Source organism: Actinomadura sp. 6N118 (assembly GCF_044326415.1).
Classification (GTDB): Bacteria; Actinomycetota; Actinomycetes; order Streptosporangiales; family Streptosporangiaceae; genus Spirillospora.
Map to the genome: position 1 here is coordinate 111,850 of NZ_JBIRAZ010000023.1, position 55,596 is coordinate 167,445.

58 protein-coding genes and 1 riboswitch (2 of these 59 cut by a window edge) are annotated in these 55,596 nt (G+C 69.3%); of the genes, 13 read left to right on the plus strand and 45 right to left on the minus strand.

Annotated elements, in window-relative coordinates; all coding sequences use genetic code 11:
• From ACH34W_RS43180 to ACH34W_RS43240, 13 genes are all read right to left on the minus strand, one after another.
• Positions 1-81: the start of a TAXI family TRAP transporter solute-binding subunit gene (locus ACH34W_RS43180; RefSeq protein ID WP_395967017.1), read on the minus strand. The gene continues 894 nt to the left of window position 1, outside the view; 81 of the gene's 975 nt are visible here — the first part of the coding sequence; its start codon is at positions 79-81; its stop codon lies off the left edge, out of view.
• Positions 78-1,478, minus strand: a complete 1,401-nt coding sequence (locus ACH34W_RS43185; RefSeq protein ID WP_395967018.1) for a sensor histidine kinase — start codon at positions 1,476-1,478, stop codon at positions 78-80. The genes ACH34W_RS43180 and ACH34W_RS43185 overlap by 4 nt, the downstream gene beginning before the upstream one ends.
• Positions 1,478-2,173: a response regulator transcription factor gene (locus ACH34W_RS43190; protein WP_395967019.1), complete on the minus strand. Its 696-nt coding sequence runs from the start codon at positions 2,171-2,173 to the stop codon at positions 1,478-1,480. Before ACH34W_RS43190 ends, ACH34W_RS43185 begins: the two co-directional genes overlap by 1 nt.
• Before the next feature lie 32 nt (positions 2,174-2,205).
• A complete protein-coding gene (locus ACH34W_RS43195; RefSeq protein WP_395967020.1) occupies positions 2,206-3,255 on the minus strand; it encodes a hypothetical protein in 1,050 nt (349 codons plus the stop codon).
• A 205-nt stretch (positions 3,256-3,460) separates the two neighbouring features.
• On the minus strand, positions 3,461-3,949 hold the full coding sequence (locus tag ACH34W_RS43200; protein ID WP_395967021.1) for a hypothetical protein: 489 nt from the start codon (positions 3,947-3,949) through the stop codon (positions 3,461-3,463).
• Positions 3,950-3,991: 42 nt separating this feature from the next.
• A complete protein-coding gene (locus ACH34W_RS43205) occupies positions 3,992-4,492 on the minus strand; it encodes a hypothetical protein (protein ID WP_395967022.1) in 501 nt (166 codons plus the stop codon).
• Between the two features lie 181 nt (positions 4,493-4,673).
• Positions 4,674-5,654 carry a porphobilinogen synthase gene (gene hemB / locus ACH34W_RS43210; protein ID WP_395967023.1) on the minus strand — a complete coding sequence of 327 codons (981 nt, stop codon included), beginning with the start codon at positions 5,652-5,654 and terminating at the stop codon, positions 4,674-4,676.
• Between the two features lie 27 nt (positions 5,655-5,681).
• A complete protein-coding gene (locus ACH34W_RS43215) occupies positions 5,682-7,274 on the minus strand; it encodes a uroporphyrinogen-III synthase (protein ID WP_395967024.1) in 1,593 nt (530 codons plus the stop codon).
• Positions 7,261-8,175: a hydroxymethylbilane synthase gene (gene hemC, locus ACH34W_RS43220; protein ID WP_395967025.1), complete on the minus strand. Its 915-nt coding sequence runs from the start codon at positions 8,173-8,175 to the stop codon at positions 7,261-7,263. The genes ACH34W_RS43215 and hemC overlap by 14 nt, the downstream gene beginning before the upstream one ends.
• On the minus strand, positions 8,172-9,551 hold the full coding sequence (locus ACH34W_RS43225; protein WP_395967026.1) for a glutamyl-tRNA reductase: 1,380 nt from the start codon (positions 9,549-9,551) through the stop codon (positions 8,172-8,174). Before ACH34W_RS43225 ends, hemC begins: the two co-directional genes overlap by 4 nt.
• Positions 9,548-10,318, minus strand: a complete 771-nt coding sequence (locus ACH34W_RS43230; RefSeq protein ID WP_395967027.1) for a redox-sensing transcriptional repressor Rex — start codon at positions 10,316-10,318, stop codon at positions 9,548-9,550. The genes ACH34W_RS43225 and ACH34W_RS43230 overlap by 4 nt, the downstream gene beginning before the upstream one ends.
• Positions 10,319-10,611: 293 nt before the next feature.
• The gene (locus ACH34W_RS43235; RefSeq protein ID WP_395967028.1) at positions 10,612-10,857 is read right to left on the minus strand and encodes a glutaredoxin family protein; all 246 of its coding nucleotides are present in this window, start codon (positions 10,855-10,857) and stop codon (positions 10,612-10,614) included.
• A 7-nt stretch (positions 10,858-10,864) separates the two neighbouring features.
• Positions 10,865-12,259, minus strand: coding sequence for a putative quinol monooxygenase (locus ACH34W_RS43240; RefSeq protein ID WP_395967029.1), 1,395 nt, complete (start codon positions 12,257-12,259; stop codon positions 10,865-10,867).
• A gap of 195 nt (positions 12,260-12,454) precedes the next feature.
• Between ACH34W_RS43240 and ACH34W_RS43245 the strand changes: the two genes are divergently transcribed.
• The 3 genes from ACH34W_RS43245 to ACH34W_RS43255 all read left to right on the plus strand — a co-directional run bounded on the left by ACH34W_RS43245 (position 12,455) and on the right by ACH34W_RS43255 (position 14,388).
• Entirely contained in the window at positions 12,455-13,099 is a 645-nt protein-coding gene (locus tag ACH34W_RS43245; RefSeq protein ID WP_395967030.1) for a sigma-70 family RNA polymerase sigma factor, read from the plus strand.
• 212 nt (positions 13,100-13,311) lie between these two features.
• Positions 13,312-13,503, plus strand: a complete 192-nt coding sequence (locus ACH34W_RS43250; RefSeq protein WP_395967031.1) for a hypothetical protein — start codon at positions 13,312-13,314, stop codon at positions 13,501-13,503.
• A 9-nt stretch (positions 13,504-13,512) separates the two neighbouring features.
• Positions 13,513-14,388 carry an HAD family hydrolase gene (locus ACH34W_RS43255; RefSeq protein WP_395967032.1) on the plus strand — a complete coding sequence of 292 codons (876 nt, stop codon included), beginning with the start codon at positions 13,513-13,515 and terminating at the stop codon, positions 14,386-14,388.
• A 94-nt stretch (positions 14,389-14,482) separates the two neighbouring features.
• On the opposite strand, the gene ACH34W_RS43260 is transcribed toward ACH34W_RS43255, so the two are convergent.
• The 6 genes from ACH34W_RS43260 to ACH34W_RS43285 all read right to left on the minus strand — a co-directional run bounded on the left by ACH34W_RS43260 (position 14,483) and on the right by ACH34W_RS43285 (position 19,651).
• Positions 14,483-15,412 carry a lysophospholipid acyltransferase family protein gene (locus tag ACH34W_RS43260; RefSeq protein ID WP_395967033.1) on the minus strand — a complete coding sequence of 310 codons (930 nt, stop codon included), beginning with the start codon at positions 15,410-15,412 and terminating at the stop codon, positions 14,483-14,485.
• Positions 15,413-15,428: 16 nt separating this feature from the next.
• On the minus strand, positions 15,429-16,445 hold the full coding sequence (locus ACH34W_RS43265) for an NAD-dependent epimerase/dehydratase family protein (protein WP_395967034.1): 1,017 nt from the start codon (positions 16,443-16,445) through the stop codon (positions 15,429-15,431).
• A 47-nt stretch (positions 16,446-16,492) separates the two neighbouring features.
• Positions 16,493-16,591, minus strand: coding sequence for a 30S ribosomal protein bS22 (locus ACH34W_RS43270; protein WP_018654693.1), 99 nt, complete (start codon positions 16,589-16,591; stop codon positions 16,493-16,495).
• 433 nt (positions 16,592-17,024) lie between these two features.
• The gene (locus ACH34W_RS43275; RefSeq protein ID WP_026414196.1) at positions 17,025-17,228 is read right to left on the minus strand and encodes a helix-turn-helix domain-containing protein; all 204 of its coding nucleotides are present in this window, start codon (positions 17,226-17,228) and stop codon (positions 17,025-17,027) included.
• A 348-nt stretch (positions 17,229-17,576) separates the two neighbouring features.
• Entirely contained in the window at positions 17,577-18,434 is an 858-nt protein-coding gene (locus ACH34W_RS43280; protein WP_395967035.1) for a phosphatase, read from the minus strand.
• On the minus strand, positions 18,434-19,651 hold the full coding sequence (locus tag ACH34W_RS43285) for an acetoin utilization protein AcuC (protein ID WP_395967036.1): 1,218 nt from the start codon (positions 19,649-19,651) through the stop codon (positions 18,434-18,436). Before ACH34W_RS43285 ends, ACH34W_RS43280 begins: the two co-directional genes overlap by 1 nt.
• Before the next feature lie 175 nt (positions 19,652-19,826).
• Between ACH34W_RS43285 and ACH34W_RS43290 the strand changes: the two genes are divergently transcribed.
• Positions 19,827-20,894, plus strand: a complete 1,068-nt coding sequence (locus ACH34W_RS43290) for an alpha/beta hydrolase (RefSeq protein WP_395967037.1) — start codon at positions 19,827-19,829, stop codon at positions 20,892-20,894.
• A gap of 119 nt (positions 20,895-21,013) precedes the next feature.
• Here the strand turns inward: ACH34W_RS43290 and ACH34W_RS43295 are convergent, their stop codons facing one another.
• Entirely contained in the window at positions 21,014-21,322 is a 309-nt protein-coding gene (locus tag ACH34W_RS43295; RefSeq protein ID WP_395967038.1) for an AzlD domain-containing protein, read from the minus strand.
• Between the two features lie 135 nt (positions 21,323-21,457).
• Between ACH34W_RS43295 and ACH34W_RS43300 the strand changes: the two genes are divergently transcribed.
• The gene (locus ACH34W_RS43300; protein ID WP_395967039.1) at positions 21,458-21,634 is read left to right on the plus strand and encodes a hypothetical protein; all 177 of its coding nucleotides are present in this window, start codon (positions 21,458-21,460) and stop codon (positions 21,632-21,634) included.
• 49 nt (positions 21,635-21,683) lie between these two features.
• On the opposite strand, the gene ACH34W_RS43305 is transcribed toward ACH34W_RS43300, so the two are convergent.
• From ACH34W_RS43305 to ACH34W_RS43355, 11 genes are all read right to left on the minus strand, one after another.
• Entirely contained in the window at positions 21,684-22,871 is a 1,188-nt protein-coding gene (locus ACH34W_RS43305; protein ID WP_395967040.1) for an ABC transporter permease, read from the minus strand.
• A gap of 10 nt (positions 22,872-22,881) precedes the next feature.
• On the minus strand, positions 22,882-23,520 hold the full coding sequence (locus ACH34W_RS43310) for an ABC transporter ATP-binding protein (protein WP_395967101.1): 639 nt from the start codon (positions 23,518-23,520) through the stop codon (positions 22,882-22,884).
• A 110-nt stretch (positions 23,521-23,630) separates the two neighbouring features.
• On the minus strand, positions 23,631-25,010 hold the full coding sequence (locus ACH34W_RS43315) for an efflux RND transporter periplasmic adaptor subunit (RefSeq protein ID WP_395967041.1): 1,380 nt from the start codon (positions 25,008-25,010) through the stop codon (positions 23,631-23,633).
• 111 nt (positions 25,011-25,121) lie between these two features.
• The gene (locus ACH34W_RS43320; protein WP_395967042.1) at positions 25,122-25,550 is read right to left on the minus strand and encodes a hypothetical protein; all 429 of its coding nucleotides are present in this window, start codon (positions 25,548-25,550) and stop codon (positions 25,122-25,124) included.
• Positions 25,551-25,701: 151 nt separating this feature from the next.
• A complete protein-coding gene (proC, locus tag ACH34W_RS43325; protein WP_395967043.1) occupies positions 25,702-26,496 on the minus strand; it encodes a pyrroline-5-carboxylate reductase in 795 nt (264 codons plus the stop codon).
• Positions 26,497-26,548: 52 nt separating this feature from the next.
• Complete coding sequence (locus ACH34W_RS43330; protein WP_395967044.1) at positions 26,549-27,469, minus strand: proline dehydrogenase family protein; 921 nt, start codon at positions 27,467-27,469, stop codon at positions 26,549-26,551.
• 186 nt (positions 27,470-27,655) lie between these two features.
• Complete coding sequence (locus tag ACH34W_RS43335) at positions 27,656-28,933, minus strand: LCP family protein (RefSeq protein WP_395967045.1); 1,278 nt, start codon at positions 28,931-28,933, stop codon at positions 27,656-27,658.
• A gap of 59 nt (positions 28,934-28,992) precedes the next feature.
• The gene (locus tag ACH34W_RS43340; protein WP_395967046.1) at positions 28,993-29,727 is read right to left on the minus strand and encodes an ABC transporter permease; all 735 of its coding nucleotides are present in this window, start codon (positions 29,725-29,727) and stop codon (positions 28,993-28,995) included.
• Complete coding sequence (locus ACH34W_RS43345) at positions 29,724-30,434, minus strand: ABC transporter ATP-binding protein (protein WP_395967047.1); 711 nt, start codon at positions 30,432-30,434, stop codon at positions 29,724-29,726. Before ACH34W_RS43345 ends, ACH34W_RS43340 begins: the two co-directional genes overlap by 4 nt.
• Before the next feature lie 184 nt (positions 30,435-30,618).
• A complete protein-coding gene (locus ACH34W_RS43350; protein ID WP_395967048.1) occupies positions 30,619-31,218 on the minus strand; it encodes a TetR family transcriptional regulator in 600 nt (199 codons plus the stop codon).
• A complete protein-coding gene (locus ACH34W_RS43355) occupies positions 31,215-32,099 on the minus strand; it encodes a sugar phosphate isomerase/epimerase family protein (RefSeq protein WP_395967049.1) in 885 nt (294 codons plus the stop codon). Before ACH34W_RS43355 ends, ACH34W_RS43350 begins: the two co-directional genes overlap by 4 nt.
• A gap of 198 nt (positions 32,100-32,297) precedes the next feature.
• Between ACH34W_RS43355 and ACH34W_RS43360 the strand changes: the two genes are divergently transcribed.
• From ACH34W_RS43360 to disA, 4 genes are all read left to right on the plus strand, one after another.
• Positions 32,298-32,999 (plus strand): class I SAM-dependent methyltransferase, encoded by a 702-nt coding sequence (locus ACH34W_RS43360; RefSeq protein WP_395967050.1) that lies wholly within the window; start codon positions 32,298-32,300, stop codon positions 32,997-32,999.
• A 144-nt stretch (positions 33,000-33,143) separates the two neighbouring features.
• Entirely contained in the window at positions 33,144-34,205 is a 1,062-nt protein-coding gene (locus ACH34W_RS43365) for an alpha/beta fold hydrolase (RefSeq protein ID WP_395967051.1), read from the plus strand.
• A gap of 48 nt (positions 34,206-34,253) precedes the next feature.
• Positions 34,254-35,804, plus strand: coding sequence for a DNA repair protein RadA (gene radA, locus ACH34W_RS43370; RefSeq protein WP_395967052.1), 1,551 nt, complete (start codon positions 34,254-34,256; stop codon positions 35,802-35,804).
• Between the two features lie 174 nt (positions 35,805-35,978).
• Positions 35,979-37,061, plus strand: a complete 1,083-nt coding sequence (gene disA, locus ACH34W_RS43375; protein WP_395967053.1) for a DNA integrity scanning diadenylate cyclase DisA — start codon at positions 35,979-35,981, stop codon at positions 37,059-37,061.
• A gap of 11 nt (positions 37,062-37,072) precedes the next feature.
• Here the strand turns inward: disA and ACH34W_RS43380 are convergent, their stop codons facing one another.
• Positions 37,073-37,735 carry a hypothetical protein gene (locus ACH34W_RS43380; RefSeq protein ID WP_395967054.1) on the minus strand — a complete coding sequence of 221 codons (663 nt, stop codon included), beginning with the start codon at positions 37,733-37,735 and terminating at the stop codon, positions 37,073-37,075.
• Positions 37,736-37,824: 89 nt separating this feature from the next.
• On the opposite strand from ACH34W_RS43380, the gene ACH34W_RS43385 reads away from it, so the two are divergent.
• Complete coding sequence (locus tag ACH34W_RS43385) at positions 37,825-38,697, plus strand: A/G-specific adenine glycosylase (protein ID WP_395967055.1); 873 nt, start codon at positions 37,825-37,827, stop codon at positions 38,695-38,697.
• Between the two features lie 36 nt (positions 38,698-38,733).
• Here the strand turns inward: ACH34W_RS43385 and ACH34W_RS43390 are convergent, their stop codons facing one another.
• Both ACH34W_RS43390 and ACH34W_RS43395 read right to left on the minus strand, forming a co-directional pair.
• Positions 38,734-39,477 carry a class I SAM-dependent methyltransferase gene (locus ACH34W_RS43390; RefSeq protein ID WP_395967056.1) on the minus strand — a complete coding sequence of 248 codons (744 nt, stop codon included), beginning with the start codon at positions 39,475-39,477 and terminating at the stop codon, positions 38,734-38,736.
• On the minus strand, positions 39,470-39,820 hold the full coding sequence (locus ACH34W_RS43395; protein ID WP_395967057.1) for a hypothetical protein: 351 nt from the start codon (positions 39,818-39,820) through the stop codon (positions 39,470-39,472). Before ACH34W_RS43395 ends, ACH34W_RS43390 begins: the two co-directional genes overlap by 8 nt.
• 121 nt (positions 39,821-39,941) lie before the next feature.
• On the opposite strand from ACH34W_RS43395, the gene add reads away from it, so the two are divergent.
• Entirely contained in the window at positions 39,942-40,922 is a 981-nt protein-coding gene (add, locus tag ACH34W_RS43400) for an adenosine deaminase (protein WP_395967058.1), read from the plus strand.
• On the opposite strand, the gene ACH34W_RS43405 is transcribed toward add, so the two are convergent.
• The 7 genes from ACH34W_RS43405 to ACH34W_RS43435 form a co-directional block, all read right to left on the minus strand.
• Entirely contained in the window at positions 40,912-41,589 is a 678-nt protein-coding gene (locus ACH34W_RS43405) for a hypothetical protein (protein ID WP_395967059.1), read from the minus strand. The genes add and ACH34W_RS43405 overlap by 11 nt on opposite strands.
• A gap of 31 nt (positions 41,590-41,620) precedes the next feature.
• Positions 41,621-42,424 carry an N-acetylmuramoyl-L-alanine amidase gene (locus ACH34W_RS43410; RefSeq protein WP_395967060.1) on the minus strand — a complete coding sequence of 268 codons (804 nt, stop codon included), beginning with the start codon at positions 42,422-42,424 and terminating at the stop codon, positions 41,621-41,623.
• 237 nt (positions 42,425-42,661) lie between these two features.
• A complete protein-coding gene (locus ACH34W_RS43415; protein ID WP_395967061.1) occupies positions 42,662-45,175 on the minus strand; it encodes an ATP-dependent Clp protease ATP-binding subunit in 2,514 nt (837 codons plus the stop codon).
• A gap of 361 nt (positions 45,176-45,536) precedes the next feature.
• A complete protein-coding gene (locus ACH34W_RS43420) occupies positions 45,537-45,857 on the minus strand; it encodes an Lsr2 family protein (RefSeq protein WP_151559200.1) in 321 nt (106 codons plus the stop codon).
• 623 nt (positions 45,858-46,480) lie between these two features.
• The gene (locus ACH34W_RS43425; protein ID WP_395967062.1) at positions 46,481-46,930 is read right to left on the minus strand and encodes an RDD family protein; all 450 of its coding nucleotides are present in this window, start codon (positions 46,928-46,930) and stop codon (positions 46,481-46,483) included.
• Positions 46,931-47,472: 542 nt separating this feature from the next.
• Positions 47,473-48,243 (minus strand): RDD family protein, encoded by a 771-nt coding sequence (locus tag ACH34W_RS43430; protein ID WP_395967063.1) that lies wholly within the window; start codon positions 48,241-48,243, stop codon positions 47,473-47,475.
• A 3-nt stretch (positions 48,244-48,246) separates the two neighbouring features.
• A complete protein-coding gene (locus tag ACH34W_RS43435; RefSeq protein ID WP_395967064.1) occupies positions 48,247-48,762 on the minus strand; it encodes an amino-acid N-acetyltransferase in 516 nt (171 codons plus the stop codon).
• A gap of 211 nt (positions 48,763-48,973) precedes the next feature.
• Positions 48,974-49,154, plus strand: a riboswitch (cyclic di-AMP (ydaO/yuaA leader).
• Between the two features lie 3 nt (positions 49,155-49,157).
• Between ACH34W_RS43435 and ACH34W_RS43440 the strand changes: the two genes are divergently transcribed.
• Positions 49,158-50,120, plus strand: coding sequence for an NlpC/P60 family protein (locus tag ACH34W_RS43440; protein ID WP_395967065.1), 963 nt, complete (start codon positions 49,158-49,160; stop codon positions 50,118-50,120).
• 545 nt (positions 50,121-50,665) lie between these two features.
• Here ACH34W_RS43440 and ACH34W_RS43445 read toward each other — a convergent pair.
• Positions 50,666-50,896, minus strand: a complete 231-nt coding sequence (locus ACH34W_RS43445; protein ID WP_151559203.1) for a LuxR family transcriptional regulator — start codon at positions 50,894-50,896, stop codon at positions 50,666-50,668.
• A gap of 546 nt (positions 50,897-51,442) precedes the next feature.
• Here ACH34W_RS43445 and ACH34W_RS43450 point away from each other — a divergent pair.
• Positions 51,443-52,447 carry a LacI family DNA-binding transcriptional regulator gene (locus ACH34W_RS43450; RefSeq protein WP_395967066.1) on the plus strand — a complete coding sequence of 335 codons (1,005 nt, stop codon included), beginning with the start codon at positions 51,443-51,445 and terminating at the stop codon, positions 52,445-52,447.
• A gap of 110 nt (positions 52,448-52,557) precedes the next feature.
• Here ACH34W_RS43450 and lysX read toward each other — a convergent pair whose 3' ends face one another.
• The 3 genes from lysX to ACH34W_RS43465 all read right to left on the minus strand — a co-directional run.
• Positions 52,558-54,048 (minus strand): bifunctional lysylphosphatidylglycerol synthetase/lysine--tRNA ligase LysX, encoded by a 1,491-nt coding sequence (lysX, locus tag ACH34W_RS43455; protein ID WP_395967067.1) that lies wholly within the window; start codon positions 54,046-54,048, stop codon positions 52,558-52,560.
• 91 nt (positions 54,049-54,139) lie between these two features.
• Positions 54,140-54,760: a hypothetical protein gene (locus ACH34W_RS43460; RefSeq protein WP_395967068.1), complete on the minus strand. Its 621-nt coding sequence runs from the start codon at positions 54,758-54,760 to the stop codon at positions 54,140-54,142.
• Positions 54,761-54,897: 137 nt separating this feature from the next.
• Positions 54,898-55,596 carry the 3' portion of a type III pantothenate kinase gene (locus tag ACH34W_RS43465; RefSeq protein ID WP_395967069.1) on the minus strand. It continues 84 nt past the right edge of the window, so 699 of the gene's 783 nt are visible here — the last part of the coding sequence; its start codon lies off the right edge, out of view; the stop codon is at positions 54,898-54,900.

Below are 55,596 nucleotides of genomic sequence, written 5' to 3' on the forward strand. Positions count from 1 at the left end.
GGACGAGGCGCCGCGGGCGAGACCGGCCAGCCCGGTGAGGATGAGCACGGCGAGCACCGCCGTGGCCTGCACTGATTTCATGATGGGGCCTCCTTGTCACAGGGGCTGGGGGATGCGGGCAGCCTGATCCTGGCGTTCACGCCGTGCGGCTCGGCCGGCAGCAGCTCAAGAGTGCCGCCGCACGCGGTCACCAGCGCCTGGGCGATGGTCACGCCGAGGCCCGAGCCGTCGAGGTTCTGGTCCCGTGGGTGCCGCCAGAACGGCTCGGCCGCCCGGCGCAGTTCGCCCGGCAGCATGCCCGGCCCGGTGTCGGCGACGTGCACGTCGACCCATCCGCCGGCCGGCTCCTTCACCTCGACGGTGACGGTGCTGCCCGCGCCGGAGAACTTGACGGCGTTGTCGATCAACGCGTCGAGCACCTGGTCCAGCGTGTCCGCTGCGGCCCGGCCCACGCTTATGGCCGCACCCGTCCGCACCACGCCGATCCCGGCGTCCTCCGCCACCGCCTGCCAGGCGGCCACCCGGGCGTCGGCGATGCCCCCCACGTCGATGTCGCTGACCTCGGCCGAGGTGGCCTCCGCGTGTGCGTAGGCCAGCAACGCGTCATAGAGGCGCGCCATCCGTTCGATCTCCTCGACCACCATCTGGTGGTCCTCCTGGCCCTCCGGAGTGGTCTCGGAGGCGAGGTTGTCCATGGACAGCCTGAGCCGTGCCAGCGGGGTGCGCAGCTGATGGCTCGCGTACGACACGAATGCCCGTTGCCGCTCGACGAGCACAGAGACCTGCTCCGCCATCGCGTTGAACGAGGTGGCCAGCCGCCGCAGCTCCGGCGGGCCGGACACGGTGCCGACCCGTTCGCCGAATCGCCCCTCGGTCAGTGCCTGCGCGGTGGCGTCGAGGCGGTGCACGGGCCGCAGCAACCAGCGGGTGAGGTAGGTCGCGGCGACCACTCCGATGATCAGGACCAGCAGGCCCTCCCCGAGCAACGCGGTCCAGCTTCGCACCGTGGCGCCGCGCAGCCGTTCCGTCGGCGACACCGTGAGCGCGGCGCCGATGATCTCACCGCCCCGGCCGACCGGCTCGACGACGATCAGCGGGTCGTCGCGCCAGGGCCAGACCACCCCGGCGCTGGCCGACCGGTTGCCGGAGAGCCCCTCATCGATCTTGGCGCGCACCGACGGGTCGCGCAGGTCCACGCCCGGCCCCGAGGCTATGACCGCCTCGCCGTCCCGGCCGACGATGAGGACGTCGATGGCGAACAGCTCCTCGTACCGGCTCAGCTCGGACCGGAGCGCGGACGTCTGCCCCGTGCGCAGCGCGGTCTCCGCGAGCGAGGCGAACCGGACCGTGTCGTTCACCCGGTCCAGGAACATCGTCTGGGTGTCCCTGGACGCGGCGGCCGTCGCCAGCGGCACGGTGAGCACGCCCAGGACGAGCACCAGCAGCGCCAGCAGGACGCCGAACAGCCGGAAGCGCATCAGAGGTCCTCGATGGGATGGTCTCCGGCTCCGTGGAGCAGCGCGCCGATGGGCACCAGCCGGTAGCCGACCCCGTGCACCGCCTCGACCCGGGCACCGGTGCGGATCTTCGTGCGCAGCGTCGACACGTGCACGTCGAGCGTCCGGGACGTGCCTTGCCAGGTGGTGCCCCACACCTCGCGGAGCAGCTGCTCACGCATGAGGACGACGCCCTGCTCGCGGATGAGGGCCGCCAGCAGGGAGAACTCTTTCGGTGTCAGCTTGACGCGGTCGCCGTCCACGCACGCCACGCGGGCGTCCAGGTCGACCTCCAGGCCGCCGACGGTGTGGACGCCGTTGGGCCTGGGCCGCACCCGACGCAGCACCGCGTCCATCCGCGCCTGGAGCTCGGCGACTCCGAACGGCTTGACCAGGTAGTCGTCGGCTCCGCAGCGCAGGCCGGTGACCCGGTCCCGTTCGGTGCCGCGCGCGGACAGGATGATGATCGCGACGTCGCCGCGCCGCCGCAGCCGGCGGCAGACCTCCAGCCCGTCGAGATCGGGCAGCCCGAGGTCCAGCAGGACCAGGTCGCAGGCCGGGCTGGCCAGTGCGGCTGCCGCGCTGTCCACGTACTCGACCTCGTGCCCGCACTGGTGCAGCGACTTGACCAGCGCGACCGCGAAGCGCCGGTCGTCCTCCACGAGCAGAATCCGCATCGCGACCAGATCCCCTCGTCGCCTCGGCCGGGTCAGTCCGCCGCGTTCCCGCTGAGCACCTTGGTGGCGTTGCGGACCATCGCCTCGTTGGCCTGCTTCACCTGGTTCAGCGAGTCCGCGTACATGTCGATCATCGTCTTCTGGTAGCCGAGCTGCAGCGCGTACATCAGCCCGCCGTACTTCACCTTGACGCGGCACCGGGCGTCGGTGACCGCGGTGGCGATCTCGGAGGCGGTGGGCGCGTCACTCACGGCCCACCGGCCGTCCCGCAGGATCGCGTCCACGCTCGCGTAGTTGTAGCCCGACTGCTTCATGCAGGCGCTCCACCCGGCGTCCGCCTGCTTGGTGCGCGGGTCGGCCAGCGCGAGGTCGAACGCGCCGTTCAGCATCGACTGCGGCAGGTAACCCGGAGCGGCCCGTGCCGACCGCATCGCCGGCGCAGCACCGGCAGGCGGCTTGTCCTCGTCGGCCCTCTTCATCCATGGCGGCAGTTTGACCTTCGCCGCACCGGCCTCGATCGAGTCCCGGCCGTGCCCGAAGCATCCGCCCTTGGGAACGTCCTGGCCGCCATGGGACTTCGCCGTACCCCTCAGCACGGCCTGCGCGGCGGGGCTCAGCTTCGGGGCCGCGGTCTCCTGCCCTTTATTGATCTGTGCCAGCCGTTCAGGGGTCGCGTGGTAGCCCCAGCGGGCGGCCTTGCTCTCGGCGAGGAACAGTGGCCTGAGGGCTTCCTTGACCGGCGAGAGGTCGCTGCCGCCACTGGCGTTCACCGGGTAGGAGAAGCCGAACCGCCGCATGCAGTCGGAGATGAGCATGTTCTGCGCCCGGGCGACCGTGCGGTTCTGATCGGGCGTCAGGAAGTACGCCTCCAGTGGGAGAGCGAGGCCGTCGGCCGACTGCGGGGTCGGCGTGGCGGTGATGGGGGGCGGCGAGAAGGTCGGCCGTGCCGACCTGGGCTCGTCCGTCCCACTCGAGCAACCGGCGGCGGCCAGGCCGAGGACCAGCGCCGCAGCCGACATCGCGAGCGAAGCGAGTGATGGCGGCGTAGCGAGCCGCAGGCCGCTCATGAGGTCCGACCTCATCGACTCTCCCTGAGATCGAAGCGATTCGATCACTTCGATCGCTTCGGACGAACACTAGATCGTTTACATCCGGATGCGATCGGTTCGCATGTCACGAATTGGTTCCAAGATGATCGTCACGGCGGCGGCATCGGCGCGGTCCAAGCCTGGCACGCAGGGGCGTTCACCTGCCGGTGAGCACCCCTGCCGAACCACGTGGGCAAGGTCAGCTGAGCTTGGGAGAACCCTTCAGGTCCCAGGTGAAGTCGCCCTTGCCATCATCGTTGTAGTCGTAAATGATCTTGCCGTCCCCGGTCCAGCCGCCCGCCTGGGACGTCCGGACGGGCAGTGGGTCGCACGTGTAGCTGCCCGACGAGCTGCCGTTGACGTCGGGGGTGATGGGGCAGTACGCGTAACCGCGCTCGGCGTCGTTGCGCTCCAGCCGAGCGGTGACGATGAAGTCGTCGAATTTCGCGCCGGCCCTTCCGGTCCAGGAGATCTCCACCCATCCCCGCTTCATGGTCCCGTCACTCTGCACGCAGGTGCGCGCCGTGACGAACGTGTTCGCACGGCCCGGAGGGGAGAAGGTCTTCTTCTGGTCGGCACCGCATTTGGAGGCGGCCGATGCCGGGGCCGCCGTCAGGACGAGCCCGCTCCCGGCCACCAGAGCGGCGGCGGAGACGGCCAGCACCGACTTGATCTTGATTGTGCGCATGGGTCGTTTCCTTCGCTGAGAGGGTTGGGGATCGCGGCCTTCTCAGCTCACCTTGGGCGACCCGTGCAGGGGCTTGGTGTAGTAGCCCCTGCCGTCGAGGTTGAAGTTGTAGGCGCCCTCACCGTCGGCGGTCCACCCGCCGCTGGTGGTGGAGTACAGCGTCGCGGTGGTGCACTTGATGTCCCCGACCACAGAGGCGTTCAGCTTGTCGGTGAAGTCGCAGTGCTTCGAGTTCTTGATGACGTCGTTGCGCTCAAGGGTGGCCAGGATGTCGAAGCCGTCCCACTTCGTGCCCCTGAAGTCATAGAACCACCGCACCCGGATCCAGGACTTGCGGTAGTTGCCATCCTTGTGGACGCACGGCTGCATGCCGACCCAGCTACGGCCGCCGTCGAGGTAGATGTACTGCTCGTCGGCACACTTGGTGGTGGCGGCCGAGGCCGGCGTCGCGAGTCCGGCGATCACCCCGGTCAGGGTCAGCGCCGGGACGGCGATGGCGATGGCGGCTCTGCGGGCTCTGGAGGACGTGGAACTTCTGCGCATGACCTGCGCTCCTTTGGTCGGGCCTCGTGGCACAGACTGCGGAGGAACCGTGTAGCCGCCCCCTCGGCAGCACGCCACAAATGAAGCGCAGGCCGACCAAGGACTCCACGTCGCAGGATTTTTCTTGAATTTTCCCTAACATCCACCAACGGGGTGTAGAACCCCCGTCACCATTCGCAGCCTAGAGGCGGCGCGCCACCTCGGTGGCCCAGTAGGTGAGGACTATGTCGGCGCCGGCGCGGCGGATCGCGGTCAGCGACTCGTTGATGGCGCGGTCGCGGTCCAGCCAGCCCTTCTCGGCGGCGGCCTCGATCATCGCGTACTCCCCGCTCACCTGGTAGGCGGCCACCGGCACGTCCACCGCGTCGCGCACCCGGCGGACGACGTCGAGGTAGGCGCCGGCCGGCTTGACCATGACCATGTCCGCGCCCTCGTCGAGGTCGAGGAGGACCTCGCGGAGCGACTCGCCGGCGTTGGCGGGGTCCTGCTGGTGGGTGGAACGGTCGCCGAACTGGGGGGCGCCCTCGGCCGCCTCACGGAACGGGCCGTAGAACGCCGACGCGTACTTGGTGGAGTAGGCGAGCACCGAGGTCTCGTGGTGCCCCGCCCGGTCCAGCGCGGCGCGGATCACGCCGACCTGGCCGTCCATCATCCCGCTGGGCGCCACCACGGCGGCTCCCGCGGCTGCCTGGGCACCGGCGATGGCGGCGTACCGTTCGAGCGTCGCGTCGTTGTCGACCTCACCGTCCGGGGTGACGATGCCGCAGTGCCCGTGGTCGGTGTATTCACACAGGCACAGGTCGGCCATGAGGACGATCGCGTCGCCGATGTCGGAGTGCAGGTCGCGCAAGGCCACCTGGACGATGCCGTCGGGGTCGTCGCCGGCAACGCCGATGCCGTCCTTCACCGCCGGGATGCCGAACAGCATGATGCCGCCGACGCCGGCCTCGGCAGCCTCGTACGCCGCCTTGCGCAGGCTGTCGCGGGTGTGCTGGTAGACGCCCGGCATGGAGCTCACCGGGTTGGGCTCGCCGATGCCCTCCTTGACGAACATCGGCAGCACCAGGTCGGACGGGGCGAGCCGGGTCTCGGCGACCAGCCGGCGCAGAGCCGGCGTGCGGCGGAGCCGCCGGGGACGCGCGACGGGAAACTGAGCGGACATGACCCTTCTTTCCTCTTTGTGCCGGCCCTATTTGCGGCGGCGGGCTCCCCGGCGCATCTGGCTGGGCTTGCGCAACGGGTCGCCGGCCTCGACCTGGGCGGCCCTCCGCTTCGAACCGTACTCCGCCAGTGCCTCGGCGAGCGCCGAAACCGACGGCTTCTCGGCCATGACGTCCACGCGCAGACCGTATTCTTCCGCGGTCTTGGCGGTCTGCGGGCCGATCACCGCGATCACGGTGACGTTGTGCGGCTTGCCCGCGATGCCGATGAGGTTCTTGACCGTCGAGGACGAGGTGAACAGCACCGCGTCGAACCCGCCGCCCTTGATCGCCTCGCGGATCGGCGCGGGCGGCGGCGCGGCCCGGACGGTCCGGTAGGCGGTGACGTCCTCGCACTCCCAGCCGAGATCGGTGAGCTTGGCGATGAGGGTGTCGGTGGCGATGTCGGCGCGCGGCAGCAGCACCCGGTTGATCGGGTCCAGGTCCTCGTCGTACGGCGGCCACACCTCGGCCAGGCCCTCGCTGGACTGCTGGCCGCTGGGAACCAGATCGGGCTGGATGCCGAACTCCACGAGCGCGGCGGCGGTCTGCTCGCCGACCGCGGCGACCTTGAGCCCGGCGAAGGCGCGGGCGTCCAGGCCGTAGTCGACGAACTTCTCCCGGATCGCCTTGACCGCGTTGGTGGAGGTGAAGACCACCCACTCGTAGCGGCCGGTCACCAGGCCCTTGACGGCACGGTCCATCTGCTGCGGCGTGCGCGGCGGCTCGACCGAGATCGTCGGCACCTCGTCCGGCACCGCGCCGTACGAACGGAGCTGGTCCGACAGCGAGGCCGCCTGCTCCTTGGTGCGCGGCACCAGCACGCGCCACCCGAAGAGCGGCTTGGTCTCGAACCAGGACAGCTTGTCACGCCAGCCGACCACGTCCCCGACGATGATCAGCGAGGGCGCCTCCATGCCCTTGGTGTCGGGGACCAGCCGCTGCAGCGTGGAGACCACGGTCTCCTGCTCGGTGGTGGTGCCGAGGCTGGTCATCGCGGCGGGCGTCGTGTCCGGGCGGCCGGCGGCGATCAGGCCCTTGGCCACCTCGCTGACGGCCCCCTCGGCGCCGAGGATCACCAGGGTGACGTGGGGGGCGGCGAAGGCCTCCCAGTCGACGCCGCCGTCGGCCGCGTCGATGATCCGCACCTCACGGTGCTTGGTGTCGGTGAGCGGGATCCCCGCGTACCCCGGCACGCCGGTGGCGGCGGAGACGCCGGGCACGACCTCGAACGGGACGCCGGCCTTGGCCAGCGCGCCGCCCTCGGCAGCCAGCCCGCACGCCAGGCCGGGGTCACCTTGGAAGAGCCGGACGACGCGCTTGCCCGTCTTGGCCGCTTTGGCCGCCAGCTTGGCGGGGTCGGCGTCGGTGGAGTCGAGGATCTCGGCGTCCGGGCGGCAGTGCGCGAGGACCTCGGGGTGGACGGCGCCACGGTTCACGACGACGACGTCGGCGCGGCCCAGGACGGCGGCGGCGCGCAGCGTCAGCAGGCCCGGGTCGCCCGGGCCCATGCCGACGAGCGAGACGAGACCGTCGGCCGTGCGGCCGTCCTTCTGTTCGGCGGGGCTCTTACTGGGGCTCAAGGCGCTCCCCCATCAACTGGTCGGCCCCTTGGCCGAGCAACCGGGCAGCGAGATCGCGCCCCAGCTCCTCGGCATCGTCAAGGCGGCCGCTTGCGGACAGCCGAATCTGGCGGCTCCCGTCGTGCGCGACGACGGACGCGGTCAGATGCAGCTTTTGTTCTACTTCGGCAGCGTATGCTCCCACGGGCGCCGAACATCCCGCTTCGAGCACCGCCAGCACCGTGCGTTCGGCGGTGACCGCGGCCCTGGTGGCACGGTCGTCGACCGTTCCAAGAAGCTCGCGGAGCTCGGCCCGGTCCGCGCGGCATTCGAGGGCCAGCGACCCCTGGCCCGGCGCGGGCAACATCTGGTCGGGCTCGAAGATCTCGGCCACCGCCTCCAGCCGGTCGATCCGCCTGAGCCCGGCGTAGGCCAGCACCACGGCGTCGAGCTCGCCGTCGGTGACCTTCCGCAGCCGCGTGTCGGCGTTGCCGCGGATCGGGACCACGTTCAGGTCCGGGCGCAGCGCCCGCAGCTGCGCGACCCGGCGCGGCGACCCGGTGCCGATACGGGCCCCGGTGGGCAGATCGGCCAGCTTCGCCGGACCGCACAAGGCGTCTCGCGGGTCGTCACGGCGCGGTGTGGCCGCGAGCACGATCCCCTCGGCGGGGCCGGTGGGCAGGTCCTTCAGCGAATGCACCGCGAAGTCCACCTCGCCCGCCAGCAGCTTGTCCCGGAGCGCGTTGACGAAGACCCCGGTGCCGCCGATCTGCGCGAGCAGAGCCTTGGAAACATCACCTTCGGTCGTTACCCCGACGAGCTCCACGGCATGCCCCGTACGCTCCGACAATGCGTCGGCGACCAGCTGGGACTGGGTCGTCGCCATGAGACTCTTGCGCGTTCCGAGCCTGAGTACGGTCACGTGCCGCTTCCTTCGATATTGCCCGCGCCGCCCTCAGCTGCGCCGCCATCACTCGCTTCGCTCGCGATGTCGGCTCGCGTCACCGCTTCGGGCGCCTTCGGATCGAGGTCGAAGAGCTCGCGCAGGGCGTCGGCGTAGGTGTCGCCGCCGGGGGCCGCGGCCAGTTCCTTCACCCGGACGGTCGGCGCGTGCAGGAGCTTGTCCACCACGCGCCGTACGGTCTGGGAGATCTCCTTGCGTGCCTTGTCGTCGAGCTCAGGCAGCCGGCCGGTCAGGCGGGCCAGCTCGGCTTCGACAACGTCGGCCGCCTTGCTGCGCAGCGCCACCACGGTCGGCGCCACGGCGGCGGCGCGGGCGGCGCCGAGGAACGTGGACACCTCCTCGGCGACGATGGCCCGGACGGCCTCCACGGCCTCGGGCCCGATCGCGTCGGCGGCCTGCTCGGCGGTCCGCAGCTCCGCCAGCCCGGCGAGGGCGGCCCCCGGCAGGTCGCGTACGCCCGGATCGACGTCGTGCGGGAGGGCCAGGTCCAGGAAGAAGCGGCGGCGGCCGTCTCCGGCCGCCCCGGCTGCCTCCAGCTGCCCCTTGGTGAGGACAAGGCCGGCGGCGCCGGTGCAGGACACGACCAGGTCGGCGCCCGCCAGCTCCTGATCAAGGTCGGCCAGGACGATCGCCCGCGCGGAGACTCCGGTCGCGGTGGCGTCGGCGGCCAGCCGGACGGCCTTGTCGTAAGTGCGGTTGGCGACCACGATCTCGTGGGCACCGGCCCTGGCCAGCGTGGCGACGGCCAGCCCGCTCATCGCGCCGGCCCCCACCACCAGGGCGTTCACCCGGTCGAGTGGCCCGAGGTGCTGCCGGGCCACGTCCAGGCCCACGCTCACCAGGGACGCGCCGGCCTGGTCGATGCCGGTCTCGTGGTGGGCGCGCTTGCCGACCCGCAGCGCCTGCTGCAGGAGATCGTGCAGCTCCCGGCCGATGGTGCCCTCGTCCTGGGCGTGCCGGAAGGCCGCCCGGATCTGCCCGAGGATCTGCCCCTCGCCGATGACCATCGACTCCATGCCGCAGGCCACCGAGAAGGCGTGCTGGACGGCACGGTCCTCGTAGTGCACGTAGAGGTGCCGGGCAAGCTCGTCCAGGGGGATGCCGGAATGCACAGACAGCAGCTCGGAGATCGAGGAGACACCACCGTGGAACTTGTCGACCACGGCGTAGACCTCGACCCGGTTGCACGTCGACACGATGGCCGTCTCGGCCACGTGCGGGGAGTCGTTGACCGCGTGCAGCAGCTTGCCGAGGTCGTCATCGGTCACCGCGGTCCGTTCGAGCATCGCCACGGGTGCGCTCTGATGGCTGAGGCCCACCACCAAGACGCTCATGCTTCTACCGCCTCCACATACTGCGTGGGCGTGGCGCCGGGCGGGGGACCCGGCGGGGCGGCCGCCTTGGGGGCCGCGCCGTCCATCGCGTCGAAGTCGCCCGGGCCGCCCGCCTTGCGCTGCTCGTGGAACGCGAGGATCTGCAGCTCGATCGACAGGTCGACCTTACGCACGTCCACGCCGTCCGGTACGGAGAGCACGACGGGCGCGAAGTTGAGGACGCTCGTGACGCCGGAGGCCACCACCCGGTCGCACACCCCTTGGGCGGCGCCTGCGGGCGTGGCGATGACGGCGATCGAGACGCCGCGCTCGCCGATGATGTCCTCCAGCCGGTCGATGTGCTCCACGGTGAGCCCGGAGATCTCCTCGCCGACGATCTCTTCGTCGGCGTCGAGGAGGCCCGCCACACGGAAGCCACGGGAGGCGAAGCCGCCGTACCCGGCCAGCGCTCGGCCCAGGTTACCGACCCCGATGATTGCCACGACCCAATCCTGGGTCAGGCCGAGTTCACGAGAGATCTGGTAGACGAGGTACTCCACCTCGTAGCCGACCCCCCGCGTGCCGTACGAGCCGAGGTGGGACAGGTCCTTGCGGAGCTTGGCGGAGTTGACTCCGGCGGCGGCCGCCAGCTCCTCCGAGGACACGGTGGCGACCCCGCGGTCCTGCAGGCTGTGCAACGCCCGCAGGTAGACCGGCAGGCGGGCCACGGTGGCTTCGGGAATGCCGCGATCGGCACGATCGCGAGTGCGGGTCTGTCGAGAAGTCACGGCCTGCTCTTTGGGGGCTCGACGCTTGGGGTGGGGCCCGAGAACCCCTGGCCCTGGGCAGACCGGGTCCGGTGACAGCCCAGGGCTGTCCACCAGATTAAGCCTTTGTGAATACATGCACAAAGTCGCCCCCGGCTTAGGAGACCCGTCCGCCCGGCCGTCGCTCCACTGAAAGCCCTGACCAGGCAGGACTCAGCGGGGCCGCCGGGACGCTCTGGCACCACGGTACTCGTCCGGAAGATGTGACCGACCAGACATTCCGGTTTCGGGGGAATTACGGCCCTACTCCGGGATCAGCGCAATTCCTTGACGGCCTTGCGCAGCCGCGCCTCGTCCACCCGCCAGAAGTCGTGCTGCACCCCGTTGATCAGGGTGACCGGGATCTGCTCCCAGTACTCCCGGGTGTCCTCCTCGGATTGCGTGATGTCGCGCTCCTCCCAGCGGACGCCGAGGTCCGCCGCCACCCGCCGGATCACCTCCCGGGCGTCGTCGCACAGGTGGCATCCGGGCTTCCCGAGCAGGGTGATGAGAACGTCCATGATCAGCTCACAGGCGAGGATGGTCGGGCGCGGCCGGGGCGGGCAGCGGCACCAGGTTGGCCGAGCCGAGCTTGAGCTCGATGACGTTGGTCGCGATCACGTGGGTGCGCGAGTCGGTGAGGAACCGCTGCAGGTGCGGCTGCTGCCGGTGGGAGGCGAACGCCGACTCGTCCCGGAACAGCTGGTAGAAGATTCGCTGTGTGGGGGCGTTGACCACTTCGTGGCAGGCGAAGATCAGCGTTTCGGGCTCGGTGGCGCGCGCCGCCCGGACGAGCTCCTCGGCCAGCCGGTCGAACGCCTCCTCCCGGCCGTCGAGCAGCGTGTAGACGGTGATCTGGCCGTACGCCTTGGACAGATCACCCTGGCCGAAGCCGCCGGCCGCACCGCCGAGCGCGGCGCCCGCGCCGGCAAGGCCGGCCGAACCGGCCGCGCCGAGGGCGCCGGCGGCCAGCGAGCCGGCACCGAAGCCCGCCATTCCGGACGGCCCGGCGACCTTCATGTCGTCGATCGCGGTCGGAGCGGGCGGCTCGGGGAAGCGGAGCTCCTCGCTCGCGGCCGGGTCGGGGAAGCGCAGCTCGCCGCGCTTGGTCGCAGGCTTGGCAGGCGGAACGGGCGGGCCGGGCGCGACGGCGGTGTGCTGCGCGTCGACCGGCGGCGGGTGCGGAGCGGCGTAAGCCTGGTCCGCGTAGCCGGAGGCACCCTCGTCGCGGTACTCCTCGCCCGCGTAGCCGTCGTCGTCGGCGTACACCGGCAGGGTCCGCATCGCGCCGTACCAGACCAGCCCGGCGGCGCCGCCCAGGGCGACGACGGCGATCGGCCCGGGGAGGAATCCGCGGGTGCCGGCGACGACCAGCACGCCGGCCAGTGCCACCAGCGCGATCGGGATGAGCAGCTCGTAGGCCTCACGGTCCTGCTTGCTCGCCAGCAGGGCGGTGACGATGGCGCACGCGACGAGCGCGAGGACCGCCACCAGATGCGCGCCGTTGATCAGCAGCGGCGGCAGGGCGTCATAGATGTCGTCCGGCTTGGGCAACTTCTTGCTGAACGAGCCGCGCAGCGGGTCGAGCATGAGGATCACCGTCGCCACGACGGTGTAGGACACCGCGAACAGCCAGGCGGCGAACCGCACCTGGACGATCCGGGCGATCAGCTCGACCATGCCGAGGGCCAGCCAGACCGGTGCGACGAGCGCGCCGCCCAGCTCCATGACGCGGAACAGCGCGTCGTTGAAGCCGAGCAGGAACCCCAGCGTCATCGCGAGGAGCGCGACCGCGATCCCGACCGAGGTCAGCGACCATGCGATCAGGTAGAGCAGCCGGTCCTTGTAGGCGCGCGAAATGAGCAACCCGGTGGCGATTAAAGCGCCAAGGGTCGCCAGCAGCGCGAGAAGAGCATCGACCATCGCGCCCCATGGTGCCCGATTCGGAGCGATGACGGGTAACCGCTGTCGAGGAAGTGCGGGGAACCACGACGCTCCACCCGCCCAACGGCCCCATATGGACGGGGTTGGCCAGAGGCACACCATTGCCTGGCGTACCTATCGGTATCTAGAGTGGCATTTCACGCCGGAGGTCGCGTACGCCCCGAGGAGAACTGCATGAGCAGCTTGACCCTCGATGCCCGAGTCACGTTGCTCCGCCGACCGACCCCTCCACCGGCCGCTCCCGGTCAGGAAGCCGCAGCGGAAGAACGCGGCGAGATCATCAAGGCGCTCGTTCTCCGCGCCCGGGACGGCGACGCAGAGGCGTTCGGCACGCTCTACGACCACTACGTGGAGCTGGTCTACCGGTACGTGTACTACCGGGTGGGCGGGCACTCCCTCGCCGAGGACCTGACCAGCGAGACCTTCCTCCGGGCACTACGGCGGATGCGTGATTTCAACTGGCAGGGCAAGGACTTCGGCGCCTGGCTGGTGACCATCGCGCGCAACCTCGTCGCTGACCACTTCAAGTCCAGCCGCTACCGGCTGGAGGTCTGCACCGCCGAACTGCTCGAACCCGACCGGCCCCAGGAGGGTCCGGAACGGGCCGTCCTGGACTCGATGACCAACAAGACCTTGCTCGCCGCAGTCCGGAGACTCGGCTCCGAGCAACAGGAATGCGTGGTGCTCCGCTTCCTGCACGGTCTCTCCGTCGCCGAGACGGCGCTGGTCATGGGCAAGAAGGGCGGGGCGATCAAGGCACTGCAATATCGCGCCGTCCGGTCCCTCGCCCGCATGCTCCCGGACGATCTGCGGTCCTGACCACCCGTATTTACTGGACCTGTCGTCCATTAATGGCGATCCCGTAACCACAAAAGCACATGCTCGTTCTTGCGAGCAGAACGCATTCGCGGCGTGGGGGCGCCAAGCCACGGCTCATCCTTACGAGGACTGCGGGCGGGGCTGAGGGAAGGCCTGCAAGCGCAGCTTGTCCGTTGACAGGGCGGCTGGGTGGGGGCTGAGGGAAGGCGGGCATGAACACACGGCGGACCAAGGGAGAGGGTGACAGCGCCAATCCGCTGTCAGGTCTGCAGGTGAGCAGGGCGGGACCGGACCCGGAATTCCGCGCGGTCCTGCGCGAGCGGCTGATGACGGCGGTGCAGAACGGAGGTGAGGACCATCGCAATTCCGGCCGAGGTGACGGCCGGACGAAGGCCGTTGACTAGGCTCAGGGCATGCGTCGATTCTGGCAGCGCGACAAGGACGAGGACCCGGTGAGCGCGGGTAAGGCGGCCGCCGCGGCGGCGACCGCAGATGAGCACTTGCCCGTACCCGATCCGAACGCCGCGGCGTTCTTCGACGTCGACAACACGATGATGCGCGGCGCCTCGATCTACTACTTCGCGCGCGGGCTGGCGAGCCGCAAGCTCTTCACGATGCGCGATCTGGCCATGTTCGCCTGGGGCCAGGCCGCGTTCCGGCTGCGCGGCTCGGAGAACGCCGAGCACATCAGCAGCGCCCGCGAGGCCGCCCTGGCCTTCGTGGCCGGGCAGAAGGTCACCGACCTGGTCCGGCTCAGCGAGGAGATCTACGACGAGGTGATGGCCGACCGCATCTGGCACGGCACCCGTACCCTCGCGCTCCAGCATCTGGACGCCGGCCAGCAGGTCTGGCTCGTCACCGCCACCCCCGTGGAAGTGGCCCGCACCATCGCCCACCGCCTCGGCCTGACCGGCGCCCTCGGCACGGTCGCCGAGACCCGCGACGGCGTCTACACCGGCCGCCTGGTCGGCAACCTCCTGCATGGCCCCGCCAAGTCCGAGGCCGTCCGCGCCCTCGCCCAGCGCGAGGGCCTCGACCTGAGCCGCTGCGCCGCGTACAGCGACTCGATCAACGACCTCCCCATGCTGACCGCCGTCGGCCATCCGCACGCCGTCAACCCCGACTCCGACCTGCGCGACCATGCCAAAGAGCACGACTGGCCGATCCACGACTTCCGCACCGGCCGCAAGGTCACCATGGTCGCCCTGCCCGCCGCCGCAGGCGCCGGAGCCCTCGCCGGAGGAGTGGCCGCAGGCATAGCCCTCCGCAAGCACTACAACAACCGCTAAAAGACCGCCGACCCGACCCGGCTCGGTCACCACGCAGCAAGCTCAGCCCCCCGCGAGCGCGCTAACGGGTCGTGAAGCGAGCCGCAGGCGAAAGCTAGAAGAACGCAGCGCCTCGGCGGAGGAGGGTGTCGTAGAGCATCTGCTGGACGTTCTCGCGGACGTGGTCGGTGAGGTTGAAGAGCGTCATCGGGTCGTCGGCGGCGTTCGCGTCGTACTCGTCCATGGGGATCGGCTCGCCGAACTGGATCATCCACTTGGAGGGCAGCGGGACCAGGCCCAGGGGGCCGAAGAAGGGGAACGTGGGCGTGACCGGGAAGTAGGGCACGCCGAGGAGACGGGCCAGGGGCTTGAGGTCGGCGATCTTGGGATAGATCTCCTCGGCGCCGACGATCGCGCACGGGATGATGGGGACGTTCGCGCGGAGGGCTGTTTCGACGAAGCCGCCGCGGCCGAAGCGCTGCAGCTTGTAGCGGTCACCGAACGGCTTGCCGACGCCCTTGAACCCCTCCGGGAAGACCCCGACGAGCTCGCCCTTGTCCAGCAGCCTGGCCGCGTCGGAGTGGCAGGCCAGGGTGTGCCCCGCCTTGCGGGACAGGTGGCCGAGGACGGGCACCTGGTAGACCAGGTCCGCGCCGAGCAGCCGCAGGTCACGGTGGACGTGGTCGTGCATGCCCACCGACAACATGATCCCGTCGATCGGCAGCGTGCCGGAGTGGTTGGCGACGATGAGGGCGCCGCCCTTCTCCGGCACGTTGTCGAGGCCGAAGAGCTCCACCCGGAACCAGCGCTCGTAGAGGGCGCGGGCCACCGGCAGGAGGACCGAGCTGTTGAACTCCGGGTCGAAGCCGAACTCGTCGACGTCGTAGTCGCCCGCGAGGCGGCGGCGCAGGAACGCCAGCCCTGAAGCGATCTTGCGTTCGACCGGGTTGCGCCGGGGTTCCTCGTCATGCCGGGTCGCGTTCAGGGGGATCACCTGGGCGCCCTCGTCCCCGCCGAACCGCTCGTCCTCGTGGTGCGCGTTCATGGAACCTCCGTGCACGTCAGTCGCGGGTGAGGGCCGCGGCCAGGCGGTCGAACAACTCGAGCGGTGCGGTGCGTCCCAGGCCCTGCGCCGAGACGAAGTCGGCGAACGCCGCCTCCGAGCCGTACTTGGGCCTCCAGGAGAGCTCGTTCTCCAGCCTGGCTGTGTCGATGACCCGGCCGTACATCAGCCAGCGCAGCAGTTCGGGTGAGAAGCCGGACAGACCGGCGAAACGTTTGCCGAGATCGCCGAGGGCGGACACCGAGGGCGCGGGCATGGGGACGTACGAGCGGCCGGCCCGGCGCAGCGCCTGGGACAGCAGCAGCACGCCGTCACCGGCGACGTTGAACGTGCCGGGATGGTCTTCGACGGTCATCCGCCGCAGAACCTCGATGCCGTCGTCCTCGTGCACGAACTGCAGCCGCGGATCGAAGCCGAGGACCGTCGGCACGACGGGCATGCGGAAATAGCGGGTCAGCGGGGAGTCGACCCCCGGCCCGAGGAAGTTGGCGAAGCGCAGCACCGAGACCGTGAGGTCCGACCGCCGCCGCCGCAGCCCCCGCACGTAGCCCTCGACCTCGACGGCGTCCTTGGCGTAGCCGGACGTCGGGGCCTCAACGGGCTCGTCGTGCTCGCCGAAGACCGCCGGGTTCATCGGCGAGGAGCCGTAGACGGCGGCCGAGGACCGCACGACGAGCTTGCGCATGTCCGGCGACCGCTGGCACGCCGCCAGCAGCTGCATCGTGCCGATGACGTTGACTTCCTTCATCTTCGACCGCGGACCGACCGGTGAGGTCACCAGATTCAGGTGGACCACCGTGTCGACCTCCGCGGCGGAGATGACCTTGGCGATGCTCGGCGTGCGGATGTCGACGCGCACGAACTCGGTGCGTCCGAGCGACGTCGTAGGGGGGACCGTGTCCACGCCGATGACCCGCTCGATGCCCGGGTCGGCCTGGAGGGTGTTCGCGACCCGCGCCCCTAGGAAACGGGAGACCCCCGTCACCAGTACGACGCGAGCCGCGGCGGAGGGCATAGAGGACACTGTGCGCCCCACCCCTTACGGCTGAGTAGCCTGCGTGTTTACTTCTTGTTACGACGCTGAATGCGCGTCTTCTTCAGCAGCTTGCGGTGCTTCTTCTTAGCCATCCGCTTGCGGCGCTTCTTGATGACAGAGCCCACGAGACCTCGCTCGGCGTATCTGGAGTAGTACAGGAGATGGACGTGCGATCGGCGATGTCTCGACGAGCGCGCACGGTCCGCTGCCCAAGGGTACCGCTGACCCGGTGGCGCTCCGGCCACCGGTCGTCACCGCGTCTGGATCGCCTGTGGTCACGGACATACCGATACCCGGGTCGCCGCGGGCACCCATGGGGTCCCCGGCTACCCGGGCGCCGGCTCTGGCGGCCTCACCGAGGCCGCCAGCCGGTCGATGTCCGTGCCCTTCTATCCGTCCCCGTGTGCTGCCAGCAGATTCCGTGCAAATGCCCCCTGCACGGCCGGATGTGAAGAACGTCGCGGGGTCGTGAAGCATGACCCCGCCATACCCTCCGTGGGCGGTGGATACCACCTCCGTGGACGGCGAGTATGCCTCCGTCTGCGGTGGTGTACCGCCTTATCCGGCTTCGATGAACGCGTCGCGCAGATAGTCGTGAACGGCCTGCTCGGGAACCCGGAACGAACGTCCCACACGGATTGCGGGCAGTTCGCCTGAGTGGACGAGGCGGTAGACGGTCATCTTGGACACCCGCATCACCGCCGCCACTTCGGCCACAGTCAGGAACCTGACCTCACTCAGAGGTCGCTCGCCTGAGCTCATCGGACGCCCTCTTCCACACGTGCCGCGCACCGGCCCTTTGGGTGACTTTGATCACGCACGTGTACTTCCTCCAGCGTAAATCGTGTATCCACAGTCGCAAGAGGGGAGTTCCACCCAATTCCGTATCCCGCCCTGACGGAACGGCCACAGTCCGCTTACGTACACAGCGTGGACATGACGGCACATGGCGTCACACAACGAACGCATGTAAGCCAAAACCAGGCGATGACCTGCGACTCAGGCGCCATCGATGGCAGTGGACCGAACCAACAGCCCCGCTGGGGCATTCACGTCACACGCAGTGACCCCCGGGCGCCTCCCGAGCTAGGACGCCGGGCACTCTGCCCGTCAGGCCAGACCCGCCCGGTTGAGCAAAAAGTTGGTCAAAGGCCCGTAATGGTGCGGCGATATGCCGTCGTCAAGCGGCACCACGACGTCGATCTTGCCCTCGTCGGCCCCGGCGAACAGCGCTGGATCGTTACAGTCCGCGAATCCGACCGTGTCGATGCCCGCCTGCCCGGCCGCGCCGGCCCAGCCATGATCGGCGATGGCCAGATCCGGCCAACTGCCGCGTTCGAGTTCCGGAGATCCCTCCGCAGGGGTAGAAGCGGCCACCAGATCGGCGAGCATCGCCTCCATCGGAGCGGCGTCGTGGGTGTGGTGCGTGCGCCCGTCGTCGCCCTCCAGCATCGCCACCCCTTCGGGGGCGTAGACGATGCGCCGCGTCTCGGTGCCGTAGGAGGTGTCGATCTCGTACGTCCAGCCGGCCGCCGGGGTCAGGATCTGGCAGCCGCGCCCGGCGAGGGCCCGCGCCACCGCCCGGTAGATCGGCGTGAGGGTGGCGGGGTGGCCTGTGGCCAGGACGACCCGCTCCCGGCGTTCGGCGGCGAGCCCGATCCGGTCGCCCATGGCCTCCAGCGCGTCGAGGGTGAGCTCGGGGTCGATCGTGTCGTCCCCGTACAGGTGCAGCGGGTTGGGATCGACCCCGCAGCGCTCGACCATGACCCGCAGGATCTCCTGCTCGGTCCAGGTCGGCTTGAGGTCCAGCCCGAACAGGTAGTACGGGTTGCGCGCCGCCATCCTCCGGAAGTGGAGCAGGTTGTTCTGCCGCGGCGTGGCCACGTCACCGGCGATCATCGTGCGGACCAGATGGGCGCGCAGTTCGTCGCGCGTCGGACCACCGGAATCACTGAAGACAGCCGCCATCAGATGTCCATCATCGGGTCGAGGCCGTGCTCGGGGAACACGGCCCGCCGGGTCGCCAGCACCGCCTGGTCGATCGGGTTCGCCGGGTCGTAGCCTTCCGCCCACGTGTGCACCTCCACCGGGCTCGCCCCGTCCGTCATGCGCCTCGGCGCGATCTCATCGGTCCGCTCGCGTACGAAGTCACGCCATGCCTCGGGGGTGGCCGTCGCCGGGTCGATCGGGCGGCCCGCCGCCTCGGCCAGCAGGTGTGTCCACGCCCGCGGCACCACTTGGACCAGCTCGTATCCCCCGCCGCCGGTGGCCAGCCAGCGGCCCCCGGAGACCTCGTGGGCCAGCCGGTGCAGCGCCGCGTACGCCGTCCGCTGCCCGTCCACGCTGAGGGACAGGTGCGCGAGCGGGTCGAGCGCGTGGCTGTCACAGCCGTGCTGGGTGACCAGCACCTGCGGCCGGAACTCGCGGAGCAGCGGCGGCACCACCGCGTCGAACGCGCGCAGCCACGGGCCGTCGCTCGTGCCCGGCGGCAGCGCCACGTTGACCGCCGAGCCGTGCGCGCCGCGGCCACCGATCTCGGTCGGGAAGCCGGTGCCCGGGAACAGCGTGCGCGGCGATTCGTGCAGGCTGATCGTGAGCACCCGCGGGTCGTCGTAGAAGGCCGCCTGGACCCCGTCTCCGTGGTGCACGTCCACATCGACGTACGCGACACGTTCGGCGCCGTTGTCCAGGAGCCAGGCGATGGCGATCGCCACGTCGTTGTAGACGCAGAAGCCGCTCGCCGCGCCGCGCAGGGCGTGGTGCAGGCCGCCCGAGACGTTGGCGGCGTGTTCGGTCTCACCTGCCCAGACCGCGCGTGCCCCGGCCACCGATGCCCCGGTCACCAGCGCCGAAGCCTCGTGCATCCCGAGAAAAACCGGATTGTCGGGGGTGCCGAGGCCGTGCTTCAACTCGGGCAGCCCGGTCTCGCCCGCGTGCCGCACGGCGGCGATGTAGGCGTCCTCATGCACCAGGCCGAGCAGATCGTCGTCGGCGGTGGCGAACCCCTCGACCCTCACGTTCGGCGCGTCCAGCAGGCCGTACTCGCGGGCCAGCGCCATCGTCAGCTCGACCCGGACCGGGTTGAGCGGATGGCTCGGGCCGAAGTCGTACGAGATGAGCTGGTCGTCCCAGAAGACCTTGAGCCCGCAGTCCCGGGGAGATTGGGGCGAATCGGCGCTGCTCATGCCCTCACGGTATCGCCATGTCCGCATCCGCTTACTCGTGGCCTGGGTCACACCCGGCGCCGAAGATCACGCTGACAGCTGCCAAACTTCCAACGCTGACACAAAGTTGTTACGTGAACTATCTAAAGAAAAGGGCATCTAAGTAACACGAAGGAAACAAAACCTTGGGGTGTAGATGGACCCGATCGTCTCGAAAGACCTGCCGGCAGAGGTCACCCCTCTGCCGGGAGTCTCCGCAGCCCCCCGCACCCCGCCCTTCTCCCGTCGTCCGACGGTGCGGAGCCGCGCCATCTCCCAGGCGCTGCGGCTCAGCCTCCGCCCGTTCATCCATCATGTGCCGAGCTTCGCGCCCAGCCTGCGGACCGCCCGTTCCACCGTGAACGCCGCGTCGCTCCTGATTCCCGCCGGACGGAACGTGCGGATCAAGCCGCTGGTCGACCCCCAGGTCGAGACCGGCGGCACGGAACGCCCGATCATCGGCGAATGGGTCACCTCGCGTCACGGGGAAGGCCGGAAGGACGGCGCGATCCTCTACCTGCACGGCGGCGCCTACGTCGTCTGCTCCCCCCGGACGCACCGGCCCATCACGACGCGGCTGGCCCTGGAGACCGATCTCCCCGTCCTGGTCCCGCGCTACCGGATGGCGCCCGAGCACTCGTTCCCGGCGCCGCTCGAAGACGCCCTGGCCGCCTACCGCTGGCTGCTGGCCCGCGGCGTCCCGGCAAGCGGCATCGTCATCGCGGGCGACTCCGCGGGCGGGCACCTCGCCGCCTCGCTCACCGGCGAGATCTGCCGGACCGGGCTCCCCCGCCCCGCAGGCACGGTGCTCTTCTCACCCTGGATCGATCTCACCTGCGAGCTGTCCACGGCCGAACAGTGCCGCGTCCGGGACCCGTACATCAGCGCTTACGCGGCCCAGCGGGTCGCGCGCCTCGTAGTGGGGCCAGCCGGATTCGACGACCCGCGGCTGGCCCTGCTCACCTGCCCGTGGGGCGAGGCGTCGCCGTTCCTGATCCAGGTGGGCGGCACCGAGGTCCTCCGGCCCGAGGCCGAGGCGTTCGCCGAAGCACTCACCAACGCGGGCATCAGTTGCGAACTCCAGGTCTGGAAGGGACAGATGCACGTCTTCCAGATCCTCAACCGCGTCCTGCCGGAGGCGAGCGCGGCCATGCGAGAGACGGCCCGTTTCATCCGCGAAGCCATCACCACCGCGTCGGCGACCGAATCGGAAGCCGTCGCCTGACGAATTGGACTTGAAGCACCTCCTTGGACTTGAAGCACCTCCGCCGGCCGCCTGGTGCCCCCGACCGCGGTCCGCGGAGGTGCTTCGCCAACTCCAGCGGCCGATTCAGCCGCCGGGGTTCAGTCGATGCCGCAGAGGCGGAGCACGGCCGTGGTCGCCGCGGCGGCGATGACGATCACGGGGAACGGCGCGCGGCGTGCGGCCAGCACGCCCGCGACGAGCACCCCGGCCGGTCTGGCCCAGCCGGCGAAGCCATGGCCCTCGGTGAGGGCGGCGGTGACCACCAGCGTGATCAGGAGGACGGCGGCGGCCACGGGCAGGAGCCGCCGCAGGCGGCCGGGGATCTCCACCCGGTGCTGGAAGACCGGCCCGGCCAGCCGGAACGCGTAGGTCCCGGCGGCCAGCAGCACGATGGCGAGCAGCGGCATCAGGAAGCCACCTCCTGCCTTCTCATTTCGGGGACGTACGCGGCCACGCTGCTGGCGTCGTGCCCGCCCAACGCCCGCCGGGACCTCTACCGGCTGGACGTCCAGCCCGGCGAGCCCCGGATCTCCGAACCCCACATGCCCGGCACGTCCGAGCACGTCGTGGTCGGCACCGGCCGCGCGCTCGTCGGCCCCACGGAGGAGCCCGTCGAGCTCGGCCCCGGCGACTACATCAGCTATCCGGGCGACGCACCGCACATCTTCCGGGCGCTGGAGCCGGACACTACGGCGATCATCCTGATGGAGCACATCTGATGGGAGAGCCCCTGGTGGGCTTGCATCTGGCGCATCTGGCGCATCCGGCTCATTCGGTGCGGAGGGCGATGACGGGGTCGAGGCGGCCCGCCCGCCGCGCCGGAACGACACCGAAGAAGATCCCGACCCCCGCCGAGACCACGAACGCCAGCACGGGCGACCACCAGGTGATCGCGGCCGGGACGGGCGACAACGCCGTGATCGTGAGCGACAGGCCGACGCCGAGCAGGATCCCGGCCGTGCCGCCGATCGTGGTCAGCAGCACGGCCTCCACCAGGAACTGGGCGAGGATGTCGCGCTGCCGGGCGCCGAGGGCCTTGCGCAACCCGATCTCCCGGGTCCGCTCACGCACGCTGACCAGCATGATGTTGGAGACCCCGACCCCGCCGACCAACAGGGAGATCGCGGCGATCGCGGCCAGCACGCCGGTGAGCGCGCTCAGCACGGTGCCGATGGTGCCGAGCAGCTGTGTCTGTGTGATCGCCGAGAACTGATCGCCCTGGTACTTGCGCTGCAGGGCGTCCACGACGTCCTTCTGGAGGCGCGGGATGTCGTCGCTCGTCGGCGCCCGGATGGCGAGGAAGTCGATCCGGTCGACCCCGAACATCCGCTGCGCCGTGGTCACCGGAATGTGCACCTCGGCGTCCCGCGTCTGCCCGAACGTCTGCCCGACCTCCTCGAAGACCCCGACGACGCGGAACCGCGTGCCGCTCGCGATCGCGACCTGGCGGCCCACCGGGTCGACGTCCCCGAAGAGCCGGCGGGCGATGTCCGACCCGAGCACGACGACTCGGCGGCGGGTCTCGACGTCCGTACGGCTGAGGTAGCGGCCCCGTCGCAGCGGGCGGTCGAAGACGTTCTGCACGTTCTCGTTCGCGCCGACGATGCTGGAGAACGTCTGCGCGCGGCCGGCCCGGACGGTCTCACCGGAGTTGAGGGCGACCGCGATCTGCCCTTCGTCTCCCGTCACGCGGCCGAGGTAGGTGACGTCCTCCAGTTGCATGCGGCTGATCGTGGGCGCCGCGCCGAACGAGAACTCCCCCGGCGCGACGAAGATGATGTTGGAGCCGAGGCCCTCGATCTCGTTCTCCACCAGGTTGCGGGCCCCGGTCCCGATCGCGACCAGCACCACCACCGCGGCGACCCCGACGACCACGCCGAACATCGTCAGCGCGCTGCGCAGCCGGTTGACCCGCAGCGCCTCCAGCGCCACCCGGAACGACTCGCCGAGCCTCATGAGCCCGGCCTCACGAGATGTCGCGTTCGATGAGGCCGTCGCGGATGTGGATCTGCCGCCGGGCCCGTTCGGCCACGTCCGGCTCATGCGTGACCAGGACGATCGCCACGCCCTGCTCGGTGTTGAGCCGTTCCAGCAGGTCCATCACCTCGTGGCCGGTACGGGTGTCGAGGTTGCCGGTGGGCTCGTCCGCCAGCACCACGCCGGGATCGCCGACCAGTGCCCGCGCGATCGCCACGCGCTGCTGTTCACCGCCGGACAGCTGACTGGGCCTGTGATCGAGGCGGTGCCCGAGGCCCACGGTGTCGAGCGCGGCGATGGCCCGGCGGCGGCGCTCGCCCCGCCCGATCCCGCGGTAGACCAGCGGGAGCGCCACGTTCTCCCGTGCGCTCGTACGGGCGAGCAGGTGGAACGACTGGAAGACGAAGCCGATCTGCGAATTGCGCAGCTCGGCAAGCTCGGTCTCGGTGAGCTTGGCGACGTCCTTGCCGCCGATGCGCAGGAGCCCGCGGGTCGGGCGGTCGAGGCAGCCGAGCAGGTGCATGAGGGTGGACTTGCCCGACCCCGAGGGACCGAGGATCGCGACGAACTCCCCGGCGTCGATGCGGACGCTCACCCCGCGGAGGGCCTCCACCTCCACGCCTTCCATCGTGTACGTGCGGGTGACGTCCACAGCTTCGAGCGCGGCGTGTGCGGGCGCGGGCGCGGCCTCAGGCGCGGGCTCGGGCTCTGTCGCAGGCTCGGGCTCAGGGGGCCCGGTCACGGGGAGAGCTCCTCGCCCTGCCGGACCGAGTCGGCGCCGCGAACGACGACCTCTTCGCCCTCCTTGAGTCCACGGGTGACCTCGACGGTGGTGTCACCCTGGGCGCCGAGCCGGACCACGCGCCGCTCCGCCTGGCCGCCGACCACCGCCCAGACGACCGAGTCGCGGCCACTGCTGACGATCGCTGCGGACGGCACGGACAGCACGCCCGTCACCTCGCGTACGCGCAGGTTGACCACAGCGCTCATCCCCGGCTTGGGCATGGGCGCCCGGCCGCCGCCCGAGAGGGTGCCCTCCTTGAGGACGAGCGTGACCTTGTACGTGACGCCCCCGCCGGTCGACTCCTTCGGGGTGACTCCGATGCCGGTCACCTCGGCGGTGTACGTGCCGCCCTGGACGGCGTCGAACTCCACGTCGGCCTCGACGCCCTCCCTGATCTGCAGCACGTCGGTCTCGTCGACGTCGGCGGCGAGGGAGAGCCGGGAGACGTCCGTGACCGTGACCACCGCGTCGCCGCTGGAGACCGGGGCGCCCGTCGCGACCGAGGAGGCGTCCTTGGCGGTCCCGCCACCGAGACCGCCCAGCGCCCCCAGACCGGAGGCGGCCGAACCGCCCGCGCCGCCCTGCCCGGCGAGTTGCTGGGGCAGCCGGCTCGCCAGGTCGCCGAGCCCGCCACCGCCGCCCGCGGGGCCGCCCAGGCTGACGACGCCGTCGAACGGAGCCTTGATCGTGAGGGCCTTGACGGTGCGTTCGCCGGCCCGTACCGCGGCGCGCGTCTGCACCCGCTGGGCCGCGGTGATCGAGGAGAACGCGTTGCCGACGCTGCCGAGCCCGGCGTTCAGGCGTGCGACGGCCTCGCGGGCCGCCGCGGCGGCGGACCGGTACTCGCCCTCCGCCCTGGTGATCCCGGCAAGGACGAGCGCGCGCTGGCGCAGGTCGGGGATCTTCAGCGCGACCTTACGAGCGGCGGAGAATCCCTGGCGCGCGCTCCGGTCCGTCTTGCGCTGGAAGCCCGACATGTCGAGGGCGGCGGGCATGTCAACGCCGCCCCCGGCGAGAGAGCCGTCGGCCTCGCGGGCCTGGGCGAGCTGCTCACGGGCGGTGGGCGAGCCGATCCTTGCGAGGACGTCGCCCTCCTGTACGCGGTCGCCGTCACCCACGTACAGACGCTCGATCGTGCCCTCGGCGGACGCGCGCAACGTCGCGGCGGCACGCGCGGAGACGGTGCCTGGGGCCTCGACGACCTCGGCGACGTCGGAACGCGCCACCTTGCCCAGCCGGACCCGGTCGGCGTCGTCGTCACCGCTGCAGGCACTGAGCTGTGCGGCCAGCAGCACGGCGACCGCGACCGCGGGGATGTAACGCCGCACTGACATGCGCGTCATCGTAGGAGCGTGCCGATCTCCACGTAAGGCCCTGATCGGCTGATCTCCGCCCGGCTGGCCTCTCCCGGTCATCGGATGAGATCTGCGTCACCCTCTGGGGGTTCACACCCTGGAGGCATGAGCCCCCGAGTCGCGTCTCGAGCCTGAGCGCACCGTGAAGAAGCCGACCAGCGCGGCCAGTGCTGCGACGCCCTCCCCGACGAGGCTGATGGTCTTCTCGGTGTACCAGACCGGCTCGTGCATGGCTGGGAGCGGACCGAGCTGGCCCACGTCGACGTAGTAGTAGAGGAGCAGCGCGCCTACCGCGCTCGCCGCCACCAGGAAGGCGATCGCGTAGGTCACTCGGTTGGCCAGAATGAGGACGGCCAGCCCGGCCAGCGCGGCGACGATCGCCTGGGCCTGGAAGAGCACCTCGCCGTCGATGGAGCCACTCTGGCTGCCCTTCATGTCGGGCGCGAACTGCCAGTGAACGTATGCGTCGGCTGCCAGTCCGGCGGCCACGAGGAGACGCAGCAGGATTCCCATACTCACTACACGGCCACAACACCCTCTTCGGATCAATGGCCACACGGAGTTATCTACGGAAATATGCCCCGCCACCGAGATCGTTCGCGGAGGTCAGCCGCCGGTCGGCCGCAAGTCGGCCGCTGATCGGCGCGGGTCGGCCGCTGATCGGCGCGGGTCAGCCGCCAGCGAGCTCGCGGCCGCGGTCGCGGGCGGCTTCGATGGCCTCCAGAACGGCGGCCCGGACACCGTGCTTCTCCAGCTCCCGGATCGCGGCGATGGTCGTCCCGCCCGGGGAGGTCACGGCCTCGCGCAGCAGCACAGGGTGCTCACCGGAGTCGCGCAGCATGACCGCGGCGCCCACGGCCGACTGGATCACCATCTCCAGCGCGGCGGCGCGCGGCATGCCGAGCAGGATCCCGGCGTCCACCATCGCCTCGACCAGGTAGTAGAAGTAGGCCGGGCCGCTGCCGGAGAGCGCGGTGGCGCCGTCCTGCAATGACTCGGGGATGCGCAGCACCTTGCCGACGGGGCTCAGCAGCTCCTCGGCCAGCTTGAGGTGCTCCTCCCCCGCGTGCGACCCGGCGGAGATCACGCTCATCGCCTCGTCCACGTGCACCGGGGTGTTGGACATGACCCGGACGACCGGCACGCCCGCAGGCAGGCGGTCCTCGATGAACGCGGTGGTGATGCCGGCCGCCATCGAGATCACGAGCCGTCCCGCCGGGATGTGCCTGCCCACCTCGTCCAGCAGCACGCCCATGTCCTGCGGCTTGACCGCGAGGATCAGCACGTCGGCGGTGGTGGCCGCCTCGACGTTGGTCGCGATGTCGATGCCGTAGCGCTCGCGCAGCAGCGCGCCGCGCTCCTCGCGGCGGGCGGTGGCCATCAGGTCGGCGGGACGTCGCCCGGCCCGGAGGACCCCGGAAAGCAGCGCCTCGCCCATCTTGCCGGCACCCAGAATCGCGATCATTTTTGCACCCCAGATAGGAAACGAACGTTGCCCACCCTAGCGCCGCGCGGGCTCAGGACTTGCTGGCCAGCGACCTGAGGAAGAAGCCGAGATTGGCGGGACGCTCGGCCAGGCGGCGCATGAAGTAGCCGTACCACTCCTGCCCGTACGCGACGTACACGCGCATCTGGGCCCCCTGACCGGCGAGGCGACGCTGCTCCTGGGGGCGGATCCCGTACAACATCTGGTATTCGAAGCTCTCGGGCTCGCGCTCGTTCAGCACCGCGAGGGCACCGGCGATGTCGATCAGGCGGGGGTCGTGCGTGGCGAGCATCGGGTAGCCCTTGCCGGCCATCAGCACCTTCATGCAGCGCACGTACGACTTGTCGATCTCGTCCTTGCTGCCGAAGGCCACGTCTTCGGGGGCTGCGTAGGCGCCCTTGCAGAGCCGTACGCGGGACCCCTCGTACGCGAGCTCGGCGCAGTACTCCTCGGAGCGCCGCAGGTAGGCCTGGATGACGGCCCCCGTGTCGGGGAAGTCGCGGCGCAGCTCGTGCAGGATCCGCAGCGTGGAGTCGACCGTCGTGTGATCTTCCATGTCCAGGGTGACCGTGGTGCTCGCCTGCCGGGCCGCGGTGCAGATGCGCCGCGCGTTCTCCAGGGCCAGGTCCTCGTCGAACGCCTGGCCGAGCGCGGTGAGCTTGAGTGAGACCTCGGCCCGCGTGCCCAGCCCGGCCCCGGCCAGCCGGTCGAGCAGTTCGACGTAGGCCTTGACGGTCGCCTCCGCTTGCCCGGCGTCGAGGGTGTCCTCCCCGAGCACGTCCAGGGTGACGAGAAGACCCTCGCCTGTGAGCTCCTCGGTGGCGCGCAGGGCGTCGTCGACCGATCCGCCCGCCACGAAGCGGTGCACCATGCCGCGCGTGATGGGCGCGGTCTCCACGAGTTTGCGTACGCCGCCACTGCGCGAGGCGACCAGCAGGGCCTGACGAAGCACTTCACATCCCCTTGTCCGGTGGGGACGGCTCTGTCCCCTTCTTCAGGTTAATGCCCGGGCGGGGACGGTGATCACGCGGGCGGACCGGTCGCAGGCCCCGGATCGGCCGGGAAAGTCCTGGTCGGATCGGGAGAGTCCTGGTCGGATCAGGAAAGTCCTGGTCGGATCAGGAAAGTCCTGGTCCGATCAGGAAACCGTGCCGACGCGGTTCACGCCGCCGTACTTGGCCACGTACTCGGCCATTCCCGCGGTCTTCACGGCGTTGAAGAGCGCGGGCGCCTTCGTCCGGTCCAGCAGGACGACGCTCTGCTTGCCGCGCTGGGCGCTGCCCTTGTTGGGCGCGGTGATGAACGCCACGTTGGAGGCCCGGATGTTGCGGAGGCTGATCGCCAGCGAACGGAGCTTGCCGGCGTCGACCTCGTCGTCCACGCTGATCGACTTGGTGAACGCCGAGAGGAAGCGGTCGAGCTTGAGCGGGTTGGAGATGGTGCCGCCGTCCGCCGCCTTCTTGGCCAGGGCGCCCAGGAACGCCTGCTGCCGCTTGATCCGGTCGAAGTCGCCGTTCGGCAGGTTGTAGCGCTGCCGCACGAAGAGCAGGGCCTTCTCGCCGTCCAGCTTCTGCCGCCCGGCCGGCCAGTTGACCTTGCGGGCCGGGTCGTACACGCTCTGCGCGATGTCCACCTCGACGCCGCCGAGCGCGTCGGTCATGGACTTGAAGCCCTCGAAGTCGATGGCGCCGAAGTGGTCGATCCGGGCGCCGGTGAGCTTCTCGACGGTCTCGATCAGCAGCGGCGGGCCGCCGAACGAGAACGCGGCGTTGATCTTCTGGTTGCCGTATCCGGGGATCTCGACCCATGAGTCACGGGGGAACGAGACCACGTACGCCTTGCTCCGGTCGGCCGGCAGGTGCAGCAACATGATCGTGTCCGACCGCTGCCGTCCCGGCTTCCACACCTGGCCCCCGTCACCCGTGGTGCCCATGTCTGCCCGGGTGTCCGAGCCGACGAGCAGCCAGTTCTCAGTGCCGGTCACGTTCGGCCCTGGACGGCTCTTGCTGGTCGGCATCGCGCCGCGGATGCGGTCGATGTTGCCGTTGTACGAGGACTGCCGCTGCCAGAGGAGCCCGCCGATCCCCGCCACCACCAGGAGCACGAAGACCAGCGCCGCGGCCAGGACGCGAGGCCACCGGCGCTTGCGCTTCCGCTGGCCGCCGTCCTCCCCGTCGCCGGGCATACCAGGCACCCCCGGCATGCCAGGCGCCCCGGGTGTGCCGTGCTCGCCAGGCATGCCGTGCTCGCCGGGGGCGCCGCTCCCGCCGGGGGCGCCGCTCCCGCCGGGCCCGCCGGGTTCAGCGGCGGGCTCGAAGAGACCTGCGGCTGGCCCCTGCGGCGCCTGCGACTGCGGCTGCGGTGATTGTGGCTGCGGCTGCGGCATCTGGGGGCCCGGGGGGTCGAGTGGGCTCATGGCGCCGGAGGTTATCAGCCAGTTGGGTCCGCTTTAGCCCAGGAAAAAAGGTTCCATCGTCATGGTGTGCGGCGGCGGAGCGTGGCGGCACCCAGGACGAGGGCCAGCAGGACGCAGCCAGCGATCACCACCATGTCGCGGACGAGATTCCCTGTGACGTCAGCGCTGACGGTGACCTCCTTCATCGCGTCCACCGTGTACGACAGCGGCAGGACGTTGGAGGTCGCCTCCAGCCAGCCGACCATCTGGTCGCGCGGGATGAAGAGGCCGCACAGCAACAACTGCGGCAGCACGAACGCCGGCATGAGCTGCACCGCTTGGAACTCCGTACGGGCGAACGCGCTGGAGAACAGACCGAGCGCCACACCGAGCACCGAGCAGAGCAGCGCCGAGACGACCAGCGACCACAGCGAGCCGTTCAGGTCGAGGCCGAGCCAAGTGAGCGCGATCGTCAGCACGACGCCCACCTGCAGCAGGGCAACGAGGCTGAACGCCAGCGCGTAGCCGAGGAGCAGGTCGAGCTTGCCCGTCGGCATGGTCATCAGCCGTTCCAGCGTGCCGCTCGTCCGCTCGCGGAGCGTGGCCACCGAAGTCACCAGGAACATGATCACGAAGGGGAAGATCCCCAGCAGCAGCGGGCCGATCCGGTCGAACAGCGCGGGTGCGTCGAACACGTAGCGCAGCAGGATCATCAGCAGCGTCGGCACACCGACGATCATGCTGATCGTGCGGTGGTCGTGGCGCAGCTGGGCCAGGATCCGCTGCGTCGTCGCCAAGGTGATGGAGATGTTCACGCCCGGGCTCCTTCCCGTTCGTTGATCAGCCGGAGGAAGACCTTCTCCAGATCGTCGATGCCGGTGCGGGCACGAAGCCCGTCCGGGGTGTCGTCGGCGAGGATCTCGCCCTCGCGCATCAGCAAGAGCCTGTCGGTGCGACCCGCCTCGTCCATGACATGGCTGGAGACCACGAGCGTGGTGCCATGCTCGGCCAGCTCCCGGAAGAGCCGCCACAACTCCTCGCGCAGCACCGGGTCCAGGCCGACCGTCGGCTCGTCCAGCACCAGCAACTCCGGCGTGCCCAGCAGCGCGACCGCCAGATTGGCGCGGCTGTGCTGGCCGCCGGACAGCGTCGCGACGATCTGGTCGCGGTGCCGGGTGAGCCCGACCTCCTCGATGACCCGGTCGGCGTCCGCCTTCGGCGCCCCGAGGACGGAGGCGAAGTAGCGCAGGTTCTCGTGGACGCTCAGGTCGTCGTAGACGGCCGGGCTCTGGGTCGCGTAACCCACGCGCCTGCGCAGGTCCTTGGAGCCCGCCGTGTCACCCAGCACGCTCACCGTGCCGCTTTGGACGATCTGCACGCCGACGAGGGCGCGCATCAACGTCGTCTTGCCGCATCCGCTCGGGCCGAGAAGCCCGATCACCGAGCCGCGCGGGACATCGAACGTGAGCCCGTGCAGCACCTCACGGCCACCTCGTACCACCGTCAGGTCACGCACGCTCACGGCTGCAGGACCAGAACTCATCATGTGATGAATTTATGTCCGCGACCCGCCCGAGTCAAGCTCCGCGGCCTTCTGGAGAAGCTTCCGGGAAAGTTTTGGGGTGCCGAAAACCCGTGCCGGGGAACGGCACGGGGAGCGAGCGGGAAAGCGGTGGCGAGAGGGAAGGGCAGTGAGAGAAGAGCGGTCAGCCCAGGTGACGCTGGATGGTCGGGGCCAGGAGCTCGACGAGCTCGTCCGGCGTGGAGGAGGCGATCGGCTCGACCTCCAGCACGTACCGCAGGATCATGACGCCGATCATCTGGCCGGCGGCGGCCTGGACCTTCAGCAGGGGGATGTCGTGCAGCCCGGCGGCACGGGCGAACAGCGCGGCGGACACGAACTCCCGCATCATCACCGCGGCGCGTTCGTTGGTCATCGCCGAACGCAGCAGCGCGATGATGGGCGCGCGGCGCTCCGGCACCTCCCATACGGACAGGAAGAGGCGGACCATCGTCTCGCCGAGGTCCTCCCGGCGCGTACCGAAGATCTTGGGCAGCAGCTCACCCGGATCGATCGGGAACTGCATCGCCGCGATGAAGACGCCCTCTTTGTTGCCGAAGAAGTGGTGCACGAGCGCCGGGTCCACGCCCGCCCCGCGGGCGATGGCACGCAGCGAGGCCCCGTCGTAACCCTTCTCGGCGAACAGCTCACGAGCCGACGCCAGGATCGCCTCGCGCGTCTCGGTCGGGCCGGGCCGCCGCCCCGGCGGCCTGCGGGCGGGGTTGCGCTGAACGGACTCGGTCACAGGGCGCCCCGGGGCGAGACCTCTCCACCCGAGGTGACCTCCCACGTTCGGTCGGCGGCGGCAAGGTGGAGGCGGGTGAACGCGAGGGCCTCAGCGAGGTCCTCCATGCGTTCGGCCCGGGTGGTGGCGCGGCGGGTGTTGACCTCGAGGACGATGTGGCCGCGGTAGCCGTCGTCGGCGAGCTGCTCCAGCATCGGGCCGCACGGCTGGTTGCCCCTGCCGGGCACCAGATGCTCGTCCTTGTTGGTGACGCCGACGCCGTCGGCGAGGTGGACGTGGCGCAGCCGGTCGCCGAGCTGCCCGGCCATCTCCAGCGCGTCCGAGCCCGAGACGGCGGTGTGCGACAGGTCCAGGGTCACGTAGGGGTAGTCCTGGTCGACGGGGTTCCAGTCGGGGAGGTACATGCCGGCCTCGGCCCCGCGGGCCTTGAGGGGGAACATGTTCTCGACGGCGAAGAGGACGTCGGTCTCCTCCTGCATACGGTCGAGCCCCTCGACGAACTCCCGCGCGTAGTCCCGCTGCCAGCGGAACGGCGGGTGCACCACCACCACGTCGGCGCCGAGCTCCTCGGCGACCTCCTTGGAGCGCACCAGCTTGCCCCACGGCTCGCGCCCCCAGACCCGCTGCGTCAGGAGCAGGCAGGGCGCGTGGATCGATTTGATCGGCATCTGGTGGTAGTCGGAGAGCCGCCGCAGGACATTGAGGTCCTGCGAGGAGGCGTCCGTCGAGACCATGACCTCGATGCCGTCGTATCCCAGCAGCGCCGCGATCTCGAAGGCGCTCGGGACCTTCTCCGGGTAGACCGACGCGGTGGACAGCGTGATCGGGGCATCCGGGACCCGGATGCCCGGGGAAACGACGCCGTTGTGCTGCGGGGTCAAGGCTCCCTCGCCAGATTTTCGCTCGGCAGTGTCCGTCGTGTGCCCCGCCCGAGGGGCGCGGTCGGGCCTTCGCCCTGACCCTGCCCCGCTCCGCGGCGCTCACGCAACGGAAAGCCTATGCGCTGAGGGCGCTGACGAAACCTCCGGGCCATAGTGATCCGTATTTCTTGACGTGGGTAATGACTACGCTCTGTCTTCGTGGTCGAGATCGCTCCGGGTGCCGTGCCCAGCCCCAATATCTGGAACTCCCCGCGGGTCTACGAAATCGAGAACCGCGCCGTCGACCCCGACGGCGCGCTCGAGTCGGCGATGCGCGCCATCAGGCCGTGGGAGGGCGCGACCGTACTCGATCTCGGCTGCGGTACGGGCTTTCACCTGCCGATGTTCGCACGGGACGCGGCCAAGGTGGTCGGCGTCGAGCCGCACAGCGGTCTTGCGGCGGCGGCCCGGCGGCGTGTGGCTGATATACCAAATGTGACGGTGCGTGTTGGCGCGGCTCAAGCATTGCCAATTCCGGACGCGTCCATCGACGTTGTCCATGTCCGCTGGGCCTACTTCTTCGGTCCGGGTTGCGAGCCGGGCCTGGCCGAGCTGGACCGGGTGGTGCGGCGCGGTGGCGCGATCTTCATCATCGACAACGACGCGACGCGTTCGACTTTCGGCGGGTGGTTCCGGCGCGGGCTGCCGTCGTACGACCCCGGGGCCGTCGAACGTTTCTGGACGCGCCGCGGCTTCGCCCGGGAGCCGTTGACGATCCGGTGGTCGTTCGAGAGCCGGGCAGATCTCGCGGCGGTGTTGCGCATCGAGTTCCCCGAGGAGCTGGCTGCGGAGTTCCTGCGCGAGCACGAGGGCTGCGAAGTGGACTACGCCGTCAACGTGTGGTGGCGGCGTATCCCCTGAGGCGTATCCCCTGAGGAGAGGCTTCCCTGAGGAGAAGTTACTGACGAGTCGGTCACATTCGCGGCGAAGGTATGGCCTGCTACTGAATCGCCGTACAACAATGGCGCCTCATACCGACGATCGTGCCCCCAGGAGGTCGGGACCATGGGCCGTGCCGCCAGGACGAGCCGCACCATCCTCGCTGCCACCGCGCTCGGCGCCGGTGCCGCCGGCATCGGGCTGGCCGGACAGCGCCGTGCCGCCCGGCGCATGCAGCTGCGCCCCGACGCGCACGCGGGTGAGCCGTTCGGCTCCCTGCGCGGCCGGCCGGTGCCGGTACGCGCCGCGGACGGCACCCGGCTGTACGCGGAGATCGATGGCGACGACCGCACCGATCTCGCGATCGTCTTCTGCCACGGCTGGACGCTGACCCAGGACTCCTGGCACTTCCAGCGCAAGGCCCTGCGCGGCCTCGGCCGGCTCGTCTTCTGGGACCACCGCGGCCACGGCCGTTCCGACGGCGGCGACCGGACCGAGAACGACCTCGCCCAGCTGGCCCACGACCTCGCCGCGGTCATCCAGCAGACCGTGCCCGCCGGGACGCCGGTGATCCTGGTCGGCCACTCGATGGGCGGCATGACGATCCAGCGGTACGCCGACGCCTTCCCCGGCGAGCTCGGCCGCAAGGTGCAGGCGGTCGGCCTGCTCAATACCTCCTCCGGCGGACTCGGCGAGGTCACCCTGGGCCTGCCCGCGCTCTTGGCCCGGTCGACCCAGCGCGTGCTGCCGCGGACGCTGCGCGCGGCCGGCGCGGCCTCGTCGGTGATCGAGAAGGTCCGGCACCTGGGCCGGGAGGGCACGCTGCTCTTCCTCGACCGGATCGTCTTCGGCCCCGACGCCAGCCCGGCGGCGGTCGCGTTCACCGAGGAGATGCTGGCCGACACCCGGATGGACGCGCTCTTCGACTTCCACCACTCGATGATCTCGTACGACGTGATCAGCGAGTGCGCGGAGCTCGGCAAGGTCGACACGCTGGTGCTCGGCGCGGAGAACGACCGGCTGACGCCGGTCGAGCACAGCCTCAAGATCGCGGCCTGCGTCCCGTCCGCGCGCCTGGAGGTCATCCCCACGGCCGGTCACATGGCCATGCTGGAGCGTCCCAGCGTGGTCGCCGACCACCTGGGCGATCTCATTGAGCGTGCACGCAAGTCCCTGACCGCGGCCTGAGGCGCGGTGGGCACCTTGTGTCACTGGTGACCCCTACTGTTTGTCCACATGGCGAAGGCGAAGACGGCTAAGGCCTCATACCGGTGCTCCGAGTGCGGCTGGCAGACCTCCAAATGGGTGGGGCGCTGCGGCGAGTGCCAGACCTGGGGCTCGGTCACCGAGGCCGGATCGGCGACACCGGCGCGGTTGGTCTCGGCGGGTCCGGTCAGCTCCCCCGCAAAGCCGATCGGCGAGGTGGACGTACGTTCAGCGCAGTCCAAGCCGACCGGCCTGGACGAGCTCGACCGGGTGCTGGGCGGCGGCCTGGTGCCCGGGGCCGTCGTACTGCTGGCCGGTGAGCCGGGCATCGGCAAGTCGACGCTGCTGTTGGAGGTCGCCGCGCTGGCCTCACAACCGCCCGTTCCGCAACAGCGTCCGGGCGCCGGCAGTTCCGATGGCAACGGTGCCGATGGCAACGGTGCCGATGGCAACGGTGCCGGTGACAACGGCTCCGGTGACAACGGCTCCGGTGGCGGTGGTGCCGGTGGCAGCGCGGGTCGCACGCCCGTGTTGTACGTGACCGGCGAGGAGTCGGCCGAGCAGGTGCGGCTCCGGGCTGACCGGGTGGGCGCGGTCACCGACGACCTCTACCTGGCGGCCGAGACCGAGCTGTCGGCCGTGCTCGGGCATGTCGACGCGGTGGAGCCCAAGCTCATGGTGGTCGACTCGATCCAGACGATCGGCACGTCCGAGGTGGACGGTGCTCCCGGCGGCGTCACCCAGATCCGGGAGGTCACGGCCAACCTGATCAGGGTCGCCAAGGAACGCGGCGTCACCGTGGTCATGGTCGGGCACGTCACCAAGGACGGCGCGATCGCGGGGCCGCGGCTGCTGGAGCACCTGGTCGACGTGGTGCTCTACTTCGAGGGCGACCGGCACAGCCGGCTCCGGATGATCCGCGCCGTCAAGAACCGCTACGGCCCCACCGACGAGCTCGGGTGCTTCGACCTGTCCGAGCTGGGCATCGTCGGGCTGCCCGACCCGAGCGGGCTGTTCCTGACGCGCCGCGAGGAGCCGGTGCCGGGCACCTGTGTCACGGTCACGCTGGAGGGTCGCCGCCCGCTGGTCGCCGAGGTCCAAGCCCTGGTCGCCAAGTCGCAGCTGCCGTCCCCGCGCCGCGCCACGTCCGGTCTCGATCCCTCCCGTGTCGCGATGGTGCTGGCGGTCCTCGCCCAACGTTGCAAGATCTCCATGCACGAGCAGGACGTCTACGTCTCCACGGTCGGCGGCGTACGGCTGAGCGAGACCTCGGTCGACCTGGCCCTCGCGCTCGCCGTCGCCGGCTCCACCGCCGAGCAGGCACTCTCCGGCACGCTGATCGGGCTGGGCGAGGTCGGCCTCGCCGGTGAGGTACGCGTCGTACCGGGCGTGCAGCGGCGGCTGGCGGAGGCGGCACGGCTCGGATTCAAGCACGCGATCGTGCCGCGCGGCGCGCTGTCGCTGGGCGACGGCTCACCGCTGAAGAAGGCAGACCCCCAGCTCACCAGCCATGAGGGGATGAAAGTGATGGAGGTCGACAACCTCCAGCAGGCGCTGCGGGTGGCCTTCACCGCCCCGTAGGGCGCCCCGATGGCCCGATTCGGCCACACCCATACATGACAAGAGACTTTACGGCCACATAACAGGAGTCACGCCAGAGTATTACGCCACAGCAGCACGCTTGCTACCAGGGGAGGAACCGGTGCTCGGGGCTCCTCGGTAAACTGACGCCGTCCAGCGACCTCCGGGGGCCAGGTGCCAACATACGACAAGGGCCATGACGAACGACGCCGCGCGACGCTCGCCGCGGTGGCCCCGGGCACGTCGATCCGTGACGGCCTGGAGCGCATCCTGCGCGGCCACACCGGCGCTCTGATCGTCTTCGGCCACGACCCGCTGGTCGAAGAGCTGTGCAGCGGCGGCTTCGAGCTCGACGTCGAGTTCTCCGCCACGCGGCTGCGCGAGCTGGCCAAGATGGACGGGGCGATCGTGCTCGACAGCACCCGCAACCGCATCGTCCGCGCCGCAGTGCACCTCGTGCCTGACTCCACGATCCCGACCGAGGAGTCGGGCACCCGGCACCGCACGGCGGAACGAGTCGCCCGCCAGACCCGGCATCCGGTCATCTCGGTCAGCCAGTCGATGCACATCATCGCCCTCTACCTCGACGGCATCCGCTACGTCCTGGAAGACTCCGCCGCGATCCTGTCCAAGGCCAACCAGGCCCTGGCCACCCTTGAGCGCTACAAGCTCCGCCTCGACGAGGTCTCGGGCACTCTTTCGGCGCTGGAGATCGAAGACCTGGTCACCGTCCGCGACGTCAGCGCGGTTGTGCAACGCCTCGAAATGGTCCGCCGCATCGCCGACGAGATCGAGGGCTATGTCGTCGAGCTCGGCACCGACGGCCGGCTCCTGTCGCTCCAGCTCGACGAGCTGGTCTCCGGCGTCGACATCGACCGCGAGCTGATCGTCCGTGACTACCCGCCGCCCGACGCCCGCACCCGCACGGTCACCGACACCCTGTGCGCGCTGGACCTGCTGTCGGCCACCGAGCTCCTCGACCTGTCCACGGTCGCCGAGGTGATGGGCTTCGCAGGCCCGGACGCCCTGGACCTGCCGGTGAGCCCCAAGGGCTACCGCCTGCTGGCCAAGGTCCCGCGGCTGCCGGGCCTGGTCGTCGAGCGGCTCGTGGAGCACTTCGGCGGCCTGCAGAAGCTCCTGGCCGCCAGCATCGACGACCTCCAGGCCGTCGGCGGCGTCGGCGAGTCCCGCGCCCGGAGCGTCCGCGAAGGGCTGTCCCGGCTGGCCGAGTCCTCGATCTTGGAACGCTACGTCTGACCCGGTGCCGGTCAGCGGAGGCGGAAGACCTGCTTCGTGACCTTGATCTTGTCGGCCTTGACGCTCGCGACGTAGGTACCGGGCCGGGCCGTCTCGCGCTTGCCGCGGCATTGGCCGGAGGCGCGTTTGCGGTCCCAGGTCACGGTGCTCACGTACGGGATGCCGCGACGCAACATCTGGATGGACGAGCCGCTCCCCTGCTCGCACATGGACGCCGACCAGACACGGTCGCCGCCCGAGGTGACGCGCACGTCCAGCGACTTGGAGCCGACGTCGAACGTGCAGGCGTGGCCGCCCGTGTTGACGACGGTCAGCTGGAACTGCGGCATCTCGTTCTTGGCGTACGTCTCGCGTGCCGAGGTCATGTTGATGACGACATCGTTCTTCTCGCAGGCATCGCCGTCCTTGGGAGCCGCCGGAGCGACCTTCGCCGTCACGGTGACCGTGGGGGTCGCCGCGGGAAGGCTCGAAATCGCCGCGCTCGCCGACGGGCTCGCCGAACCCATGGCGGCGGCTGCGTTCTTCACCGGCTGTTTCTGTTCACCATCGCCGGCGGTGCATGCCCAGGCCCCCATGCCCACCGTCCCGAGCACAGCGCCGAGCACGATGATCCGTCGCCGCCAGTACTGGTCCAGTCCCCAGACCTCGGGATCACGTCCAGTGTCCGTCCCCATACGGGCAGTATGCAGTACTTGATCTTCGATGACATCTCGACCCGCCGGGCCCGATAGGTTCACTCCCAATGGAGACAGGTTCAAAGCCAATGAATAACGGGTACACCGGCCCGATCCTGGCCTGGTACGAAGCGCACGCCCGGGATCTGCCCTGGCGCGCCTCCAGCGCCACCCCTTGGGGCGTGCTGGTCAGCGAGATCATGCTCCAGCAGACCCCGGTCAACCGCGTCCTGCCCATCTGGCACGAGTGGATGACGCGCTGGCCCACCCCCGATGCGCTGGCCGCCGAACCCTCCGGCGAGGCCGTGCGGGCGTGGGGCAGGCTCGGCTACCCGCGCCGCGCCCTGCGTCTGCACGGCAGTGCCCAGGCGATCGTCGAACGTCACGGCGGCGAGGTCCCGTCCTCGCACGCGGACCTGCTGGCCCTCCCCGGCATCGGCTCCTACACGGCGGCCGCCGTCGCCAGTTTCGCGTTCCAGCAGCGCCATGCCGTTCTCGACACCAACGTCCGCCGCGTCTTCGCGCGGCTGCTGTCCGGCGACGAATACCCGCCCAAGTCGCAGACCAAGGCCGAGGTGGCCCAGGCCGAGGCGGTCCTCCCGCTGGATCCCCCGACCGCGGCCCGCTGGTCGGTCGCCGTGATGGAGCTGGGTGCCCTGGTCTGTACGGCCCGCACGCCCCGCTGCGTGGACTGTCCCGTCCTCGACAGGTGCACCTGGCACCTCAACGGCCGCCCCGCGTACGACGGCCCGCCCCGGCGGGGACAGACGTACGCGGGGACGGACCGCCACTGCCGGGGCCGGCTGCTGGCCGTCCTCCGCCAGGCCGAAGGCCCGGTGGAGAAGCCCGCTCTGGACATCGTGTGGTCCGATGCCCTCCAGCGCGAGCGGGCCCTGGACACCCTCATCGCGGATGGCCTGGTGGATCCCCTGGAGGACGGCCGCTACGCCCTTCCGGGCTGATACGCCCCTCCGGGTCGTGGCCGCCTTGAGCCGACGTCAGGTCACCGGCCGCAGCACGTAGCCGGTGTAGCCATACTCGGTGCCATGGTCGCGGCGCATGGCGATCTCCTCCCGGGTGACCGCGAGCGCCTCAGCCATGCCGGGCACGGCCGGATCGGCAGCGTCCGCACGTTCAGCCAACGGCCCGTAGTACTCGTCCCAGTCGGACTCGGGCTGGCCGTAGACGCCGAGCACGTCGTAACCGGCGGCGCGTGCGGCGCGCGTGTTGTCCGCAGTGCCGCGCAGTGGATAGATCTTGTCCCAGAACGCGCGAGCCTCCGGGGACGCCTCGTCTGCCGTCCACTCGCACTCGGTCAGCACGAGCGTGCCGCCCGGTGCGAGCAACCGCCGCCACTCACGCAGCGCGGTGTCGAAGCCGACGTTGTACACCGAGGACTCGGCCCACACCAGGTCGAACGACCCGTCGCGAAACGGGAGATCGGCCATGTCACCACGCAGTGTGGTGATCGAACGGGCGAGACCGCGCGCCTTGGGCGCCGCGTTCAGCTCGTTCAGGAACGGCTCGTGCAGATCGACAGCCGTCACGTCGGCGCCGGCCTCGGCCAGCACCAGGGTGGCACGCCCGGGACCGCAGCCCAGGTCGAGCGCCCGCGGACGCTGCGGCAACGGTCCCGTGAGGGAGAGCAGATGCCGCGTCGTCGCGTCTGAGCCGGGGCCCTGCCGCGGAAGGCCGTGGTGCAAAGCGAAGAAAGCCTCATGAGAGGCAGCGTCGTCAGACATTGGACGCGATCTTTTCCAGGGCCCGGGGGCGCGGGGTGTCCTCGACAGCCAGGCAGATTCCGTACACGCGGGCGTGATGTGTCCAGCCGTTGACGCGGCCGCGGTTGTTGCTGATCTGCACCCGGCCGCGGGCGGGGTCGAGGGCCGAGACCAGGTGGAGGTACACCGTCCCGGCGACCTTGGCGAGAACGATATCGCCGACCTCGAGCTTGGCGGGATCGACGGGGGCGACCTCGACCAGGTCGCGGCTCCGGATCAGCGGCACCATCGACGAACCCGTCGGACGGAACCGCACGGTGGCGCCTCCGGCGACGCGCGCCGCGATCGTGTCCATCTTTCCCATCGAGGGCAGGATGCGGGCTCCGGGAAGCCGCCGTCCAATGCTTTTCCGCGGTGCGCACAGGCTAATCGCGCTCGGATTAATTGCGTGGAACCGGGGCCGTCGCAGGTCATACGGTGTGGCGGTGCGTGATCTCTTGAAGCTGCCCAAGGCCCACCTGCATGTTCATCTTGAGAGTACGGTCGGCTGGACGACCCTCTGGGAGATCGGGAAGGCGAACGGGATCGAGATCCCCGACCACCTTCGTGAGGGTTATGTCTTCGGGGGATTCGCCGATTTCTTCGCGCAGAACGATCTGGTCCGGAACTGCCTGCTGACGGCCGGCGACTTCCGGCGCGTCGCGTACGAGTACTGCCGGGATGAGGCCGCGCAGGGCACTCGCTATGCCGAGCTGTCGTTCACGGCGGCGGCTCACGGTGAACGCCTCGGTGACCTGGACATGCCGCTGGTGGCTGTGCTGGAGGGCCTGGCCGAGGGGCGGCGGGACTTCGGAATCGAGGTCCGCCTGCTGCTCGACCACTCCCGGCGACGATCGGTCGAGCGCGCGTGGCGGACGCTGGACCTGGCCCGGCGGCACGAGGAGGTCGTAGCGGTCGGGCTTGCCGGTGACGAGGCGTTCCCGGGCGATCCGTTCGTCGAGGTCTTCGCGGCGGCCCGGGATGCGGGCCTGCACGTCGTCCACCACGCCGGTGAGGCGGAGGGTGCCGCGAGCATCCGCCAGGCGATCACCTCGGGGCGGACCGAGCGCCTCGGCCACGGGGTGCGGGTGCTGGACGACCCTGACTTGGTGGCCGAGGTCCGCGACCGTGGGATCCCACTGGAGGTCTGCCTGTCGTCGAACGTGGCGCTCGGCTTCGCGCCGTCGCTGGCGGAACACCCGCTGCCCCGGCTGCGGGAGGCGGGCCTGAAGGTCACGATCAACACCGACATCCCGGTCATGATCGGCACTCCGCTGGCCGGCGAGTACGCGCGGATCCGCGACACGTTCGGCTATGACGACGCCGCGCTGGCCGACCTCGCCCGAGCGGGCGTGGACGCCTCGTTCGCCCCCGCCGACATGAAGGCACGGCTGCACGCTGAGATCGACGCTTGGCTCAGCCACTGATCGAATAGAGCGAGCCGCCACGGATCTCGCGGAGGAACGGGTCGTCGTCCTCCTGCCAGCACCGTGCCGAACGCACGACGGCATGGACGGGCAAGCCCAGCCGCGCGGCTGCCTCCTGCGCGGCATCGAAGGCGCGGGCATGGGACAGCTCTCCGATCACAAGAACCCCAACGTCCCCAACCGAGTCACCCACGCCCTCGTAACGTTCGGCCCAGGCTCCGAATATCAGGACCTCCACGACCCCCGGCAGACGCGCGAACTCCTCGGCGACGACGGCCTCGGGGCCGAACGTGAGCATCAGCAAGCGCGCGAGCGGCTCGTACAACGGCGTCGCCGTGTCGCGGCGCACCATGCGCCCGGCCGTGGTGCGCCGCAGCACCAGCAGCCCCGCACGGGCCAGCCGATCGACCTCGCGCACGACCGAACCCAGATCGGTGCGGAGCATGACGGCGAGATCGAGCATGGTCATCTCCCGGTCCGGCCCGAGGAGCAGCCGCGCCAGAAGCTCGCCCTGCAGCCGGGATCGGAAGATCGGAAGTTGTGGAGGGGCACTCTCCTTCATGTCGCGCATGAAGAGCTGTGCCACGTCAGGGTGAAGGACCGGGCCACGCCGCCGTCCCGGTCCTCGCCGGAAGTCCGCTGCCGCACACAACTCATTCGAACGCATATTCGAATTCTAGGGTGCGGGTCCGACAGTGTCAGCGACGCAGGTAGACGCCCAGGCCGACCGCGAGACGCTGCGCCGCCTTCTGCCGCCACGAGGCGCTCTTCAGCCTCGTCGCGTCGGTCCGGTTGCGCATGTTGCCGCATTCGATGAAGACCTTGGGCACCTTCGACATGTTGAGCCCGCCCAGGTCAGTCCGCACGTCGAGCCCGTCGCCACCGACGTAGTTCGCGTACGGCTGCACCTTGCGGAACGCCGCGCGCACGTCGTAACCGAGCCGCTTGGACGGCTTCACGATCGGCCCGGTGTAGCCCTTCACGTATCCAGGCAGGATCACATGGAAGCCCCGCCGCGACGACGGCGCGCCGTCGGCATGGATGGAGATCGCCGCGTGGGCGCGCAGCCGGTTGGCGATCGCGGCCCGCTCGTTGATGCACGGGCCGACGCCGCGGTTGTTGGGCCGCGTCAGCCGTACCGTTGCCCCCTGCGCGCGCAGGATCTTGGCCAGCCGCTGTGCCATGTCGAAGGTGAACGCGTGCTCAGCGTAGCCCGAGCTGGTCGCCGTGCCCGTCGTGTCGCACGCCTTCTTCTTCGGCCCCGCCGGCACCTTCCGGTTGATCACCTTGGGGTACTTGTAGTTGAGCCCGTTGTGCCCCGGATCGATCACGATCACCTTGCCGGCGAGCGGCCGGGGCTTGGCCGCGACTGCCTGCGCCTTAGCCGCTGCCGGGCGGGCGCCCGACGACGCGGACCCCGCGTTCAGTCCCACCAGGAGCGCACCCGTGGTCGCGGCCGCGACCACGACCGTTCCAGTTCCCAGGACCCGTCGAGTCAACATGATCAAGGACGGTATCGCCCTTCACCGCCCCTCGCCCCCACCTGACCGCAAGAGGACGCCAAGACAAGCCCCACCGCCCGGGGCTGACCCTCTTTCATTGTCAACCGCGCAGGTGGGCCCATGGAAGTGGAACGGCATTCTGTGGATAGCCGACAGCGGAAAGCGCAGGGCCCGTACCGAACGGATCGGTACGGGCCCTGCCTCAGGACGTCGGGTCAGTCCTTGGTGGACTTCGGGTCAGTCCTTGTTGAAGTTGACCGCGCCCTCGATGGGCGGCGGGCTGTCCGGCACGCCGGTCGGCTTGGTCATGCCCTTGAACGTGAACTTGGCTTCCTCGCCGGAGCCCTCGGTGCCGACGATCACGATCTGGCCGGCCTTGAGCTCGTTGTAGAGGATCTTCTCGGACAGGTTGTCCTCGATCTCCCGCTGGATGGTCCGGCGCAGCGGCCGGGCGCCCAGGACGGGGTCGTAACCCCGCTCGGCCAGCAGGTCCTTGGCCTCCTGCTTGAGCTCCAGACCCATGTCCCGGTCCTTCAGCCGCTCGTCGACCTTGGCGATCATGAGATCCACGATCTCGATGATCTCCTTCGGCGTGAGCTGGTGGAAGACCACCGTGTCGTCGACGCGGTTGAGGAACTCGGGCCGGAAGTGCTGCTTGAGCTCCTCCGAGACCTTGGCCTTCATCCGCTCGTACGAGCCCTGCTCGTCGTTCGAACGGGCGAAGCCCATCGAGACGCCCTTGGAGATGTCCTTGGAACCGAGGTTCGTCGTCATGATGATGACGGTGTTCTTGAAGTCCACGACCCGGCCCTGGGCGTCGGTCAGGCGACCGTCCTCCAGGATCTGCAACAGCGAGTTGAAGATGTCCGGGTGGGCCTTCTCGATCTCGTCGAACAGCACGACGGAGAAAGGCTTGCGGCGCACCTTCTCGGTGAGCTGGCCGCCCTCCTCGTAACCGACATATCCGGGCGGCGACCCGAACAGACGCGAGACGGTGTGCTTCTCCATGAACTCGCTCATGTCGAGCTGGATGAGCGCGTCCTCGTCACCGAAGAGGAACTCGGCGAGCGTCTTGGAGAGCTCGGTCTTTCCGACGCCGGACGGGCCGGCGAAGATGAACGAGCCACCGGGACGCTTCGGGTCCTTCAGACCGGCGCGGGTACGCCGAATGGACTGCGAGAGCGCCCTGATGGCGTCCTCCTGGCCGATGACCCGCTTGTGCAGCTCGTCCTCCATACGGAGCAGCCGCGTGGTCTCCTCCTCGGTGAGCTTGAAGACGGGAATGCCGGTCGCGGTGGCGAGGACTTCGGCGATCAGTTCCTCGGTCACCTCGGCGACGACGTCCATGTCGCCGGCCTTCCATTCCTTCTCCCGCTGCGCCTTCTGGCCGAGAAGCTGCTTTTCGGAGTCGCGGAGCGCGGCGGCCTTCTCGAAGTCCTGCGCGTCGATCGCGGATTCCTTCTCGCGCCGCACATCGGCGATCTTCTCGTCGTACTCGCGCAGGTCCGGCGGCGCGGTCATCCGGCGGATGCGCATCCGCGAACCGGCCTCGTCGATGAGGTCGATCGCCTTGTCCGGCAGGAACCGGTCGCTGATGTAGCGGTCGGCCAGCTGCGCGGCCGCGACCAGGGCGCTGTCGGTGATCGAGACGCGGTGGTGCGCCTCGTACCGGTCCCGCAGACCCTTGAGGATCTCGATGGTGTGGCTGAGCGAGGGCTCGGCGACCTGGATCGGCTGGAAGCGGCGCTCCAGCGCGGCGTCCTTCTCCAGGTGCTTGCGGTACTCGTCCAGCGTGGTCGCGCCGATGGTCTGCAGCTCACCGCGGGCCAGCATCGGCTTGAGGATGCTGGCGGCGTCGATCGCACCCTCGGCGGCACCCGCCCCGACGAGCGTGTGCAGCTCGTCGATGAACAGGATGATGTCGCCGCGCGTGCGGATCTCCTTGAGGACCTTCTTCAGGCGTTCCTCGAAGTCACCGCGGTAGCGGGAGCCGGCGACGAGCGCGCCCAGGTCGAGCGTGTAGAGCTGCTTGTCCTTGAGCGTCTCGGGCACCTCGCCCTTGACGATCTTCTGCGCGAGCCCCTCGACGACGGCGGTCTTGCCGACGCCCGGCTCGCCGACCAGGACGGGGTTGTTCTTGGTACGGCGGGACAGCACCTGCATGACCCGCTCGATCTCCTTGTCCCGGCCGATCACCGGGTCCAGCTTGCCCTCCCGGGCGGCCTGAGTCAGGTTTCGCCCGAACTGGTCCAGCACAAGGGAGGTCGACGGCGCCGACTCGGTCGGCCCGCCGGAGGCTGCCGGCTCCTTGCCCTGGTAGCCGTGCAGCAACTGGATGACCTGCTGGCGGACCCGGTTGAGGTCAGCCCCGAGCTTGACCAGGACCTGGGCTGCGACGCCCTCACCCTCACGGATCAACCCAAGCAGGATGTGCTCAGTGCCGATGTAGTTGTGGCCCAGCTGCAATGCCTCACGCAGTGACAGCTCAAGGACCTTCTTGGCACGCGGAGTGAACGGGATGTGACCCGACGGCGCCTGCTGACCCTGGCCGATGATCTCTTCGACCTGCTGGCGCACCGCCTCGAGGCTGATTCCCAGGCTCTCCAAGGCCTTGGCAGCGACACCCTCGCCCTCGTGGATCAGACCCAGGAGGATGTGCTCGGTGCCGATGTAGTTGTGGTTGAGCATTCTGGCTTCTTCTTGAGCCAGAACGACAACCCGCCGCGCGCGGTCGGTAAACCTCTCGAACATCTCGTCGCTCCTCACAGAGCGGTTGGTCAGAGTCCGGAACGTCCGGAACTGTCCTTCCGCATGCTAGCCCGCCCCGAGGAGGCCAACCCGGTGCACTCCCACCAGGAGACGTTCCCCAGCTAAGCGCTGTTCATCCTCATCCAACTACCTCACCGGTGCGTCATGTTCCCGCTACGCCGCAAGCGAACGGGGCTTTTCAGCAGGTCGTTCACGGCAAGGGGGGTCGTTCAGGCCGTACAGGGACGGGTTAGCCGATGAGGGCTGTCTACCTCCGCGGGGGCGCCGCAACCCACAGAACGCTACGCCACAAGCGAACGGCCCGCCCCCGGATCTACGGGACGGGCCGCCGAAGCGAGGTGGGTCAGTGAGCCGCCTCGTACTGCTCGACCACGTTCTGCGGGATACGGCCGCGCTCGTTGACCTTGATGCCGCGCTGCTTGGCCCAGGCGCGGATGTCGGCACTCCGCTCGCGGCTGGACGCGCCACGCGGACGGCGCCGACGAACGGTGCCGGCCTTACGCGACTTCTCCACGAACGGCTGCAGAGAATCCCGCAGCTTCTTTGCGTTGGCACTACTGAGATCGATCTCGTAGGAGGCGCCGTCGAGCGAGAACGCCACGGTCTCGTCCGCCTCGCCACCGTCGAGGTCGTCGACGAGAAGCACCTGAACCTTCTGTGCCATGGGGACAGACCTTTCAGCTGGAGCAAACTGCATTCGGTTGACAAAGATATACCGCGATGTTGGCTGATGACAATTCAACACACGCGATGAAGTTTCCTTCCCTGACGGTAACTCATCGTAATCATGGTCACCGAATCAGCCATCCACGGGATAGGCAGTGGCTGACACCGGGGCCCCCGGACCACGCGTGCATGAATTGTCCGGGCACGGCACCCGGGATGATTTCGGGGTGACGGGGGTCACCATCAGCCACCTGACCTGGGCCATCGATCTTTCATTCACGCGCGACCGGCTTTCCCGGGACGGTGCGACCGGGAGAGAAATACGCCCGGCGGCACCTTAACGGACGCGGCAACACCGATCCCGGAGCCATCGTTTAACCCCCACGTAACGGTACTAACCGCCGCCCTCGCCGACCGAATGGACCTCTGCGGCCGTCACCCGGAGGTGATCACGACCGTCCACCTCGATGTCGATAGATTCCGCTCCTGACGATCTCGACGAAATCCCTTGCCATCCGCACAGGCAAGCGCCGGTAGCCGCACCAGCACGGCATACCTATATCAGCGGAAAAGTTCCCAATACCGTCACACCGTCGCAGGCAGGCCTCGTACCAGCCGACGTCAGCGGCCGTACCCCGCGCGCTTGGCACGTTTGACCACGAGTGTTCCCGCAAGACGGTCGTGAAGCGCCTGCCGTTGCGCGCCCTCATACATTGCCGCCACGTTCGCGACCCAGAAGAGGCCCGCCAGAACGCCCAGGATCGCCACTGGGCGCAGAGCGATCGGCGCCGAGTACACCGCCGCACGCGGCAAGGCCCGCCACACGCCCGGTTTGCCGGAATCCATTCGTACGACCTGGATGCCCGCGAAGCGCTTGCCGATCGTGCGCCCCCACACGGCGAGCTGAAGCCACTCATAAAGAAAGAGGACGCCAGCAACGGCTGGCGGCAAGACGAGGTCGGTCTCCCGCCCGGGGAAGGCCTCCCGAACGACCATCGCGACCGGCAACCCGACCACGAGCGTGTCCACGATGCGAGCCAGCAATCTCTGCCCCGGCTCGGCAAGCTCCATCTCCACGCTTGAAGGAACAGAGCTTGGAACAGGGCTTGGAACGGGACTTGGAACGGAGGCCGCTCGTTCCCGGGAAACCGCCGCGCCAATACCGGCAGCCGCGACCCTCGGTGGAACGTCCGAAACGCCCCTAGATCTCCCAGCCACATAATCGCCGGGGCGGGACTTCGACGAGCCGGGGTATTCACCGACCAAGCGCCCTGAAACAGCCCACGAAACCGCCGTTCCAGGCGTCTGGCCTCCCGGCGGCTCGTCGGCTGCGGGCTCTTCTGTCCCATCGGCCACGGGTTCTTCTGCCCCACCGGTCGCGGGCTCTTCTGCCCCACCGGTCGCGGGCTCTTCTATCCCAGAGGCCGCGATCCCAGAGGCCGCCGCAAGACTCGAAGGCTCGCCCTCATGCGGCTCTGAGACCAAAGCTGGGGCGTCCTCTGCGATCCCAGGCGCATCTTCCCCGTACGAACCGGCTGGCTCGTCTGTGGCGGATCCAGGCGGCGCAGCGGGGTCCGGGAGAGGGGGTTCGGACGTGGACACCGTGCCCGCCGTCAGGCCTCGTACTCAGCGGTCTCGTCGTACTCCTCCACGTACTGACCGCGTTCGTCGATGACGATCGTGCCCGCCATGCGGTCGTGCAGGGACTGGTGCAGTGGCTGGTCCCAGATCGCCCACAGGTACGCCATCAGGGCGCCGGCCCAGACGAGCAGCATGCCGTACGCGAGGTAGTCCCAGATCATGACCGCGAGCGCCAGGAAGACGAAGACGCCGATCTGGTAGGCGACGTTGTTGATGGCCGCGCGCCAGACCGCCTGGTAGGTCGTGAGGGCCTCGCCCGCGGGGCGCACCTGGACCACGCCCAGCCCGAGGATGCGCTTGCCGAGCGTCCGTCCCGACATGGCCAGCTGGACCGACTCATAGATGAACGGCAGCACCGACAGAACGGTGAAAAGCGTGAAGAGGATCGGCCAGTTCCAGATGCCGCCCTCGGTGTTGGCCTTGTCTCCGGCCGTGTCGAGGCCGATCACCCCCAGGGTGATCGGCAGCACCAGGGCGAAGCCGAAGGTCGCCACGAGGGCGTTGTCGATGAGACGCGCGCCCGCGCGCCTCATGATCGGTGCGAGCGGGAGTTCGGCAGCCTCGGCCGTGTCGTCGTAGTACGGCTGGGAGCCCTGCCACTGCTGCTGGGGCGGGGGCTGATGCTGCTGGGGCGGCGGCTGACCGCCCTGCCAGTGCTGAGGCGGCATCTGGCCGCCTTGCCAGTGCTGCCCAGGGCCCGACTGCGTGTACTGCGGCCTCCCGCGATAAGGGGATTCACTCATCGGTCAGTCCTCCAGGCGAAGCAACATCCGGGTATTTCCCAACGTATTCGGCTTGACCCGGTCAAGGTCCAGGAACTCGGCAACGCCGTCGTCATACGAACGGAGAAGTTCCTCATACACCTCGGGCGAGACCGGTGTACCCAAGATCGGCTGAAACCCGTGGCGGGCGAAGAAGTCCACCTCGAAGGTAAGACAGAACACCCGTTCCACGCCGAGTTCCCGGGCGGTCTCCAGGAGCTTGCTGACGATGCGGTGCCCGATGCCCCGCCCGCCGTGCCCCTTCTCCACCGCGACCGAACGGACCTCGGCCAAGTCCTCCCACATCACGTGCAGCGCGCCGCATCCCACAATCCGCGGCTCTCCCTGCCGGTCCTCGGCGACCCAGAACTCCTGCACATCCTCGTACAAGGTCACCGTGGTCTTCCTGAGCAGACGCCGCCCCGGCCCGGAGTACAAATCGACCAGCCGGCGGATCTCCTGTACATCGGCGGTACGGGCTCGCCGGATCACTACTTCCACAAACAGACGACATTATCGAACGCGCGCCCTTTACCTGTGGTGGACGCCCCCTTACGGTAGGTAACGATGCGGGTGACTAGACAAAAAAGACCACACCCCTGGCCCGCAGGTGACGCAAAGCACACTGGCGCGGGTGACCCACCCGCGATTTCGCATGTTCTGGTTGGCATCGAGGTCTGACTCCGTTAGTCTCCTGCGCTGACATCGGCCACTGGCCGAACCGCCGAATCCACGGCCGCAAACCAGCGTTCCGAGGAGCCGGGAACCCACTTTGGATGGTTTGGGGGGATCGCCCTCCGATCCCGCCTGGGGTGAATCCGCGCGCGAACGCGGAAGGGCTGCTCCGGCCCCAACCCGTCAGCTAACTCGGTAGGCGGACGAGGAGAGGAGAATGAGTGGAGCCGTTGCGGCCTGCATCCTTTTCGCGCCGCCTTTCGTGGGCTGTCGCCCTCACCGGCGCGCTCATCGTCACAGCCACTCCCGCGCACGCCGATCCCGAGCCGTCCACCAAAGAGCTCAGGACCCAGGCGTTCAAGCTCGCTGATCAGCTTGAGCAGCTGACCGAGCAGTACAACGGCCTCAAAGTGAAGCTCCAGCAGTCCCAGCGCGCCGCGAAGGTCGCCACCGACAACGCCAAGCGCCAGGAGAAATCACTCGAAGGTGTCCGCGAAAAAGTCGGCAGTTTGGCTGCGACCAGCTACATGCAGGGCGGCGCCGACCCGACGGTCTCCTTCGTCGCATCCCAAGACCCCCAGCGCCTCCTCGATCAGGCCGCGACCCTCCACTACTTCGCGACCCAGGACGGCACACGCGTTCAGGGCCTGATGCAAGCCATGCAGGCCGCTCAGCGCGCGCGCAAGTCCGCCGAGGAGCGCGCCAAGCAGGTCTCCCAGCTCCGCACCGAGCTTGAAACCCAGCGCAAGAAGGTCACCACCCTCTACGAGAAGGCCCGCGGCCGCCTGGTCAAAAAGGACCCCACCCAGCTCGCCAAGCTCCCCGTAGTGGGCAGCGGCAAGGGCTCCCAAGCCCTCCGATACGCGATGTCCAAGATCGGCCGCCCCTACGTCTGGGGTGCGGAAGGCCCTTCCACCTTCGACTGCTCCGGTCTCACGATGTGGGCGTACAGGCAGGTGGGCATCAGCCTCCCCCACTACACCGGCAGCCAGTGGAACGCGGGCACCCATATTTCCCGCAGCCAGCTCCAGCCAGGCGACCTGGTCTTCTTCCACAGCGACCTGCACCACATGGGCATGTTCGTGGGCGACGGCAAGTTCCTCCACGCGCCCCAGACCGGCGACGTGGTCAAGATCTCCCCTCTGGCAGGGCGCCCGTACGCCGGCGCAGTCCGAGTCGCCTGACCCATCAGATCGACCGCCCACGTGCACCTGTCGGTCTACACGGCCATTCCCGCACCGACATGGGGCCTCGTCACGCACATGAGGCCCCATGGAACGTCCGGTCAGGATGCACGGCCGCAACGCGGATATGAAGACCAGGCGCGGCATGCAGGTGGCGCGGCATGCAGCTGGCGCGGCATGCAGCTGGCGCGGCATGCAGCTGGCATGTAGGTGGCGCGCTGTGTAAGTGGCGCTGCATGCGGGTGGCGCGGCATGCAGGTGGCGCGGCATGCGGGGGCACGGCATGCGGTTGGCGCGGCATGCGGTTGGCGCGGCTGTAGCAGAGTGTGTGCACGACCACTTGGACGGCTTGCTGGCCACGATGTGTGGCCGACAGGGCGCCTGTGGTCGCGGATGCCTTGTCCGGGAGCGCGGCGTCCCCCCGTGGCCGCCGCCTATGAGTTGAACCTCGTCCGCGGCGACGCCGCCTGCAGGGACCTACCTGTCAGGGCGTCAGCGTCGCCGCTGCGGGGACGGACGGAGTTCTTCTCTCGCTACCGGACTGCTCAGATGAGTTGCCTTCGGGCCGCCCACACCACGGCCTCGATAGGGGTGTTGACTTCGAGCCGATCACAGATTGTGCGCAGACGACGCCTCAACGTCCGCGCGCTCAGCTCGAGTTTGCGTGCTGCCACATCGGCTGTGACACCACTGGCGATCTGCGCGAGCAGTTTGATCTCCTCCTCGTTGAGTCGCAGATCGTCGGTGCCACGACGTGCGAGTGTGGCCTGTTCCACTCCGTCCTCCCTCGTCCGTGGTGATGACCGCGGGGATGCAGCCGTCCGCTGCACAGGCACGGGTAGGCCTCGATCTGTACGCGTTGGGTTGCCGGGTCCGGAGCCTCCGGACTTAGATCATCTGTTTCCTCTTCTTGTCGCATGCTTGGCCGGAGGTGGCCGATGGGTCGATTGCGGGGCGCCGTGCGGGAACTCCGGGTAACGATTCACTCGTTGGCCAACCGAACGCGGACGAACCTGGAACCGACTCGCCCACGAGGATGTGGACGGTTCCGGGAACGTCTCGTGCGGGGACGGGTCATGATTGCCAGCCACTTCAGCCCCATCCCTTCTCGTCCGATTCTCCGACCCGTATGCCAACGATGATCGTGAATCGTTTCAAGCTACGCTTCGGCTCGGAACGCTAGGCGGCCGGATCCGGCCCGTCAAGCGCCGATTGAGCACTATGTGTGCTTGTATGGCTACCATCCGTGATGGATCTCGCGGGGGTTCGCGGGGAGAGCTCGATAACCTGCGAAAACAGATCCGGGGTCGACGAGGAGTGAGTTGCCGCCCACCAGTATTCGGGAAGTCGCGAGGCGTGCCGGAGTCTCAGTTGGGACCGTTTCGAATGTCCTAAACCGGCCAGATCTCGTGGCCGAAGCCACCCGTGACCGCGTTCGTGCGGCGATCGAGGAACTTGGATTCGTCCGCAATGAGTCCGCCAGACGGCTCCGTCAGGCGAACGCCGGGCCCCGTCGTGCCCGCGTGTTCGGGATCGTCGTGGAGGACCTCACCAACCCGTACGCCACCGATGTCGCCCGCGGCGCGGAGATGGCGCTCAACGAGGCGGGTCATGACGCGCTGTGGTTGACGAGCGACCACTCGGCGGCAAAGGAGCGCCGGATCCTGGAGTTGCTCGAGGAGCAGCGGGCCGCCGGCGTGCTGATCATTCCGGTGGGTCTCGGCCAGAAAGGGATCGACCGGCTGCGTGCCTCGGGCATGACCGTGGTGCTGCTCGACCACTCGACCCCCGATGTGTGCTTCGCCCAGGTGGATCATGTCGCGGGCGGGGACATCGCCGCCGGGCATCTGCTCGCCCTCGGGCGACAGCGGCTGGCGTTCGTGACCGGTCGTCCCGAGCCGCTGCCCTGTGTCGAACGCCGCAACGGCGCGGCCCGCACGCTGGCCAAGGCCGGGGGCGGCGAGCTGATCACGCTGACGCAGGACGCGCTGACACCGACCGAGGGCCGCGCGGCGGCGAAGCGGCTGATGGATCTGCCGGCCCTGCCCAACGGCGTCTTCTGCGCCAACGACCTGCTGGCCATCGGCCTGATCAACGAGCTGCTGCGGCTGGGGGTGCGGGTCCCGGACGACGTCGCCGTGATCGGCTACGACGACATCGAGCTGGCCACCAGTGCCGCGGTCCCCCTGACCACCATCCGCCAGCCGCGCCAGGAGATCGGCTACGAGGCCGCGGAGTTGGCGCTCGCCGAAGCCGCAGAAGGCAAGCGCCACCGCCACCGCCAGGTCGTTCTCACGCCCGAGATCGTCATCCGCGAGTCCGCCTGACCGGTCGCCCCGGCTCTTGGCGCACTGCGTTTTGGCCTCCTGCGACCTGGTCTCCTGCAGCTTGGCCTACTCCGGCTTGCCTCCTGCGGCTTTGCCTCCTGCGGCTTGGTCTACTCCGGCTTGACCAGGGGGAACAGGATCGTCTCGCGGATGTTCCTGCCGGTGAAGGCCATGATCATCCGGTCGATGCCGGCGCCCATGCCGCCGGTCGGGGGCATCGCGTACTCAAGGGCACGCAGGAAGTCCTCGTCGAGCTGCATGGCCTCCGGGTCGCCGCCCGCCGCGAGCAGCGACTGCTCGGTGAGGCGGCGGCGCTGCTCGATCGGGTCGACGAGCTCGGAGTAGGCGGTGCCCAGCTCCGTCCCGAACCCGATCAGGTCCCACTTCTCGGTGAGCAGCGGTTCCTCGCGGTGCTGGCGGGTCAGCGGAGAGGTCTCCACCGGGTAGTCCATGACGAACGTGGGCTGCACCAGCGTGTGCTCGACCAGTTCCTCGAAGATCTCCTGGACGAGCTTGCCCTGACCCCACTTGGGGTCCCAGGAGATGCCGCGCGCGTCGGCGTGCTTGCGCACCTGCTCGATCGGCGTGTGCGGCGTGACCTCCTCGCCGAGCGCCCCCGACACCAAGCCGTACAGGGTGACGCGCGGCCACTCGGCCAGGCCGAGGTCGATCTCCTGCCCGTCGTGCACCACGACCGTCGTGCCCAGCGCCGCGACGACCGCGTCCTGGTACATCCGCTGGGTCAGGTCGGCCATGTCGTTGTAGTCGAGGTACGTGCCGTACGCCTCGACCATCGTGAACTCGGGGTTGTGCGTCGAGTCGGCGCCCTCGTTCCGGAAGTTCCGGTTGATCTCGAAGACCTTCTCGATGCCGCCCACGACGAGCCGCTTGAGGTAGAGCTCGATCGCGATGCGCAGGTAGAGCTCCATGTCGTACGCGTTGATGTGCGTCTTGAACGGGCGCGCCGCCGCGCCGCCATGGATGGGCTGCAACATCGGGGTCTCGACCTCGAGGTAACCCTCGTTGTGCCAGAAGTCGCGGACGGCCCGCACGGTGGCGCTGCGGATGCGCGCCATCTTGCGGGCCTCGTCGTTCACGATCAGGTCGACGTACCGCTGCCGGACGCGCGCCTCGGGATCGGTGAGCCCGGCGTGCTTCTCCGGCAGCGGCCGCAGGCACTTCGAGGTGATCGCGAACAAGTCGGCCATGACCGACAGCTCGCCGCGCCGGGACGTGATGACCTCGCCCTCGACGCCGACATGGTCGCCGAGGTCGACGTCGCGCTTCCACGCGTCCAGCGCCTCCTGCCCCACCTTGGCGAGCGACAACATCACCTGGATGTCGCCGCTGCCGTCGCGGATGGTGGCGAAGCACAGCTTGCCGGTGTTGCGGACCAGCATGACGCGACCGGCGACGCCGACCTTCTCGCCCGTCTCGGTGCCCGGCTCCAGATCCGGATGTTTCTCCCGGATCTCAGCGATCGTCGCCGTACGGGGGAAGGTCACCGGGTAGGGGTCGATGCCGCTCTCGCGGAGCCGGTCGAGCTTCTCCCGGCGCACCCGCATCTGCTCCGGAAGGTCGTCGTAGGTCTCGTCACTCACGGCACAAGGCTATCGAGCCGGATCGATGCCCCGCGAACCACTTCCCCGCGATCACTTGAAGGCAACACTGATCACGTGAAGTCGACGCCGATCACTTGACGACGGCGGTCTTGATCGGGAGCACGTGCTGCTTCCGCTTGCCGGTGGAAGCGTTGTAGACGTTGTAGGTGAGCGTTGCGGCGCCCTTCCACTTGGTCTTGTGGTTCGGCAGCTGGATCTGGCAGCGGAAGGACATCGGCTTGGGCTTCGTCACGTTCCGCTGGTGGGCCGCGTGCCGCCAGAAGTACTGGCCGCGGTCGCAGGTGACAGAGTGCTTCTTCTTCCCGCTGGTGATCGTGAACTTCAGGACGACCATCTTGCTGAGCGGCTTCTTGGGGTCCTTGAGATGTGCGGGGTTGACCTTGTTAGGGCAGTAAGTGACCACGAACTCGGCCCAGTAGTCCATCCCGGCCTCACCGCGCTCCTTGTAGAGGCGCATCTTGAGGCCGACCTTGGGGTCCTTGGACTTCGGCAGTGTCTTCGACACCGGAATGACCTTCAGGTTCTTGGCGTCGCAGGCGTTGGCCGCCTGGACACCGGCGACCGCCTGGGCGCCGGCAGCAGCCTGGGCGCCGCCAGCAGCCTGGGTGCCGGCGGCGTGCGCGGCCGGGACCAGTGCTCCGGCGGCGACGGCCGTCGCGCCCACAGCGATCGTGCGCTGAACGATATTCACAAGGACTCCTGGGGGGAGATCGAGATCATGAGTTTGATGCTCCATCATGCCGATCTTGAACCCGCGCGCAACAGCCGCTGCCGCCAGATTGGCCCTCAGGCACTACACCCCCGACACCCCCGACACACCCGGCGGCGTCAGGGCGTGTTGCGCTCGTAGATCAGGCGGAGGCCCACCAGGGTCAGCCAGGGCTCGAACGCGTCGATGGTGCGGGCCTCGTCGAGGACCAAGGGGGCCAGGCCGCCGGTGGCGATGACCGTGACCTGGTCGGGGTCCTCGGCCAGCTCTTCGGACATGCGCTCGACGATCCCGTCCACCTGGCCGGCGAAGCCGAAGATGATGCCGGACTGGAGGGCCTCGACGGTGTTCTTGGCGATCACGTTCCGGGGGCGCTGGAGCTCGATCTTGTGGAGCTGGGCGCCGGCCACGGACAGGGCGTCGATGGAGATCTCGATGCCAGGGGCGATCGCCCCGCCCACGTACTCGCCCTTGGCGGAGACGGCGTCGAACGTGGTGGCCGTGCCGAAGTCGACGACGATCGCCGGGCCGCGGTGCAGGTGGGTGGCCGCGAGCGCGTTGACGATGCGGTCGGCCCCCACCTCCTTGGGGTTGTCCATCCGCACCGGAACACCGGTCTTGACGCCGGGTTCGACGATCACTGCGGCCACGTCGCCGTAGTACCGGCGACACATCTCCCGCATCTCATGGAGAACCGACGGAACCGTCGAGCACAGAGCAATGCCACTGATATCGGTCTCGGCGAGCAGCGGGCTCTGCTGGACCAGGCCCTGGAGGACGACGGCGATCTCGTCGGCGGTCCGCCGCGGATCGGTGTT

What these genes read in the sequence shown, in the direction of transcription:
- ACH34W_RS43390 (WP_395967056.1), bottom strand. Translation starts at nt 39,477, where the DNA reads ATGTCTGACGACGCTGCCTCTCATGAGGCTTTCTTCGCTTTGCACCAC.
- ACH34W_RS43415 (WP_395967061.1), bottom strand. Translation starts at nt 45,175, where the DNA reads ATGTTCGAGAGGTTTACCGACCGCGCGCGGCGGGTTGTCGTTCTGGCT.
- ACH34W_RS43385 (WP_395967055.1), top strand. Translation starts at nt 37,825, where the DNA reads ATGAATAACGGGTACACCGGCCCGATCCTGGCCTGGTACGAAGCGCAC.
- ACH34W_RS43305 (WP_395967040.1), bottom strand. Translation starts at nt 22,871, where the DNA reads ATGAGGCTCGGCGAGTCGTTCCGGGTGGCGCTGGAGGCGCTGCGGGTC.
- ACH34W_RS43255 (WP_395967032.1), top strand. Translation starts at nt 13,513, where the DNA reads ATGCGTCGATTCTGGCAGCGCGACAAGGACGAGGACCCGGTGAGCGCG.
- ACH34W_RS43410 (WP_395967060.1), bottom strand. Translation starts at nt 42,424, where the DNA reads ATGTTGACTCGACGGGTCCTGGGAACTGGAACGGTCGTGGTCGCGGCC.
- ACH34W_RS43380 (WP_395967054.1), bottom strand. Translation starts at nt 37,735, where the DNA reads ATGGGGACGGACACTGGACGTGATCCCGAGGTCTGGGGACTGGACCAG.
- ACH34W_RS43195 (WP_395967020.1), bottom strand. Translation starts at nt 3,255, where the DNA reads ATGAGGTCGGACCTCATGAGCGGCCTGCGGCTCGCTACGCCGCCATCA.
- ACH34W_RS43265 (WP_395967034.1), bottom strand. Translation starts at nt 16,445, where the DNA reads ATGCCCTCCGCCGCGGCTCGCGTCGTACTGGTGACGGGGGTCTCCCGT.
- ACH34W_RS43315 (WP_395967041.1), bottom strand. Translation starts at nt 25,010, where the DNA reads ATGTCAGTGCGGCGTTACATCCCCGCGGTCGCGGTCGCCGTGCTGCTG.
- ACH34W_RS43260 (WP_395967033.1), bottom strand. Translation starts at nt 15,412, where the DNA reads ATGAACGCGCACCACGAGGACGAGCGGTTCGGCGGGGACGAGGGCGCC.
- ACH34W_RS43205 (WP_395967022.1), bottom strand. Translation starts at nt 4,492, where the DNA reads ATGCGCAGAAGTTCCACGTCCTCCAGAGCCCGCAGAGCCGCCATCGCC.
- ACH34W_RS43185 (WP_395967018.1), bottom strand. Translation starts at nt 1,478, where the DNA reads ATGCGCTTCCGGCTGTTCGGCGTCCTGCTGGCGCTGCTGGTGCTCGTC.
- ACH34W_RS43300 (WP_395967039.1), top strand. Translation starts at nt 21,458, where the DNA reads ATGCCCGGCACGTCCGAGCACGTCGTGGTCGGCACCGGCCGCGCGCTC.
- ACH34W_RS43190 (WP_395967019.1), bottom strand. Translation starts at nt 2,173, where the DNA reads ATGCGGATTCTGCTCGTGGAGGACGACCGGCGCTTCGCGGTCGCGCTG.
- ACH34W_RS43405 (WP_395967059.1), bottom strand. Translation starts at nt 41,589, where the DNA reads ATGCGTTCGAATGAGTTGTGTGCGGCAGCGGACTTCCGGCGAGGACCG.
- proC (WP_395967043.1), bottom strand. Translation starts at nt 26,496, where the DNA reads ATGATCGCGATTCTGGGTGCCGGCAAGATGGGCGAGGCGCTGCTTTCC.
- ACH34W_RS43395 (WP_395967057.1), bottom strand. Translation starts at nt 39,820, where the DNA reads ATGGGAAAGATGGACACGATCGCGGCGCGCGTCGCCGGAGGCGCCACC.
- radA (WP_395967052.1), top strand. Translation starts at nt 34,254, where the DNA reads ATGGCGAAGGCGAAGACGGCTAAGGCCTCATACCGGTGCTCCGAGTGC.
- ACH34W_RS43290 (WP_395967037.1), top strand. Translation starts at nt 19,827, where the DNA reads ATGGACCCGATCGTCTCGAAAGACCTGCCGGCAGAGGTCACCCCTCTG.
- ACH34W_RS43295 (WP_395967038.1), bottom strand. Translation starts at nt 21,322, where the DNA reads ATGCCGCTGCTCGCCATCGTGCTGCTGGCCGCCGGGACCTACGCGTTC.
- ACH34W_RS43420 (WP_151559200.1), bottom strand. Translation starts at nt 45,857, where the DNA reads ATGGCACAGAAGGTTCAGGTGCTTCTCGTCGACGACCTCGACGGTGGC.
- ACH34W_RS43235 (WP_395967028.1), bottom strand. Translation starts at nt 10,857, where the DNA reads ATGGACGTTCTCATCACCCTGCTCGGGAAGCCCGGATGCCACCTGTGC.
- ACH34W_RS43310 (WP_395967101.1), bottom strand. Translation starts at nt 23,520, where the DNA reads ATGGAAGGCGTGGAGGTGGAGGCCCTCCGCGGGGTGAGCGTCCGCATC.
- ACH34W_RS43280 (WP_395967035.1), bottom strand. Translation starts at nt 18,434, where the DNA reads ATGGCGGCTGTCTTCAGTGATTCCGGTGGTCCGACGCGCGACGAACTG.
- ACH34W_RS43245 (WP_395967030.1), top strand. Translation starts at nt 12,455, where the DNA reads ATGAGCAGCTTGACCCTCGATGCCCGAGTCACGTTGCTCCGCCGACCG.
- ACH34W_RS43225 (WP_395967026.1), bottom strand. Translation starts at nt 9,551, where the DNA reads ATGAGCGTCTTGGTGGTGGGCCTCAGCCATCAGAGCGCACCCGTGGCG.
- ACH34W_RS43240 (WP_395967029.1), bottom strand. Translation starts at nt 12,259, where the DNA reads ATGGTCGATGCTCTTCTCGCGCTGCTGGCGACCCTTGGCGCTTTAATC.
- ACH34W_RS43335 (WP_395967045.1), bottom strand. Translation starts at nt 28,933, where the DNA reads ATGAGCCCACTCGACCCCCCGGGCCCCCAGATGCCGCAGCCGCAGCCA.
- ACH34W_RS43430 (WP_395967063.1), bottom strand. Translation starts at nt 48,243, where the DNA reads ATGAGTGAATCCCCTTATCGCGGGAGGCCGCAGTACACGCAGTCGGGC.
- hemB (WP_395967023.1), bottom strand. Translation starts at nt 5,654, where the DNA reads ATGTCCGCTCAGTTTCCCGTCGCGCGTCCCCGGCGGCTCCGCCGCACG.
- ACH34W_RS43275 (WP_026414196.1), bottom strand. Translation starts at nt 17,228, where the DNA reads ATGAGCTCAGGCGAGCGACCTCTGAGTGAGGTCAGGTTCCTGACTGTG.
- ACH34W_RS43365 (WP_395967051.1), top strand. Translation starts at nt 33,144, where the DNA reads ATGGGCCGTGCCGCCAGGACGAGCCGCACCATCCTCGCTGCCACCGCG.
- ACH34W_RS43250 (WP_395967031.1), top strand. Translation starts at nt 13,312, where the DNA reads ATGAACACACGGCGGACCAAGGGAGAGGGTGACAGCGCCAATCCGCTG.
- ACH34W_RS43200 (WP_395967021.1), bottom strand. Translation starts at nt 3,949, where the DNA reads ATGCGCACAATCAAGATCAAGTCGGTGCTGGCCGTCTCCGCCGCCGCT.
- ACH34W_RS43285 (WP_395967036.1), bottom strand. Translation starts at nt 19,651, where the DNA reads ATGAGCAGCGCCGATTCGCCCCAATCTCCCCGGGACTGCGGGCTCAAG.
- ACH34W_RS43425 (WP_395967062.1), bottom strand. Translation starts at nt 46,930, where the DNA reads ATGGAGCTTGCCGAGCCGGGGCAGAGATTGCTGGCTCGCATCGTGGAC.